Raw genomic sequence first — 57,671 nt, forward strand, 5'->3', positions numbered from 1 at the left:
CGAGGTGCTCGGCTGCCGCTACGCGGAGCCCGCGCGCGCGTCGAAGTTCGAGTTGCTGGCCGACGGGCAATTCAACCAGGGGCTGTGCGTCGGCCCGGTCGTGCCCGACGGGCTGAACGTGCCGCTCGAGACGCTGGCGCTGTCGTTCGAAGGCGCGCTGAACCGCACGATCGACGGCCGCCATCCGGACGGCGATCCGCTCAAGCCGCTGGTGTGGCTCGTCAATTTCCTCGCGGCGCGCGGCGAGGTGGTGCGCGCCGGGCAGATCGTGACGACCGGTTCGTATGCGGGTGCGATCGACGTGCCGCTCGGCGATGCGCTGACGGTTCGCTTCGGCGAGCTCGGCAGCCTGTCGGTGACGTTGACGGCGTGATCGATCCGGCGCGTGGCGGCAGGCGCACGGCGCCGTGCACCTGCCGCCCGCCGTGATACCGTTGCACAACGTCGCGCGTTCCGGCCCGAAGGCCGCCTCCCCGCGAACCGCCTTTACGCCCGAACCCGCCATGTCGCTGACACCGCTGCCCGCCCTGCTCGACGAAACCCTGCGCATCGTCGCTCGTCGCTACCGGCTGCCGCCGCTCGACAGCGCAGCGTCGTTGACCGACGCCACGCCTCCGGCCACCGCCCTCGCGATCGTGATCGAGGAAGCGCGCCGGATGCGGGCGGACGGCGAGGCGCCCGGCACGGCATTGCGGCAGCGCTTCATCGATGCACTCGCGCGGATGATCCGCGACGCGATGGACCCTCGATCCGGCGATCCGTCGTTTCAGGCATCGGTACTGCGGCACGATGCGCCGAACGTGCGCGAATATGCGTCGCTGTCCGCGCACGCCGAGCAGGACCGGCGCGCGCTGTACTCGGCCGTCAATGCGATCGCGCATCCGGCCAAACTCGAGCGCAGCGCCCAGACGTGGCAACGCGACGCGCTCGCGCGACTGCATGCGGCCGCCACCACCGCGTCGTGGGCCGACCTTCATGCGACGCTGCGGCAACTGCTCGCGCTGCCCGCGATGGCGACCGACACCGCTTTCGAGCAGGACATCGTCAAGCTGAAGGACAGCCCCGCGCTCGAACGCCTGTTGCATCTCGACAGGCTGGCTTCCGACGACGACGTCCGCCGCTACCGCGCGCTGTGGGTCCGCCAGGGGCCGCTCGAAGGCAGCACGATCGCGGTCGCGCAGGGCGTTGCTTCCCAGCAGCGCGGCGCGGCCGTCGAAGCGCTCGCGGCACAGGCGCTCGACGCATTGGCCGGCAGGCTCGAAGCGGTGGACGGGCAGCGGTCCTACCGGGTGGTCACGTCGATGCGCGTGCCGTCATCGATCCCCGGCCGCCACGACCGTGCCAAGACCGAGTGGGACGCGATCCTGCTCGAACGCGCACGAAGCGACGACGCGGCATCCGCATGGAACGTCCGCTTCCTCGTCGAAGCAAAAGCGTCCGCCGATGCCGCGACGACCGATCTGCCGCGGCTGCTGCGCGGCCTGAACCTGCTGGCGCAGGCCGATCCGGACACGGTCTACGCGTTCGAGACGCACCAGGGCACGGTGCGCGTGCATGGCGCGTCGCTGCGCGCGCTGACCACCGACGCCGCCGCGCTGCAACGGGAAGTGCTCTATTGCTGCGACGCCGCCGCGGACGCGACACCGCGCCTGCTGGGCGCCGGGAGCCGGATGCAGTTGCTGTCGGCGCAGGCGAGCCTCGAATACGCGAGCGCGCTCGCGCAGCAGCGTCCCGATGCCGATCCGGACGGCCTTGGCGTCATCTGGCACGCGCTGCTGACCGTGCCGCAATGGCACGCCGTGCTGCATCAGTATCCGTCGTTGCGGCAGGTGCGCGAACTGATGGTGGCGATCGACGACCTGCGGGCCGCGATCGGCGACGCCGACGACGGGGAGGTCGCCAGCAGCGTGTACGCATGACCGGCGAGCGGCCCGGTCCGCTCAGTGGGTGAGCACGCCGAACGGCAACGTCCACCCCGCCAGCCGGCCGCCGTCGGCCCATCGCGCGTCGGTCGCGCCGCAAGGCAGCAGCACCGGCGCGGCCGCGTACTCGAGCGTTTCCTTCGGCGTATGGCCGAACTCCGCCTTGAACAGCCGGTGGAAATACTTCTCGTCGGGGAAGCCGTGCGCCCAGGCGATCTCGGCAATGCGCCGGTGCCGGCGCTGCGGATCGCCCAGCACGTGGTAGGCATGACGCAGCCGCCTGCGCGTGATCTGCCGCATCACGCCGCCCTCCTCCTTGAACAACTGATAGAGCCGCGCCCGCGACACGCCGATGTCGCGGCAGATCCGCTCGGGCGTGAGGTCCGGCTCCAGCAGGTGCACGTCGATGTAGCGGCGCACCCGGTCGACCAGCGCGTGGTCGATCGGGCCGCGCGCATCGCTCAACGCCTGCGCGGTGGGCGCCACGGCCGCGGCCAGCAGCAGCAACATCGACTGGACGACGCTCGGCACTTCGTGCGTGCGCAGGTTCGGCAGGTTCCGGAACAGCGACAGCATCTGGTCCGCGACCAGGCGGCCCACGCCGCTCGTCAGCGTCTGGCCGTGCGCCTGCGCCGCATGGCCCGGCAACAGGTATCGGGGCACGACGAGGCTGATCACGTCGCCGGCGTCGACCCGGCAGTCGTTGATCTGCGCGACATCGTAGACGAACAGGTCGCCGGCGCGCTTGACCAGCTCGGGGCCGCCCGTATGACTCGCGAGCCGCCCACCGAGCAGCAGCGTGAAGCGGATCGAATCCTGCCCGTCGAGGCGGATGCGCCGCGGCGTCCTGCGAACCGTATAGGTCGGGGCGCGCGAGCGCCATTGCCGGCCCGACAGGATCAGCGGGCCGATTGCCGCGCCGCTCGCCTCCGCGTCGAACGGGCCAAGCCCGCCGTCGTCATCGAGCCGGTAATCGCACAGCATGTCCTTGACCCAAACGTGGAACCGGTCCGGCTCGGGATAGTCGATCGTGCGAAACTTGAAAACAGGGACGAATGCCGCTTGATCCATGACAGTTTTTTATCGAACCGGTGGAAAAGGAGGAATCGGTTCGTCGATTATCGGACCAAATTGCGCCGGCGCAAGGCCGACGCGGCCATTCGTCCATTCAAGCGGTCGGCCGGCGCCCGCTGACGGGCGCCGTCGTCACCGCGGCCATCAGCGTTGCGGATGGCATTCCCAGTTGTTGTACGTCGGCCGATCGAGCGGCGTGAGCCCCGGAATCATGAACACCGTGCAGCCGAAACGCCGCCCCTTGCCGGTCGTCGCGTCGTAACTCACCTTCTGGCCGCCCAGCCCGTCCTTTTTCGCGTACTGCACGTTGGCGATGGTGATCTCGTCCGACGACGCGAGCCCGAGCGTCTTCGCGGTCGACGTCTGGACGTCGACCATGTTCATCTGCGTCGTGCCGCATGCGGACAGCACGAGGGCGGCGACCGTGACGCCCAAGGCGGTCCGGACGGTGCAATGCAAGGTTCTTTTCATGTTTTCTCCTTCAAATTCATGGCGCGAATCCGTTACGAGCCCGGTGTGTAAAAACTTGCCTGTACCTGGCTGCCGACGCTCGGGACATACGACAGCCACGCCAGCGCCATCGCCCCCGTCGCGTTGACGGCCAGCGCCGGCCACGATGCGCTCTGTGCCGCCACCGTCGACGCGCTCCACGCGCCCTTCCGGTAGCTGGCCGCGATGACGGCCGATGCGCCCGGCAAGCCGGTGTCCTGCCAGGCGGCCGTCACGTTGCCGGCCGCATCGATCACGAGCGGCGGGTACTGGCCTGCCGCGCCGTTCAGGTGTTCCGTCAGCCGCTGCAGCGGCCCCCAGTTCCCGCTCGCATCGGACACGCTCACCTGCAGCGCCGCGCCGCCTTCCGCCCACATCGCGGCGGCCACGCCGTTGTCGTTGACGGTCAGCATCGGCGTCGCGATGAACCCCGTCGGCTCGACGATCGCCGGCGAAACGGGCTGCGCGGGCTGCCACCCGGTTCCGGACACATAGCGTTGCGACATCGTGGCGGTGTAGATCTTCCCGTTCGTCACGTCGATCTGCCCCCAGAGCAGCGTGATGTTGCCCTTCGCGTCCATGCCGGCCACCGGCGAGATGATCGTCGTGAACAGGCTCGTGTTCGACACGGCCTGGTTCACGTTGGTCCAGCCGTTGGTCGCGTCGTACGTGGCCGTCCACAGCGCCGAGTGCGTATGGTTGGTCTGCCGCCACGCGAGCACGGCGCGGCCGGACGCCAGCACCGAGATCATCGGCCGCACGTTGTCGGTGTCGCCGGTCACCGCACCCGGCCCGGTCTGCACCGGCATCTGGATCACCGCCGCCGGCGACCACTGGCCGGCCGCGGTGTAGCGCGACCACGCGATACGCGTATCGAGCAGGCTGATCGACTGCGTCCACGCGACGAGCGCGTTGCCCTGGCTGTCGATCCCGGCCGAATAGGTCGAACCCGCCACGTCCGGCACCAGTTCGAATGCCGCGCCCCATCCGCCGGCCGGGCTGTACGGGCGCGCCCACAGCGCGTACGTGTTGGGGCCCGGTTTCCATTCGGTCCAGAATGCGACGGCCTGCCCGCTCGCGTTGCCGACCAGCTGCGGCGGGCTCGAACTCGTCGTGTTCATCGAATGCGAGCCGTCGCCCGTGTCGAGCCGCGTCGCGCTGCCCCAGCCCGAGCCCGCGACATAGCGCGCGCCCCACATCTCGTTGCCGTTCGCGCCGGCGGGCCCATTGGTCATCCAGGTCGCAAGCGCGTTGCCGCTCGCGTCGATCGTCACGCTGGGTTCGCCCTCCGGCCCCTTGCCGTCGACCGCCGCGGCCTGCGACCAGCCGGCCTGCGGTTGCGCGGTCCCGCCGCCCGTCGGGCCGCCGCTTGCACCGCCGCCACTCGAACCGCCGCCGGGCGAGGTCGAACCGGAAGGCGAACCGGGCGTGTTCGGTGTCGACAGCGACGCGCCGCCGTTCGGCGCGACGTCGTCGCCGCCGCATGCAGTCAGCGCGAGCGCGGCTGCCATGACCATCCATGTAATGGGTTTCATCGGAATCCTCTTGTTTTCATTTGCCGGCGCCCGCGCGTCTGCGATGCGGAGAAACACGCATCGCACCGCCCGAAAGATTGATAAGCAATACTATTGAAAAGGCATGGAAACCGGCATGCGTTCGCGCCCCTGTCATGATCGAAGCCGTCGTTAGGATCGATGCGAGCGCCGCTTTCGGCAGACGGCCCCCCCGTCGGGCAGCGAGGACGACGACAGGTCGTCTACCGTCGGATGTCCGTCACTGCCGGCTGCATCTTAATTCAGGCAGTCCCGATTCAAGGTGGCGTTGCGTCCACACTGGGTGGACTTCCGTTCCACCCGGCGGCGATCGACGCGATCGGCCCGCGCGTGCCGGCAACCGTTGCCGGCCGTGAGGTACGATACGCGCCGGGGCGACGCGCCCCGCCTGAGAGACCCGGCCATCGCGGCCCCCTACCCAGCACAAGAAAAATGCCAAGCAACCCATTGCTGCACCGAAACCTGTTCGCCGCGCTGGCGGCCAGCCTGCTCTGGATTCCGGCCGCCCACGCCAGCGGGGACGACGGCTGCTATGCGCCGACCACGCTCCGGCAATCCGGCTACTCGTGCGCCAACCTGCCGATGCTGAGCCCCGCCAACGACACGCGCGTCAACGCGATGCTGATGATGGTCGACAGCGCCAGGGTCGCGCAGGTGTTTCCGGACCCGAAGACCATCCCGGCGAAAGACCGGATCAACCAGATCATCGTGCCGTTCCCGATGGACTTCTCCGGATGGATCTATATCGGCCAGAAGGAACCGGAGAAAACCGGTGGCACGCCGGACGCCGATGCCTCGTCGAACCGGTATGCCGACGGCGAAGGCAGCATCTGCCGCAGCATGAACGCAGGCGCCGATGCGTTCAACGACGCACTGACCGGCGCCGGCGGCCTCCCCGCCGACGAAGCCGTGCGGCTGCGCACGGCACGCGCCGACATCGCGCAGAAGACCTGTGCCGCCGGCGGCGCGAGCGCCGCCTGGACGAAGCCGCCGGTCAAGTCGCCGCTCGGCCAGCAGTTCGCCGCGTACCTCGACGGCACGAACGCGTTCTACCGCGCCGACTTCCTCACCGCGACCCGGTCTTTCGCGCAGGCGTCGCACAGTGCGAACCCGTGGCTGAAGGAAACCGGCCTCTACATGGCCGGGCGCGCGCAGCTGAACGCCGCGCAGGCCAACGTGTTCGACAACGACAGCCCGACGCCGACGCGGGCGCGCGTGACGAAGGTGTCGCTCGACGCCGCGAATACGGTGTTTCGCACCTACCTGAAGGTGTATCCGCAGGGGCGCTACGCGGTGTCCGCGACGGGGCTGTTGCGACGGGTCGCGTGGCTCGGCGGGAACGTGACGCAGCAGGCCGATCTTTACGGCCACGCGCTCGCGCGCTGGTCGCCGGCGACGTCGAACGTGCCGCTGATGCAGCTGGCGAACGAACTCGACAGCAAGCTGCTGTTCGGACCGGATTTCGACGCACGCCAGATCCAGTCGCCGACCGTGCTCGCGACCGTCGACCTGATGCGCATGCGCGTGTCGGACAGCAGCGATTCGAGCAGCAGCAAGCCGATCACGCTGGACGAGTTGCAGGCGCAGAAGCCGCGCTTCGCGAACGCGCCCGTGCTGTACGACTATCTGCTCGCGACCTGGTACGTGCAGATCGGGCACAAGCCGGAAGCCGCGCTCGAACTGCTGCCGCAGACGCCCGCCGCGCCGCTCGACTACTTCGGCCTGAGCCAGCAGGCGCTGCGCGCGTTCGCGCTGGAAGACAGCGGCCAGAGCGACAAGGCACGCCAGCTGTGGCGCGACCTGATCCCGCTCGCGAAATTCCGCTTCCAGCGCGAAGCGCTCGAACTCGCGCTCGCGATCAACCTGGAGCAGGCCGGGCTCGTCAACGACGTGTTCGCCGACGATTCGCTCGTGCAGAACGTTGCGATTCGCGCGGTCCTGCTGAGGCGCGCGGCCAATGCGGACCTGCTGCGCGCACAGGCGCAAAACCCGGCGGCCGGCGCCGCGCTGCGCGACGCCGCGCTGTACACGCTGCTGTACAAGGAGCTCACGCGTTCGCACTACGCGGAGTTCATCGCCGATACCGCGCTGGTGTCGGGCACGCCGGCCGACCCGCTGAAGCCGTTCGTCGCGGCCGGCCCGCGGAAAGACGACGGCTACACGTGCCCGTCCGCGCGCGACATCGCGACGGTACTCCAGCAGAATCCCGCCGACGCGAAAGGGTTGAACTGTCTCGCCGATTTCGTGCGACTCAATCCGCTCGAGGCCAACCTCGAGGGCGATGCGTCGCCGTGGGCGCGTTACGCGCCGCCGTCGAGCACCCCGCGCACGGCGCCGCCGACCCTCGGCAACGCGCCGTCGCAGTTCGCCGGCAAGCCGTACGAGCGGATGTCGAGCTATGTGACGGTGATGGCCGATGCGCAGGCGAACCCGAACGACCGCGCCTACGCGTTCTACCGCGCGATCAAGTGCTATGCGCCGTCGGGCAGCAACGAATGCGGCGGCAAGGAAGTGCCGAAGAATACGCGCAAGCGCTGGTTCGATACGCTGAAGACCGCCTATCCGGGCAGCCCGTGGGCGCAGAAGCTCCGCTACTACTGGTGAGAGCCGCATGACGCGCATCGCGTGCGTCGCGCTGCTGCTGGCCGCGCGCGTCGCGCTGGGCGGCACCGTCGACGCCGCCCGGTACGACGCGTTCTGGCTGTGGGCGGGCGTGAAGCCGCAGGCGGTCGTGCGCGACGCGCGCACCGTCTACGTGCTGCAAGGGCAGATCGAGGCGGCGCCGCGCGACGAATCGCAAGTCCGCGTGATCGCGCAGGGCGTCGCGCTGCCGCCGGCGCCCCGCGCACGCGTGTGGCTCGTCTATCGTGCGCACACGCTGCGCTGGACGCCGCGCGTCACGCAGATCATGCTCGCGCAGCTCGAGCGCTGGCGCGCGTCGGGCCGCACGATCACCGGCATCCAGATCGACTTCGACGCGCGCACGCGCCATCTGCAGGATTACCTCGAATTCCTGCGGACGCTGCGCGCGAGCCTGCCCGCCGATTGCCGGCTGAGCATCACGGGGCTGCTCGACTGGAGCAGCCGCATCGATACCGACCAGGTCAACCAGCTCCGGGGCATCGTCGACGAAGTGGTCGTGCAGACCTACCAGGGGCGCAGCACGATTCGCGACTATGCGGACTACCTGCCGCGCGTCGCGCGGCTGCAGCTGCCGTTTCGCATCGGCGTGATCCAGGGCGGCGAGTGGGACGCGCCGCCGTACCTCGCGTCGAATCCGTGGTTTCGCGGCTACGTCGTGTTCCTGCGCAACGGCTAGCGGCAGGAACCGGGCCGGCCCGCGTGCCGCCGCTCCTCACGCGTGATCGCGAACGCGGCGCCGGTCACGTAGATCGCCGACGTCCTACGCGGCACGCGCGATCGTGCCGGCGAGCCCCGCAAGCGCGATCACGAGCAGCGCGAACGCCGATGCCGCGGTGATCCAGCGCTGCTTCCGGTGAAGCAGCGGATGATTGATCGCGGCCATGTAGCCGGTCAGGATCGTGAAATCGACCGCGATCCACAGCGCGGCCAGGATCGCCAGGCTCACGCGCGAATCCGGCGTGATCGCGACGAACTGCGGAAAGAACGCGACGAAGAACAGCAGGTCCTTCGGATTCGCGATGCCGACGAGAAAGCCGCGCACGACGCCTGGCAAGCCGCGCGACCGCGGTTCCCGTTGGGCGCGCGCGTCATCGTCGCCGCCGCGCATGCGGCCGGTGCGCCATTCGCCGAGCAAGCTGCGGATCGCCAGCACCGCAATGAACACGCAACCGATCATGTGCAGCCCGTCGAGCAGGCGATCGCTGACGAGCACGACGCCGAACACCATCAGCATCGCGCCCGCGATCATCACGAGGCTCGCGGCATTCGCGCCCACCGCGGTCAGCATGCCCTGGCGGAAACCGCGTCGCGCCACGGTGCCCGTCACGAGCATGACGACCGGGCCGGGCGTCGCGATGAGCAGCACGATCGCGGCAAGATAGGCGAACAGCAGCGGGTAATGGAGTGACATGACAAAAAGTTGTTCTACCGTTTGACGTGCGAGCCGGTCACGGTGGCATCATGGAAGCCGGGCATGCCGAATTTCGCCTTTCCTGGAGTATCACGCGTCCGGGACACTGACGAAAAGCGGAAAATCCTGCCGCATGACATGAGTTTTATTCATATTCGAAACCCATGAAGGCCAAACCGCTTCCCCCTGTCTACGCACTGCGCGCATTCGAAAGCGCCGCGCGCACCGGCTCGTTTACGCTGGCCGCCGAGGAACTGAGCCTGACGCAGAGCGCGGTCAGCAAGCACGTGAAGACGCTCGAGGCCTACTTCGGCCGGAAGCTGTTCGTCCGGCGCGGGCCGAAGATGACCGTGACGGCGGAAGCGCACATCCTCGCGTCGGGCTTGCGGCGCGGCTTCCGGCAGGTCGAGGAAGCGTGCATGCTGTTCCAGACGCAGCGCGACGTGCTGCGGCTCAAGGCGCCGTCGACGCTCACGATGCGCTGGCTGCTCGACGCACTCGCCGCGTTTCGCGCCACGCGGCCGGCCTTCGAAGTGCAGATCGCGAGCGTGTGGATGGATGTCGATACCGTCGATTTCTTCAGCGAATCCTACGATTGCGCGATCCTGCTCGGCGCCGGCAGGTTCGGCGAAAGCACGCATTGCGTGAAGCTGTTCGACGAGTGGCTGATTCCGGTGTGCTCGCGCGCGACCGCGACGGTCGCACGAGCGAACCCGTCCGCGTGCGAGCTGATCCACCCGTCGCCCGACCGGCGCGACTGGCGCCGCTGGCTCCAGGGCAGCGGCCACGCTCTGGACGTCGACATCACGCGCGGGCAGGTGTTCGACATGCTCGAACAGGGGATGGCGGCGGCGATCGCCGGCCACGGGATTTCGATCGGCGACCTCGCGCTGTGCGCGAAGGCGATCGACGAGAAGCAGCTCGTGCTGCCGTTCAAGACGGCCGTCGGCACCGGCGACGCGTACTACCTCGTCTGGCCGGAAGACTCCGGCAAGGCCGCGCAGGTGCGCGAACTGCATGCGTTTCTGGCCGCCCGGATGCCGCGCCTCGCGCATCCGGGCGTCCGCTTCAACGGGGTGGGCTGAAACGCGCGGCCGGCCATCGCGCCGCCCCGTTCAACGGGGGCGACGGATCGCCAGCCGCGCATCGCGACGCCGCCCGCCGCAGGCAGGCGTGCGCCGGACGTCGTTATGCCTGCACGAACGCCAGCAGGTCGGTGTTCAGGACGTCCGCATTGACCGTCAGCATTCCGTGCGAATAACCCGGGTAGGTTTTCAGCGTGCCGTTCTTCAGCAGCTTGACCGACTTCAGCGCGGCATCCGCGATCGGCACGATCTGGTCGTCTTCACCGTGCAGCACGAGCGTCGGGACGGAAATCGACTTCAGGTCGTCGGTCTGGTCCGTTTCCGAGAACGCCTTGATGCCGTCGTAGTGCGCCTTCGCGCTGCCTTCCATGCCCTGGCGCCACCAGTTGCGGATCACGCCCTGATGCACGGTTGCGCCTTCCCGGTTGAACCCGTAGAACGGGCCGCTCGGCACGTCGAGGAAGAACTGCGCGCGATTGTCGGCGAGCGCTTTCCGGAAACCGTCGAACACCTCGATCGGCAGGCCTTCGGGGTTCGATGCGGTTTTCAGCATCAGCGGCGGCACCGCGCTCACCAGCACGGCCTTCGCGACCCGGCCGGCCGGCTCGCCGTGCTTCGCGACATAGCGCGCGACTTCGCCGCCGCCGGTCGAATGACCGATATGCACCGCATTGCGCAGGTCGAGCGCCTCGACGACCGCGAAGGCATCCGCGGCGTAATGATCCATGTCGTGGCCGTCCGAGACCTGCGCCGAGCGGCCATGGCCGCGCCGGTCGTGCGCGATCACGCGATAGCCCTTCTGCACGAAGAAGAGCAACTGCGCATCCCAGTCATCGCTGGACAACGGCCAGCCATGGTGGAACACGATGGGCTGCGCATCCTTCGGGCCCCAGTCCTTGTAAAAGATCTCGACGTGATCCTTCGTGGTGACGTATGGCATCGCGATGACTCCTGTGAGGTGAATGAACGTGGCGCACTGGCCGACGACCATTATCGGGGATTATTGTGAAACCCGATTCGACGGTGACATGCCCGGGCCAATCATCCGCCCGCAGGAAGCGAACGCGCGGTTTTGCCCCGCGCACCGCGCGCGTCAGCCGTCCGTCGAGACCGTCACGGCCTCCCACGCGCGGATTTCGTCGTCCAGCGCCGACAGCTTGTTGCGCACCAGCCGCAGCGCATCGCTGCCGAGCAACAAATGCGCGGGCGGGTGGTCGGCGGCGATGACGGCGAGCATCGCCCGCGCGGCCTTCGCGGGATCGCCCAACTGCTTGCCGCTCTTTTCCTCGCGCGCCTGGCGGATCGGGTCGAACAGCGCGTCGTAGTCGGCGATCGAGCGCGGCGTGCGCGCCATCGAGCGGCCGGCCCAGTCGGTGCGGAACGATCCCGGCGCCACGGCCGTCACCGCGATGCCGAACGGCTCGAGTTCCTTGCCGAGCGATTCGGAAATGCCTTCCAGCGCAAATTTGCTGCCGCAGTAGTAGGCGATGCCCGGCATCGTGATGTGGCCGCCCATCGACGTGATGTTCAGGATGCGGCCGCGCCGGCGTTCGCGCATGAACGGCACGACCGCCTTCATCATCGCGACGGCGCCGAACACGTTGACGTCGAACTGCCGGCGCATCTCCGCGAGCGGCGCTTCTTCCATGATCCCTTCGTGCCCATAGCCCGCGTTGTTCACCAGCACGTCGACGGGCCCGACGTTCGCCTCGATGTCCGCGACGACGCCGTCGATGCGATCGAAGTCGGTCACGTCGAGCACGTGGGCGACCGCCGCGTGCGCGGACAGCGCGTCGAATTCCCGTGCCGCCTGCGCGCTGCGCACGGTGCCGACCACCGTGTGACCGGCCGCCAGCGCCTCCTGCGCCAGCGCGCGACCGAATCCGCTGCTGACGCCCGTGATGAGCATGATGTTGCCGGATGCCATGTGTGCTTCTCCCGAATGTCGATTGAAGCATGCATACTAGTCTGACGATCGATGTCGATTAAGCCAGATTCCGCTGATTTTCTTGCACAAAACTATGAGCGACGCCCCAACCTCCGCCCGATATCCGTCGCTGTCGCCGCGCGACCGGAAACGCCTGGTGACGCTGCTGCGCACGCTGGCGCCCGACGAAGGCTACAACCTGACGGCGCTGCCGAGCGTGCGCATCCTGCGCTCGAACCGCGCGCTGTCGCGCACGCCGGTGCTGTACGACCCCGGCATCGTGATCGTGTGCCAGGGCTCCAAGTGCGGCTACTTCGGCGGCGAGCGCTATCTGTACGACGAACACCATTACCTGGCCGTGTCGGTGCCCGTCCCGTTCAGCATGGAAACCGACGCCACGCCCGAGCGCCCGCTGCTCGCGCTGTACCTGCACCTCGATTTCACGCTGGCCGCCGAACTCGCCGCGCAGATCGACCGCGAAGGCAGCGCGGAACCCGTGCACGCACCGAGAAGCATGATGTCGACGCCGATGGACGAAGCGATGCACGCGTCGGTGCTGCGTTTCGTCGAGGCAATGCACCGGCCGCTCGACGCCGCGATACTCGGCCCGGCGCTGCTGCGCGAACTGTATTTCCGCGTGCTCACCGGCGCCCAGGGCAGCGCGATGCGCAGCGCGCTGGCGATGCGCGGACAGTTCGGCCGGATCGGGCGGTCGTTACGCGTGATCCATGCCGACTACGCGCAGCCGCTCGACGTGTCGCGACTGGCCGACGCGGCCGGCATGAGCGTGCCGAGTTTTCACAGTCACTTCAAGGCGATCACGCAGGTGTCGCCGATGCAATACCTGAAGTCGACGCGCCTGCATCAGGCGCGCCTGTTGATGGTGCGTCAGGACCTGACGGCGGAGGCCGCCGGTTATGCGGTCGGTTATACGAGCCCGTCGCAGTTCAGCCGGGAATTCAAGCGTCTGTTCGGCCTGACGCCGGCGCAGGAGACGCGGCGCATGCGCGACAGCTTCGCGATTCCGGATGCATTCGACGATGCGGTGTTCGTGTCGTCGCATTGATCGACACCGGAACCCGGCGCGACGCAGGCGCTCATCGATCGGCGTCGAGCACCAGGCCGGCCAGCGACTTCAGGATGAACGCGGTCACGCCCCAGATGTCCTGCGGCTGATCGGCCCAGTACCAGCCGCCCGCGCGTTCGCCGTCGACGTATTGCCGCGGCAGCGCCGGATTCAGCAGCGCGGAAAACGGAAACTCGAAGATTGCCTCGACTTCGGCCGGCGCGGCTTCCCAGGCGGCGGCTTCCGGCACGATGCCGACCACCGGAAAAATCGCGTGACGACGCTTTCGGGTTCGATGGATCGGCATGCATCCGACCACCTGCACCGCGCCGGGATCGAGGGCGATTTCCTCGAACGCCTCGCGCAGCGCCGTCGCGCCGATACCGGCATCGGACGCCGCCGGACGCCCGCCCGGAAAGCTCACGTGCGACGCGTATTCGCTGAGTCCCGACGACCGCTTGGTGAGCAGGATCGTCGGCTCGCGCCGCGCGACGATCGGGACCAGCACGGCGGACAATTTCCACTGGCCGTCGTCGCCCGCCAGATATTGCGCTGCCGTGGGCCAGTCCGTGTCGGCGGGAATCCCGAAGCCCTTTACGCCACGCACGATCTTTTCCAGAACGGCCTGCGGTGAAGCGGCCCGCGCTTTCTCCGCATTCCGGGCGCTTCCGTCGGATGCCATGTCTTCCTCCCGCATGGTTGAACCTGCAAGCGCTGGGCGACGCTAAACCCGACAGGTGCTGCAAAGGCAAGGCGTCGTTGTCGTAAAAACGATGAACCCGGGTCCGGATGCGATCAAAAAAGGCACGCGCCTCGCGCGCGACTGCCTGCTTCCACGCAAGAAATTCTCGCCATCGTGGCAGGGGGTGGAATACCCGTGCCGGTTCGTCGTCGATGCATCGGAGACACCCGATGATGCATGAAAAACGGATCGCGGGTGCGCCGCGCCGCGCCTCGCCGCTTGCGGGCACAATGGCATACCGCACGGCCATTCCGTGCGTCGATCACGCCGGTACCCACGGCCGGTTCATCCGGTTTCGAAGCCGGATAAGCGCCCCCTCACGCGAGATTCACATGACGCCGTATGCCTTTCGCCTGTTGAATGTCTTCGCCGAATCGACGTTCGGCGGCAACCCGCTTTGCGTGTTCGACGACGCACGCGGCATGGACGACGCGACCATGCAGGCGCTGGCCGTGCAGTTCAACCTGTCGGAGACGACCTTCGTGCTGCCGTCGGCGCGTGCGCATGCGCATGTCCGCGTCTTCACGCCGGGCTACGAGATGGCTTTCGCGGGCCACCCGACGCTCGGCACCGCGCACGTCGTGCGCGACCTGCGCAAGACCGGCGATACGCTCGCACTCGAATTCAAGGCGGGCATCGTCGACGTCCACGCGCGCGACGACGTCTGGACCTTCACCGCGCCGCATGCGGGCATGCCGAACACGGCGCCGTGCGAGCTGTCCGATGCGCAGACGGCAGCGCTGCTGGGGCTCGCCGAGGACGACCTGCTCGCGCCGCCGAAGTGGATCGACACCGGCACCGATCAACTGCTGGTCGCGCTCAGGGATCCCGCCGCCGTGCGGCGCGCGCAGCCCGACAGCGCCTGCCTGGACATCTGGCCTCGCAGCAGGCTCGGGCGCAGGACCGCATACGTGTTCGCGTTCGACGCCGAGCGCCCGGGGACGGTCGTGTCGCGCTACTTCTTCGTGAAACAGGGCGGCGGCGTGTCGGAAGATCCGGGCACCGGGTCGGCCTGTGCGAATCTCGGCGGCTGGTTGCTTGCCGCCGGACACGATCTGCCCGCCGCGTTTCTGGTCGAACAGGGCGACGCCGTCGGCCGGCCTTGCCGGCTGCGGCTGTCGATCGGCGCAACGGGCGACATAGGCGTCGGCGGACGCGTGATCGAAATCGGCCGCGGCGTCGTCAACCTATGACGCACGCGCGCCGGGCGTCGCCTTCGTTCATCGTGCCCCTACCCGCCACACCGTCACTTCGTGCAGCGTCTCGCCCGGCTTGAGTACCGTCGTCGGGAACGCCGGATGGTTCGGCGAGTCGGGAAAATGCTCGGCTTCCAGCGCGAACGCATCGGTTTGCCGGTAAAGCGTTCCGCCCTTGCCCGCGACGCTGCCGTTCAACCCGTTGGACGTGTAGAACTGCAGCCCCGGCTGGGTCGTGTACAACTCGAGGAAACGCCCCGACGCCGGGTCGTAAGCGCGCGCGGCAAACGCCGGTGCCGGCTGGCCGCCCTGGTCGAGCACCCAGTTCTGGTCGTAGCCGTGCGCGATCATGAGCTGCGGATCCGCGTCGCGCAGACGCGCGCCGATCGGCGTCAACTGGCGCAGGTCCATCGGCGTGCCCGCGACGCTCGCCAGTTGCCCGGTCGGAATCGACGTGGCGTCGGTCGGCGTGAAGCGCGATGCGGCGATCTCGATCAGTTGCCGCTCGACGCTGCCGCCGGCCTGTCCCGCCAGGTTGAAGTAGCTGTGGTTGGTCAGGTTGACGACCGTGTCCTTGTCGGTCGTTGCGCGATAGTCGATGCGAATGACGTTGTCGGGCGTCAATGTGTAGGTCACGTCCGTCGTCAACGTACCGGGGAAACCGTTCTCGCCGTCGGGGCTCACGTAGCGCAGCGTGACGCTCGAACCGTCCGCGTCGCTCCGCGTACCGGCGACCGTCCACACCTTCGCGTCGAAACTGTCGGGGCCGCCGTGCAGCGTGTTCGGCCCGTCGTTGACCGGCAGCTTCCACGTGCCGCCGCCGAGCGCGAAACGCCCGCCGGCAATCCGGTTCGCATAACGGCCGATCAGTGCGCCGAAATGGATGTTGCCGTTGTGGGCCTCGTAATCGCGCAGCGAATCGAAGCCGAGCACGATGTCGGCGACGTGACCCGACCGGTCCGGCACGTCGAGCGCGGTCACGATGCCGCCGTACGTGATGATCTTCAACGTCACGCCGCGCGGGTTCGCGAGCGTGTACTGGGCCACCGGCTGCCTGGCGGCGGTCTTTCCGTAATCGGCGCGGTGGATCGATACGTCGGGCGCCGCCGAGGCGATACCGGCATGGAACCCGATCGTTGCGACCGCACAGATCGCGATCAGCGGGTGTGGTCGTTTCATGGAAGCCTCCGAAGCGTTGCGACGGGCGGCTGCGCGCAAGCTGCGTGCCCGCACGCCGCCGGGCGACAGGCGGAACCGGTCTCGTCTCGGGGATCCGAACACGGCGCCGCGCCATCGCACGCGCATGATCGCACGGAAGCGCATCGATACGGCGGCACGTCCGGCTCGCACGCACCGGATACGGCGCGGCGCACGGCAGGCTGAAACGTCGGTGTCGAGCCGGCGCCGATGTCCGCACCGCTCAGGAGTAGCCGGTCAGCGCGCCACCGCTTCCGTATTCCGGACGCTGCCCAGAAACCGCGTCAGCTCCACCGTCTGCGGCCGCTCGAAGATCTCTTCGGCCGTCCCGGTTTCCCACACCCGGCCCTGGTGCATGAACACGATCCGGTCGCTCACCGCGCGCGCGAAGTTCATCTCGTGCGTGACCATGATCAGCGTCATGTCCTCGCGCGCGAGTTGCTCGACGACACCCAGCACCTCGCCGACGAGCTCGGGATCGAGCGCGGACGTGATCTCGTCGCACAGCAGCACGCTCGGTTTCATCGCGAGCGCCCGCGCGATCGCCACGCGCTGCTGCTGGCCACCCGACAGCTGTTCCGGAAACGCGTCGAACTTGTCGCCAAGGCCGACGCGCTCGAGCATCAATTCCGCGATCGCGCGCGCCTGCTGGCGATGCGCCTTCTTCACGACCGATTGCGCGAGCATCACGTTCTGTCCGGCGCTCAGGTGCGGAAACAGGTTGTACTGCTGGAACACCATCCCGACCTTGAGCCGCAGCGCGCGCAGGTCGGCGTGCCGCGCATCGACACGCTCGCCGTCGACCGAGATCGTGCCCGCGTCGATGCTCTCGAGCCCGTTGAGCGTGCGCAGCAGCGTGCTCTTGCCGGAGCCGCTGCGGCCGATGATCGAGACGACCTGCCCGCGCTCGACGGAGAAATCGATGCCCTTGAGCACATGATGGGTACCGAAGTTCTTTTCGAGACCACGGGTTTCAACGAGCGACATGCCATCTCCTTTGCAACGTGCGCGCATAACGGGTAAGCGGGTAACAGAGCGCGAAATAGATCAGCGCGACGAGCCCGTACACGACGAACGGCCGGAACGTCGCGTTCGAGATCGCGATGCCGACCTTGGTCAGCTCGGTGAAGCCGATGATCGACACCAGCGCCGTATCCTTCACGGCCTGCACGCCGAAGCCGACCGTCGGCGCGATCGCGATGCGTGCGGCCTGCGGAAGGATCACGTGACGCAACTGCTCGACATAACTCATGGCCAGGCTCGCCGAGGCCTCCCACTGCCCTTTCGGCACCGCCTCGACGCAGCCGCGCCAGATTTCGGCGAGATACGCACTGGTGAAGAACGTGAGCCCGGCCGTGGCCGCGACCCACGGCGGCACGTCGAGCCCGACGAGCGGCAGGCCGAAGAACACGATGAACAGCTGCATCAGCAACGGGGTGCCCTGGAATACCTCGATGTACAGCTTCGCACCGCCACGCAACACCGGCGAACCCGACACGCGCATCACGAGCACCCCGAGGCCGACCAGGCCGCCGGACAGGAACGACACGATCGACAGCACGATCGTCCAGCGCGCGGCCAGCAGCAGGTTGGCGAGAATCTGCCCGAACGTGAAATCGATCATCGCGCACCTCGCACACGACGGGAGAACAGGCGGCGCCCCATCGAACCGAGCGCGCCGCGCAGCAGCAGCGCCATCGCCAGGTACGCGAGCGTGATGACGAAATACGTCTCGAATGCGCGGAAGTTGCGCGATTGAATGTAGCCCGCCGCATAGGTCAGGTCGGCCACCGAGACCTGCGACACGACCGCCGAACCGAGCATCGTGATCACGATCTGGCTCGAGAGCGCGGGAAACACCTTGGCGAGCGCCTGCGGCAGCACGACGTGGCGCAGCATCTGCGCGCGCGACATCGCAAGCGCGGACGCCGCCTCGAGATGCCCGTTCGGGACGGCGGCGACGCCCGCGCGCACGATCTCGACCGAGTACGCGCCAAGATTGAGCGTCATCGCGAGAATCGCGGCCGTGTATTCGTCGATGTGCACGCCGAGCGCGGGCAATCCGAAGAAGATGAAGAACAGCTGGACGACGAACGGCGTATTGCGGATCGCCTCGACGTACGCGCCGATCAGCGGGCGCAGCCGCACGACCACCGGCGCGTCGACGCTGTACGCGGCCGCACCGAGCACGCCGATCGCCACGCCGAGCACGGTCGCGACCGCGGTCAGCGCGAGCGTGATCGCCGCGCCGCTCGCGAACACGCCGGCGTATTCGGCGAGATCGCCGAATTGAAGCTGGTAGCTCATGACGATTGAGTAAGTTCAGGTTCGGACAACGACACCCGCCGCGCCGGCGGCGCCGGCCGCGGCGGTGTATCAGGCAACACGGCGATCCGTCACAGCCCCGCCGGCAACGGCTGGCCGAGCCATTTCCGCGACATCGCGCCCAGCGTGCCGTCCTGCTTCGCATGCGTGATCGCATCGTCGATCTTCGCGAGCAGGCGCGGCTCGTTCTTGTTGACGCCGACGAAGCACGGCGAATTCTTGATCACGAACTTGACCTCGGGCCGGCGCGGCGGATTCTTCGCGAGAATGGCCGCCGCGACGATGTTGCCGGCGGCGATCAGCTGCACTTGCCCCGACAGGAACGCCTGGATCGTCGCGTTGTTGTCCTCGAAGCGCTTGATCGTCGCGTTCGGCGCAAGCTGCGTCAGCGCGATCTCCTCGAGCGCGCCGCGCGTGGCGCCGACCGTCTTGCCGGTCAGGTCGGCGGGCCCGCTCACCTTCACGTCAGCCGGCCCGAACACGCCCTGGAAGTACGGCGCGTACGCGGTCGAGAAGTCGATGACCTTCTCGCGCTCGGGCGTCTTGCCGAGCGACGAGATCACCATGTCGACCTTGTTGGTCGTCAGGTACGGAATCCGGTTCGCGCTGTTCACGGGCACCAGCTTCAGCTTCACGCCGAGCGATTTGGCGAGCAGCTCGGCCATGTCGATGTCGTAGCCCTGCGGCTGCATGTCCGTGCCGACCGAGCCGAACGGCGGATAGTCTTCGGGCACCGCCACGCGCAGTGCGCCGTTTTTCGCGATGGTGTCGAGCGCGTCGGCATGTGCCGGTGCAGCGGCGAACAGCGCCATCACGGGTGCGGCGATCAGCGCAGCCAGCCAGGTGCGTCGGGGGAACGGTCGAGTCGTCGGGCTCACGGTGAATCTTCCTTGTCTGGTATGTCGTCGGGCAGCGCGCAACCGTTGCGCGGCCGATGCAACTCCAGCAAAAACCGGGCCATTGCCGTGAAACGCTTGCCGTGCCGGCACGAGCGGGAAATGCCGGCAACCCGCATTCCTCATTTCGGTGCATGAGTCGGCATCGGCGACAGCCGTTGCCCCCGCAGTGCGCGCGGGCGCACCAAATTACCTAACCGGTTCATCCGGGAAACACGACCGCCGTGCATGCGCGGTGCCGGCCGGCGCGTTTTGCGGCGCGATCGTCGTGGCCCATATGCACGGATTCGAACAGGTTCAGTCCAAATTTGCATTCCGTTTGTGACGGGAATTACGGCCGAATACGTTCGCGACATACCGTGCGTTTCGCCGCGATCGGCAAATCGCAAGCAGGACGGGCGCGCCTGATTCCGCGCCCGGGTTCTCCGGTACGAGTCGTTCCCGATCGTCCCGCGATCGGGACGAATGCAATCACTTCAGAGCACGAGGACGCAATCATGGCATCGCTTCCGGAACCGTCGACAACGGGCGAAACCAACAAACGCAGCTGGCTCGAATCGCACGAAGCCGGCTATCACAAGACCCTCGGCAATCGACAGGTACAGATGATCGCGATCGGCGGGGCCATCGGCACCGGTCTGTTCCTCGGCGCCGGCGGCCGCCTGCAGGCCGCCGGACCGTCGCTCGCGATCGTCTACCTGGTATGCGGCGCGTTTTCGTTCCTGATCCTGCGCGCGCTCGGCGAACTCGTGATGCATCGCCCCAGCAGCGGCAGCTTCGTGTCGTACGCGCGCGAATTCCTCGGCGAAAAGGCGTCGTTCGTCGCAGGCTGGATGTACTTCCTCAACTGGGCGATGACCGGCATCGTCGACATCACCGCCGTCGCGCTGTACATGCATTACTGGGCGCCGTTCGCGGCCGTGCCGCAGTGGATCTTCGCGCTCGTCGCGCTCTGCATCGTCGCGACGATGAACCTGATCGGCGTGAAGTGGTTCGCCGAGATGGAGTTCTGGTTCGCGCTGATCAAGGTCGCCGCGATCGTATTGTTTCTCGCGATCGGCTCCGTGCTCCTCGGCACGGGCGTGCCGGTGGCCGGCCACGACACCGGCATGCATCTGATCACCGACAACGGCGGGTTCTTTCCGCACGGGCTGATGCCGGCGCTGGTGCTGGTGCAGGGCGTGGTGTTCGCGTTCGCGGGCGTCGAACTGGTCGGCACGGCGGCCGGCGAATGCAAGGATGCGCGCAAGGTGCTGCCGCGCGCGATCAACAACGTGATCTGGCGCATCGCGATCTTCTACGTCGCATCGGTCGTTCTGCTGGTCTGCCTGCTGCCGTGGAGTGCGTACAAGGCGGGCCAGAGCCCGTTCGTCACGTTCTTCGGCGCGCTCGGCGTGCCGGGCATCGGCTCGGTGATGAACCTGGTGGTGCTGACGGCGGCGCTGTCGAGCCTCAACTCGGGCCTCTATTCGACCGGGCGCGTGTTGCGTTCGCTGTCGATGGGCGGCTCGGCCCCCGCATTCCTCGGACGAATGAGCGCGCAATCCGTGCCGTACGCGGGCATTCTGGTGACCGTCGCAATCTATGTGGTTGGCGTCCTGCTCAACTATCTCGTGCCGTCGAACGTGTTCGAGATCGTCCTGAACATCGCGTCGCTCGGCATCATCAGCACGTGGGGCTTCATCGTCGTGTGCCAGATGAAGTTCCGCGCCGCGGTCAGGCGCGGCGAGGTGGACGACGTGTCGTTCAGGATGCCCGGCGCGCCCGTGACGTCGTGGCTCACGCTGCTGTTCCTGCTCGGCGTGCTGGTGTTGATGGCATTCGACTATCCGAACGGCACCTGGACGATCGCCTCGATCCCGCTGGTCGCGCTGCTGCTCGTGGCCGGCTGGAAATGGCTGAGCAGCCGCGCACGCCGCGGGTTGCTCAAACCGACCATCCCGTCGGTCACGCTGACCCAGCAAGTACTCGAAAAAGGCAACGACTGAGCCGACGCGCAATTGGCGGACGGCCTGAGGCCGACGCAGGCCGCCTCGCAGAACAAGAGACAATTCAATGGCACCGTTTGACGAAATGCTTGCGGGCGATCAGGTTCGCCCGCCCTACTCGCGAGTCAAGGCATGGCTCGACACGCAGAATCCCGCGAGCCTCGCCCAGAAAGCCCACGACGCGGAAGGCGTGTTCCGCAAGACGGGCATCACGTTCGCCGTCTACGGCGACGCGGAGGCCGCCGAGCGGCTGATTCCGTTCGACATCGTCCCGCGCATCATCTCGGGCGCCGAATGGAGCCGCCTCTCGCTCGGCATCGAGCAGCGCGTGATGGCGCTGAACGCCTTCCTCGACGACATCTACCACCGCCAGGAAATCGTGCGCGCGGGCATCGTGCCCAAGCACCTGATCGCGCACAACGAGGCGTTCATCCCGGAGATGATCGACTTCCGGCCGCCCGGCAACGTGTACACGCACATCATCGGCGTCGACATCGTGCGCACCGCCGAGAACCAGTTCTACGTGCTGGAGGACAACGCGCGCACGCCCTCCGGCGTGTCCTACATGCTGGAAAACCGCGAGACCATGATGCAGCTCTTCCCGGAGCTGTTCCAGCAGGTGAAGGTGCGCCCGGTCGAGACCTATCCGCAGATGCTGCGCCAGTCGCTCGCCGCGGTGTGCCCGCCGGGCGGCAACGCCGACAACCCGACCGTCGCCGTGCTCACGCCCGGCATCCACAATTCCGCGTACTACGAACACTCGTTCCTCGCCGACCAGATGGGCGTGCACCTCGTCGAGGGCAGCGACCTGCAGGTGATCGACGGCCGCGTCGCGATGCGCACGACCGAGGGCTTCCAGCCGATCGACGTGCTGTACCGCCGCGTCGACGACGCCTTCCTCGATCCGCTCACGTTTCGCCCCGATTCGGTGCTCGGCGTGGCGGGGATCATGGACGTGTACCGCGCCGGCAACATCACGATCGCGAACGCGCCGGGCACCGGCATCGCCGACGACAAGGCGATCTACTCGTACATGCCGGAGATCGTCGAGTTCTACACGGGGCGCAAGGCGCTGCTGGAGAACGTGCCGACCTGGCGCTGCGGCGAGGCCGACAGCCTGAAGTACGTGCTCGAGCATCTCGACGAACTGGTCGTGAAGGAAGTGCACGGCTCGGGCGGCTACGGGATGCTGGTCGGCCCGTGCGCGTCGAAGGCCGAGCTCGAGGCGTTTTCCGCGAAGCTGCGCGCGCGTCCGGCGAACTACATCGCGCAGCCGACGCTCGCGCTGTCCACGACGCCGATCCTCACCGACGCCGGCCTCGCGCCGCGCCACGTCGACCTGCGGCCGTTCGTGCTGGTGTCAGACCGGATCCGCATCACGCCGGGCGGGCTCACGCGCGTGGCGCTGAAGGAGGGATCGCTGGTCGTCAACTCGAGCCAGGGCGGCGGCACCAAGGACACCTGGGTGCTGGCCGACTGAGCCGGATGCGACCGCGCGCGCCGCAGCCGGCGCGCGAACCGAACGAAGACGGAGTGGACACGAGATGCTTCTGGGACGTACTGCAAGCGGGCTCTACTGGATGTACCGCTATATCGAGCGCGCGGAGAACATCGCGCGCATCGTCGATGCCGGGCTGCGGATGGCGCTCACGCGCACGTCCGACGCGCCGGCCGAATGGTCGTCGGTGCTCGTCAGCTCGGGCGCGGACGACGGCTACCGGGAGAAATACGACGCGTATGCGGCCGATACGGTGACCGACTACCTGCTGCGCGACCGCGACAACCCGTCGAGCGTGCTGTCGTGCATCGAGGCCGCGCGCTCGAACGCGCGGATGGTGCGCACGGCGCTCACGCGCGAGGCGTGGGAAAGCGTGAACGGCGCGTGGCTCGCGCTGCGCCGCGCGCTGGCGCAGCCGGTGCCGGAGAGCGAGCTGCCGGCCGTGCTCGACGAAGTGAAGCGCGAAACCGCGCTGATCCTCGGCAGCTTCTACAGCACGATGTTGCGCAACGAGATCTTCGATTTCGCGCAGATCGGCGCATTCATCGAGCGCGCGGACAACACCGCGCGGATCATCGACGTGAAGTACCACCTGCTGCTGCCGTCGGTGTCGCACGTCGGCACGATCCTCGATACCAACCACTGGGAATCGATCCTGCGATCGGTCGAAGCGCACAACTCGTACCGCTGGGTGTACGGCGTGAAGTACAAGCCGATGAACATCGCCGACTACCTGCTCCTGAACGGCCGCATGCCGCGCTCGCTGCGCCATTGCTACGGGCGCGTCATGTCGAGCCTCAACTTGCTCGTGAAGGAGCACGGCACCGCTCACGCGTGTCACGACACCGCCGCGCAGACGCTCACGATGCTGTCCGACAGCACGATCGAACGCATCTTCAAGAACGGCCTGCACGAGTTCCTGACCGGATTCATTCGGCGCAATCAGCAACTGGGGCTCGACATCGCCCAGGCCTACAATTTCGATTGAGTACCGCAATGCATATCGGAATCGCCCACACCCTGCGTTATACCTTCGACACGCCATTGCCGCAGGCACTGCAGCGCCTTCGACTGCGACCGTTGTCGAATCCCGGCCAAACGGTCGGACGTTGGGAATTGCTCGCAAACGACAGGCAGCCGGAATTGTCGTACATCGACGGATTCGGAAACCATGTCGACCTGGTGCGTCGCCCGAACGACGACCCGGAGATCGTCATCGTTTCACGCGGCGAAGTGACGACGCACAACAAGGACGGCGTGCTGGGCTCCGCGGACGATCGGTCCAATCCGTGGCTGTTCCTGCGCGAATCGCCGCTCACGCGCCCCGGGGACTCGCTGATCGAACTTGCGTCGGCCCTGAAGAGCACGCAGAACCGTCTGCTGCAACTACACGAGTTGATGGACATCGTGCACGATCGCCTCGCATCGGGGTTCGAGAACGGCGACGACGCCACCGATGCGGAAGCGGCATGGATCCGTTCCGGCGGGACATGTCGCGACCATGCGCATGTCTTCATCGCCGTGGCGCATCGGCTCGGCCTTCCCGCGCGCTTCGCTTCCGGTTATCTGATCAGCGACGATGACGAAACCGGAGCCGCTGATCATGCGTGGGCTGAAGTTTACGTCGACCCGCTCGGATGGATCGGCTTCGATCCGGCGAACAACCTCTGCCCGGACGAACACTACGTGAAGCTGGCGACCGGCATCGACGCCTGCAGCGCCGCGCCCGTCACCCGCATCCGGTCGAATTCGGGCGCGGAAACGCTGGCTGTGGACATCGCGGTCACCCTGCCGGCCCGATGAGTCGAGCGACGAAAATCCCGGCACTCGCACCGACGATGCAAACGACCCGCGCCCTGCCATCCGACTTCGAGCTGCCGGATTCGATCGACGCGATCGACCGCTATCGCGCCCCGGCGCTCGACAAGGGACTCGACATTCTCGAACTCCTGTCCGAGCAGAAGGAAGGCCTCACCCGCACCGAAATCACGAAGGAACTCGGCCGCAACGCGAGCGAGATCTACCGGATGCTCGAGCGCCTCGTCGCACGCCGCTACGTGATGCGTTCGACCGGCGGCGATCGCTACACGCTCGGCCTCAAGCTGTTCGCGCTCGCGCACCGGCATCCGCCGATGAACCGGCTGATCGCCGATGCGTTGGCGCCGATGCAACGCTTCGCCGATGCGGTCGAACAGTCGTGCCATCTGACCGTCTACGACCGCGGCAACCTGCTCGTGATCGCGCAGGTCGACGGCCCCGGCACGTGGGGTGTATCCGTGCGGCTAGGCTCCCGTATCGCGCTCGCCGATACCGCGTCGGGACGCGTGATGCTGTCGTTCCAGGGCCCCGAGCAACGCGCGCACATGCTGGCCGAGCATCGCAAGGTCAAGGGCGAGGCGCCGCTGAACGAGCAGGAACTCGCGTATGCATGCCAGTCCATCCGGCAGTCCGGCTACCTGCGCCAGGACAGCCGTCAGGCCTATGGCGTGACCGATCTGAGCGCGCCGATCCTCGGGTCGTCCGACCATGCGATCGCGGTGCTGACCTGTCCGTACATGCGCCGGATCGACGCGCACATGGCGCCGACGGTCGACAAGGTCGTTGCGGCCTTGCTCCGCACGGCCGATCATCTGTCGATACCCCAACACACCTCCTGTTGACGGGAGACCCGGCACGAGAGCCCGGCATGGCGGAAGACAGCAGACTACAACCATCGCTCGCGGGGATCGGCCAGATAAGACTCCCACAGGCGCAGATAGCCCCCTACCCATATTTGGCTCAGCGGCAATCTAATATCGACCGCAATGCCTTGCTGGCAAAGGGACGTCGAGCAGTTTCCCGTCAAAATGCCCCCAAATTGCCCGCACGAACTCGGTTACGCTCGGGACGCTCGCTACAAGCCTCCAAGAGGCTGGCATGTGGTCCGACGAGAGTGTTAATTATGTTAAATTGATTGTGTGCGCAACTATATGGACAGTGGCGATACCCATCACTGCAGCCGATGAGACTCAAAGAATTACACGAATGAGTTTCGCATGCAGGTCGCAGCGGAAATACGAGCCCGGACACGTTCACTGGCGGAAGCTGCACGCGCGCATGGGTTGAACGCGGATCTCGTGTCGAAGTAGCGTCGGGATCCCGATCTTTATAAATAGTCGCTGGAGTGTTGTCGCGTTACCCTCCCTCGTCCGTCTCTCGAACAGCCTGACACTACCCTCACGCGAATTGTCGGGTTAGAGAAATCAGCAGGTCGCCGATCTGGCTGCCCCGCTCGCTCGAGGCTCGTTGGCCTTCTTCGTATTGGAAGAGGAACCGCTCCATCAGTTGGGGATCGATCTCCGCCACACGTTTCTCCATCGCTTTGCCTCTCGGCGGCTCGGCGCCGGTCTCGCGCGCATGCTTGTCGATGCCGCGCATCAATTTGAAAAAACGAGTCTCATCCTCATCGCTCCAGTTGCATTCGGCCTTCAGGCACGCTTGAACGAATCTACAAAGGGCCGCGACGAATTCTGCCAGCATGTCCGGATTCCGGGCCAACGAAGACGCCGCTGCTACCAGCACGGCGGCTGCCCTTGCCCGGTTCCCTTCGGTGGGCCCGGCGGCCGCCTCCTGGGCCGTTTGCGCCACGGCCGCCCACCTCGCGTCCGCCTGATGCGAGCCGTCCATCTCCGCGACATGCAGCGCGGCCACCTCGTCCCGAATCGCAAGCAATGCCGCGTCCCCGCCCAGCGTATCCGAGAGAAGCGGACTCACCAGAATGGCGTTCAGTAGCCGGCGCGGCAGCGCCGAGAGGTTGGCGCCCACCGGTACGCTCTCCAGCCAGTCGGCGACGAACACCGCGACGTTGAAATTGGTGCCGCGGTAGCTCGACAGCACTCGCGCCAGTTCCACCACATCGGTCGGCATGCCCAGCGCGGTCGCCCACTCGTCCGGGTCGGACGAGCCAACGACAAAGGCGAACGCACTGCTGACGTTTTCCGGCCACATGGGGACGCTCCGTGGCGGTTGCATGCGCGTCAGATAATCACGCAAACGTGCAATTCGATCTGCTTTCACTTGCGGATCGCCGCCGAACGCGGATAGCGTGACATCGGGCTTCGACAGTTGCGTGACGGTTCCCAGGTGCGCATCCAGGTAGCTGGCGAGTTGCGTGGCCGAACGAGGCCCCACCATGCGGCCCGCCTCGTGGGCGCCTTTCATGAGCACCAGGGTGGGAATGCCGCGCACGCCGAAGCGCTTGCGCAGTGCTGGGTGCTCGTCGACGTTGACCTTAACGATGTCGACCTTCCCTTCGAAGCTCCGCGCCACTTTCTCGAGCGTCGGCGCCAGCGCCTTGCACGGTCCGCACCATTCGGCCCAGAAGTCGATCAGTACTGGGCGGCCGTTCAACGTCACATCGGACTCGAAGCTCGCTTCGGTCACTTCTTTTAAATCACTCATTTCAGGTTCCTGTTTGCTAGTTCGATCTCAATCGGCCGTGCCTCACTGACTTGCGGGCCGTCGTCGCGACTCCTCCGCGGCGCCAGGCCGGCGAATTGGTCGGCAAGCTCGCGCGTCAAAATCGAAGACATAGAGAGGAGGGTTTCGATAAGATCAGGTAGCCCTGCAGTATCGCTCCAGACGCTTCGCGACTTCGTCGATCACCTTGACGGGGGCGACTTCCAGCTGCAAATCATGCGTTGTCAGCACCCTGGCGAACAGATGGAATGCGTCGCCGTCGAAATGGAAATGCCCATGGCGGCCCGAGGAAAAACGCGTGGTTCGCGATCTTTTCCAGGTCCTCTCCGGCAAGTGGTAGCGGCTCATTCAGGTTTGCCAGGATCAACGACACACCCCCTTTCAGGCGGATCCGAGCGATGTCCAACAGCCCCACGCGTGCGTCAATGCCGGTGAGGTTCGCACCTTGTTCAACGAGTGCCGCCGCATGCGCTCCACCGCCACACCCCGCATCGAGCACGCGAAGATTGGCTACATCGCCGGCCATCGAAAGAATCGCTGGTCGTTCATTGAAGGCATTCCAAGCATTCACTTCGTTGCCGGCGTCATACGCTGCAGCAAACGCGTCGTAATCATTTTCAGGCATTAAAAATGCCGCATCCATTGGATGGGGCAATTTAAATCCGTGGCCCGCTGTTTCGCATTCGTCACTGCCGATATTTATTTATTAAATAGCAAGCAAAGGCGATAACACTGTAAGTGAGCGTAAATATCGTGACGAACGTTTCGAACTGCCAATTTGTCGTATGGAAAAATAAGTGGATGGCCACTGCAGTGAAAATGGATGCATGAAATCCCAACAAAATACTGCATACCCGGCGTTCCGCAGGACGGATGTTTGTGGATTTCACTGGAAACCTCATTCTAAGAATATTTGGTACGCCATGTGCACGCGCACTTCCTATTCTGTAATTTTCGCCGAAATAATATGGAATTATTTTTCAAAAAAATCGTGATTTTTGCAAATTCTTGCCGATCGATATCGAGACGCTTTGGAGTTAAAAAAGCAAGCGATACGCCTGAAGGTTTCCAAGCCGAACTGTCCCGGGTTGGGCCGTGGGCATGTATTTTCGAGCGGGGGTTTACGAAAAGGTTGCTGGACAGGTTGGAAGGTATTCTAGAACGAGAAAGCAAAAATATTCCAATTGGCTCCGGTTATTCTGTGACATCAACCAGAATCAACAAGCAAACAAGAAGCTGAGTCGGCCATCGACATGATGTCGTTTAGCGCGTATATGCGCAACGCGTCATCCAGCGAGGCAAGCTGGGACTTCGGATAAGAAGGCGCATGTGTCGTGAGAAAAAAGGTTATCCAGTACGTCACCTTAGGTTTGGCCATTTCAATAGTGGTGGCCGTCGCCTTCAGATATACACGGAACGACAAGCCAAATATTCAATACGTTACCGCCCAGGTTTCGTATCAGGACATCGAATCGACCGTCGAGGCCGTAGGTACGATCCGCGCAGCGGATCTCGTTAGCGTCGGCGCGCAGGTCAACGGCCAGATCAAGTCGATGCACGTGACGCTCGGCGACCATGTCAGGAAAGGTCAGCTGATCGCGGAAATCGACTCGCAGCCACAGATCTACGCATTGGACACGGCTCGGGCCCAATTGCAAAGCGCGGTGGCCGCAGTGCATTCGAGCGAGGCGTCGCTTGTCCAGGCCAGGCTCGCGCTGCGACGGCAGAAGGAACTGGCTGAACATGACGCCGGGTCGCATGCCGATTTGGAAACGACACAGGCAGCCTTCGACGTGGCTCGCGCAAATGTCGAAACGAGTCATGCCCAGATGAAGGTAGCGCAGGTCAATGTGGACACTGCGCGCGTCACGCTTGGCTACACGCGCATTGTTGCCCCGAGCGACGGAGAAGTCGTCGCCGTGCTCGCGGTAGAGGGCCAAACCGTCAACGCCAATCAGACGACGCCGAATCTGGTGAAGATCGCGCGCCTCGACACGATCCAGGTCAAGGCGCAAATCTCGGAGGCCGACGTGGTGCGGCTCAGGCCTGGCCTGCCCGCCTATTTCACGATTCTCGGCGACCCGTCGCGTCGATATGAAACCACGCTGAAAGCCATCGAGCCCGCGCCGGACTCGATCATGACCGACACGACCACCAGTCCCACGACAACTTCGTCGGCGACGAATACGGCCATCTATTACATCGGCCGGCTCGATATGCCGAATCCCGATCATCGACTTCGCATTTCGATGACGGCACAGGTGTCGGTCGTGCTTGCGCGTGCGCGACACGTGGCGGTCCTGCCGGTCGCTGCACTGACTGCACCGCCACGCGACGGGCGCGCGACGGTGCGGGTGCTGGCGGCCGACGGCAACGTCACGAGCCGGATAGTACGGACTGGCATTGCCAACGACACCGTTGTGCAGATCGTCAGCGGCCTTGGGGCGGGAGATCGTGTCGTCGTCGGACAGTCTTCCGGCGCAGGGCCGCGTGATCCATACGGCATGGCGGGGTAACGGAATGTCCACGCCACACGCACAGACGTCGAATCCGGCGCTGATCGAACTCGAGGGTGTGAGCCACACCTATGGAGCCGGCGAGGCGGCGGTTACCGTCCTGCACCAGATCGATCTGCGCATCGAACGAGGGGAGATGGTGGCCGTCGTCGGCGCATCGGGTTCGGGAAAATCGACCTTGATGAATATCCTCGGTTGTCTCGACACGCCGACCTCGGGTGTTTACAGGATCGCTGGAGTCGGGACGCAGTCGCTCGATGCAGACGCACTCGCGCAGTTGCGTCGGGAGCATTTCGGCTTCGTATTCCAGCGCTATCAGTTGCTGAACGATTTGACCGCACTCGCCAACGTCGAAGCACCCGCCGTCTATGCGGGCCTCGACGCAGAACAAAGAAGCGGACGAGCAACGAAGCTGCTCGAGCGTTTGGGTCTTGGTGACCGCCTCAGCCATCGGCCGATGCAACTCTCTGGCGGTCAACAGCAGCGGGTCAGCATCGCGCGCGCCTTGATCAACGGCGGCGAAATCATTCTCGCCGACGAACCGACAGGCGCACTCGACAGCCAGAGCGGCGAAGAACTGATGGCGCTGTTCCACGAGCTCAACGGGCAGGGCCATACGATCATCATCGTCACGCACGATATGGACGTCGCCCGGCATGCGCGCCGGATCATCGAGATTCGCGACGGGCGCATCGTCGGCGATAGGCGGCCGGAATCGACGGGACCGGAAAAGCCCCCCAATGTGCAATCTGCGTCACCGGTCGAGCCTCCGGTTTCGCTTCGGCGCAAGCATGCGCAGCCGCTTGCATTGGGCCGGCTCATCGAAGCATTCCGGCTTGCCATGCACTCGGCGGCGAACCATCGTCTGCGCTCATTCCTGACGATGCTGGGCATTATTGCCGGTATTGCGTCAGTTGCCTGCATGGTCGCTCGTGGCGAGGGAAGCCGCAGAGCAATCATCGATCATTTACGGCAGTTTGGTACGGATACGATCAGCATCTATCCGGGACGGATGGCCGGCGATTTGCGTGCGAACTCGATTCATACGCTGAGTCTCGGCGACGTGCACGCGCTACAGGCGCAAAGCTACATTGATAGCGTGACGCCGGAAGTGACGAGCACCGGAACGATTCGCGTGGGCAATAAAAACGTATCCGCGACAGTTCATGGCACAGGGCCCGATTATTTTCGCGTCCACGGCATCCATATGATCGAAGGCCGGCCTTTCGACGAGTCGCTGGTCGAATCGAACGCTCCGGTCGTCGTCGTCGATGAGAAAACCCGACAAACGCTGTTCGGCTCCGATTCGCCGATAGGGAAGGTGGTACTCGTCGGAAATCTGCCGTGCCATGTGATCGGCGTGGCGGGTTCGAACGCCATGTCGTTTGCACCCGGTACGCTGGGGCTCTATATGCCGTACACCTCGGTCATGTCGCGTATGACCGGATCGTACGATCTCCAGAGCGTCACCGTCCGGCTCGCCGACGGCGTACCTTCGAGCGCCGCGCTCGCCGGCATCAACAAGGTTCTGAAGATGCGCCACGGTGCCATCGATTTCACGACCTTCAATTCGGATGCCTTGTTTCAGGTCGCGACGGCGTCGAACGAAACTTTTCGACTCTTTATTGCGTCGATTGCGGGCATTTCCTTGCTTGTCGGTGGCATCGGCGTGATGAACATCATGCTCGTGTCGGTGACGGAGCGCACCCATGAAATCGGCATCCGCATGGCGATCGGCGCGCGTCGATCCGATATTCGCGACCAGTTCCTTATCGAGTCCGTCTGGTTATGCGTCGCCGGTGGAGCGGTCGGTGTGGCGCTCGCGTTAGGTGTCATCCGGTTTTTTTCCGAGCCTCATAGTCGTTTCTACATGGTGCTGTCGCTCGACTCGATCGTGACTGCGTTCGCCAGTGCCGCGCTCGTGGGTGTCGTGTTCGGCTACTTCCCGGCGCGTCAGGCCGCGCGCCTCAACCCGGCAGAAGCACTGGCCCGCGAATGAACAAGTTCCCTCATTCATTGCATGCTGTTCTGATACGTACGGCTCTACGGCAGGTTCGAGCGTCCTGGTCGATGTCGCGATTCGGCACGATCGCCTTGTTGATCGTGTCGCTGGGCGTCGCCGCATGCGGGACGTTGACGCGCACGACATGGACGCGGCCCGAGGTCTCGATTCCCCGGCATTGGCAGACAGAGTCTGCTGCCGTGAGTCAGACACCCGCTTCCGTGTCGGTCGGAGCATCGTACAGCTGGAGTGACGTTCCCGATGCGTCCAGATTGTCGCCGGCAGACACGGAAGCAAACCCCGGTGGTGATGCGAGTATCGACCCGTGGTGGAACGCGTTCGGCGATCCCGAACTGAGCCAGCTTATCGAGCGGGCGTTGGCTGGCAATCACGATCTCAAGACCGCCGTCGTCAATCTGCGCGCGGCGCAATTTGCCGTCGATCTCGCCCGCGCAAACCAATTGCCCCTGATCAGCTCTAGTGCGGCGTTGTCGAATTCTCATTCGCTGGGTGGTGCGCGCGTGGTGTCGCACTCGAAATCGCTTCTCGCATCGGCCAGCTATGTCGTCGACCTATGGGGTTCGCTGTCGAGTTCGACCGATGCATCGCGCTGGGAGGCGCGGGCAACCGAGCAGGATGAACGGACGGTCAAGATGACCGTCGCATCCCTGGTCGCCCAAGACTATTGGTTGCTCGCGCTGCTGGCGGAACAGATCGAACAGAGCGATGCATCGATTCTTTACAGCGAGCAAACGCAGGCATCGACGAATGTCCGGTATGCGTCGGGGGCGATTACGGCAGTGGACCTGCTTGCCGCCCGTCAATCGCTCGCGTCGCAACGCGCGTCGCGCAATGCGCTACTGGCGCAGCGAACACAAACCGAAAACGCGCTCGCGATCTTGCTCGGTCAGCCACCAGGCGAAATCTTCGTCGTACCTTCTGCGCGTCTGACGACCCCGTTGCCCGCCGTCGCCGCGGGTGTGCCGGCTTCCGTGCTCGTTCGGCGTCCAGACGTCATGGCAGCGGAGTTGCGCACGCGAAGCACACTCGCAAGGGTGGATGCCGTACGGACCAGTTTCTACCCTAACCTCACGTTGACGGGGTCGGCCGGTACCGCGAGCGACGCATTGCGCAATCTGCTGCAAAACCCGCTCGGCACGATCGCAGCCGATGTCGCGGCGCCGTTTCTGAACGTCTGGACGATGAAAGCGCAGGTGGGTTCGGCGCAAACCGCCTATGATGCCGCAGCGGTCGCATTCGCCAGGACGTTTTATCAGGCACTCGGCGACGTAGAGAACGCACTTGCCGCGCGCGCCGACTATCAGGCCGAGATCACGCAATGGGCCGATGCGCTCGAAGCAGCACGACAACGCGAGCAACGCATCGGCTGGCAATATCGGGCGGGTTCAATTCCCCTGCAGAACTTGCTCGACGCGCAGCAGGCGAGCCGCAACGCCGATGCCGAACTCGCAAGCTCCCGCTATGCGGCCCTTATCAACCAGGTGGCACTTTATGTTGCGCTCGGTGGAAGGTAGTCAAGCCTTGCAGCATCGCACGCTTGCACCGCGTCGAGCCATATCGCTATCTGGTCTGGCTGTTTACCAGATTGCCGCTCGCTGCAACCGCCGACGACTACGCGGATCTCATGCCTTGGAGAAGGCCTTCCACGGCGCAACGTCATGTCTCGCGCGCGTCAAGTAAGATAGCTCCGCCCTCATCGCAGCCTTCGCACATTCGAATTCCACCCGTCGCCGATACCGGATGCGCGCGCCCGTGTGCCATGCCCAAGTGTCCGATGACCGTCGCACGACGGTGTCCCCGCGCGTCTCGATGCCGCTACGTCGCCGACATGACAAACACATGTCATCAGTGAATTCGTTATTTACCTCTTGATCGCCCCCCTGCCCTGCTGGATAGAATACCCAGCCGCTCATAACAAAATACGGAACAGTTAGTACATTCACTAACAATTCGATTACATCAAAAGAAAAGGAGTCCATACATGAGAGACAAGGACGCGGCGACACCCTTATCCGAGGAAATCGCCGGGCTCGGTATCATCGAAAACATAGCGCGGCGCCATTTCCTGATGGGACTCAGTGCAACGCTTCTGGCAGGATGCGGCGGAGACAGTGAAAACGCGTTTGCCGAGGGCGTGCGCGCAGCGCCGACCAGTAGCGGTCAGTCGTCGGGCGCCGTGCCCGCATCGAACGGTAGCGAGGGCGGTACGCCGTCGACCGGCGCCGCTCGAATCCGCACCTTTTCCCATCCCGGCCTACTGCATACCGAAGCGGATTTCGCACGCATGCGCGCCAAGGTCGGCGCACATGCTTCCCCGTGGATCGATAGCTGGAACCTGCTTCTCTCCAACTTCCATACCCGCCTGACGAGCGTCCCGAACCCGCAGCCCGAGATCAGGCGCGGCGGGAGCAACGAGAACTACTGGATCCTCTACGGCGACATCGCCTTCGCCTATGGCCATGCACTGTGCTGGCGGGTATCGGGCGACAAGCGTCACGGCGACAAGGCGGTGGAGTACCTGGACAGGTGGTCGTCGACGCTCACGGCGCTCGGCGGCAACAGCAACGTGGCGTTGGCTGCCGGCATCTACGGCTACGAATTCGCGAACGTGGGCGAGATGATGCGCGGTTACGACGGCTGGAGTGCCAGCGGCCTCGCCGCGTTTCAGAAGATGATGCTCGATGTCTTCCATCCGATCAACCACGGGTTCCTGCACCGCCCCGTCGACCGCCAACGCACGCATTACTGGGCCAACTGGGAACTGTGCAACCTCGCGTCGATGCTGGCCATCGGCGTACTGTGCGACAACGCGGATATCGTCGACGATGCCGTCTCGTACTTCAAGAACGGCGCCGGCAACGGCAGTATCGGCATGGCCGTGTATTTCGTACACCCCGGTTACCTCGGCCAATGGCAGGAAGCCGGCCGCGACCAGGGCCATACCCAGCTCGGCATCGCGCTGACCGGCGCGATCTGCGAGATGGCGTGGAATCAGGGCATCGATCTGTACGGTTACGACAACAACCGCTTCCTGGCGGGCGCCGAATACGTGGCGAAGTCGAACCTCAAGCAGGCGGACGGCTCGTTCTTCCCCGTGCCGTTCGCCACCTACCAGAACGTGGACGTCACGCAAACGGCGTTCGCGACCGGTTCGCAAGGCGGCGGCCGCCCTTGCTGGGCCCTGGTGGCAAACCATTACATCAATCGAAAGGGTCTCGCGGCACCTTACACGCAACGCTTTGCCGAATTCGTTGCGCCGGAAGGCGGCGGCGGCAACTACGGCAGCGCCAGCGGCGGCTACGACCAGCTCGGCTACGGCACGCTCACGTGCACGCGCGATCCGGGCACGCCGGCCCCGACGCCGAGCGGCCTCACGGGCTACGCAAGCGCGGACAAGGTCGTGCTGTCCTGGTGGGGATGCAGCAATGCGAGCGGCTACAACGTCAAGCGCGCGACGATCGCCGGGGGGCCGTACACCACCCTCCGCACCGGCGTCACCGATTGGCTGACGCACACCGATACGCCGCCCGGGCCCGGCACGTACTTCTATGTCGTCACGGCGCAAACGCCGGCGGGCGAATCGGCCGCGTCGAACGAGGTGAAGGTGGCAACCTCGACGCTGTTGCTCGCGCACCTGACGTTCGATGAGGGCAGCGGCCTCACGGCCGCCGACCGGTCGGGCAACGGCCACCACGGCACGCTGAACGGGGCGACATGGGCCCCGGGACGCCGCACCCATGCGGTGTCGCTCAACGGAGCCGGCGCGTACGTCGAACTGGCGGGCGAGATTCTGTCCGACGTAGCGGATTTCACGATCGCGGTGTGGGTGTACTGGAACGACCGCGGGCAAAGCTGGGCGCCGATTCTCGACCTGAGCGGCCGCTTCGGCAGCTACGTCACGCTGATGCCGCGTACCGACTGGCGCACCGACAATCAGTCGATGCGCTTCGCGATCGCGGTGAACGGGTTCGGCGACCAGATGGTCGACGCACCGACGATGCCGGACAAGCAATGGGTGCACGTGGCGGTCACGCTCGCCGGCCCGACGGCGACGCTTTACATGAACGGCAAGCCGGTCGCCGGCAACACGGGCATGTTTCTCGCGCCGTTCCGGCTCGGCGGTCTCACGCATAACTGGCTCGGCAAATCGCAGTACCCCGTCTCGACCTTCAACGGCCTGCTCGAGGACCTGCGCATTTACCGCGGCGCGCTCGGCGCCGCGCAGATCGTGGCGCTGATGAACGGTTGAGGCCGGCCAGCGCACGCCGTCCGGCCACACGGCGGCACGATCGGTGCATCGAGAACCGGTCGTGCCGTTCGTGGCTGCCGTCCGGCGGTGACGTTCGGTCTCCAGGCACCGCCGAACACGCGCACTTCCCTACGCCGTGGACGGATGCGATGCACCGAACAACCGGATCACGACACCGCGCAGCCATCGATTGCCGGCCTCGTGGTGATAGCGCGCATGCCAATGCTGCCGAACCGCGAAGCCTTCGACCGGGATCGGGCAAGCATGAACCGCCAGATCGCTCGCCTGAGCCAGGGTCTGGCCGATATGGCGCGGTAACGTCGTGATCAGGTCGGTCGTCTGGACGATCGCACCCAAACCCAGGAAACCCGGCAACTCCAGCACGACGTCTCGCTCGATGCGCGCCTGCCGCAGCGCCTGTTCGAGCAGTTGCGCCCCCGTTCCGCCCGTAATGGCGACATGACCTTCGGCACGGTACTGCTTCGCGCCGAGGCGGCCGCGAATCCTCGGATGATGCCGGTTGGCCAGACAGACCCAGTCCTGGTCGTACAGTTTCTGCTGATAAATACCGCCGCCCAGCCACGGCACGTAGCCGATCGCGAGATCGGCTTCGCCGGATTCGAGCGCGCGTTCCGTATTGCCGTCGATCCGTGCGGCTTCCAGCCGGACGCCGGGCGCCTGCGCGCGGACATGGGCCAGCAGCCGCGGGAGCAGCGTGACGTGACTCGCGTCGGTCATGCAGATGCGAAACCGTCGCTGGGCCGTCGCGGGATCGAACGCGATCTCCCACGCGGTGAAGCGCCGCAGGGATTCGAGAATTTCCCGGCAGGGCCCGATCAGCGCGTCGGCTTGCGGGGTCGGCGCCATGCCGCCGGGTGTGCGAATGAACAGCGGATCGTGCAGATGTTCCCGCAAGTGCCCGAGCCAGATGCTGACCGTCGGCTGGCTCTGGCCCAGTTGCTCGGCGACGCGCGTGACGCTGCGCACGTCGTACAGGAGATCGAAAAGCTGAAGCAGCTTCAGGTCGGGCAGGTCGGCGGGCATCGTGGCGTTATTGTCCATGGCAATGACGACATTGTATCCATTGCATTGTCGGCATGAGCAGCGACTCCTATCGTGACGCCATACGTCAAGGAGAAGCCATTGAAAATAGCGATTCTGGGGGCCGGCGCACTGGGCTGCGCGATCGGCGCCACCCTCACCCAAGGTGGCCACGAGACCTGGCTGATCGACCGCTCGCCCGCGCACGTCGATGCGATGCGCGATAACGGCCTGCGCGTCGACGATACCGGCGGCACCCGCCACGTACCGGTCCACGCGACGACGCGGGCTGCCGATGTCGGCGTGGCCGACCTGGTGGTCGTGCTGGTCAAGTCGTTCCACACCGATGCGGCCATCCGCGGCGCCCAGTCGCTGGTGGGGCCCGATACCACCGTGCTGTCGCTGCAGAACGGCCTCGGACACGAGGACATCCTGATCGACGTCGTCGGCCGCGAGCGCGTCCTCGCGGGCAAGACCTACGTCGGCGGCGTGCTGCGCGGCGCGGGTCACATCGAATCCGGCGTGATCGGCAAATACACCTATATCGGCGAACTCGACGGCCGCATCACGCCGCGCGTCGAGGCAATCGCCGCCGCGTTCAATGCCGCGGGCCTCGCCACGACGATCAGCGACAACATCGTCGGCACGATGTGGGACAAGCTGCTGGTGAATGTCGCGACGGGCGCGCTGACCGGCCTGACCGGCCTCACCTACGGGCAGCTTTACGACGAGCCGCTGTTGAAGGCGACGTCGCTCGCGGCCGTGGCCGAGGCGATCGCGGCCGCCCAGGCGGCGGGCGTGAAGCTGTCGATGACCGATCCCGAGCAGGCATGGACGTTGGCCGCCGAGGGGCTGCCCGCGAGCTTCAAGACGTCGATGCTGCAAAGCCTCGAGAAGGGCTCGATCACCGAAATCGACTTCATCAACGGTTCGGTCGTGCGCTGGGGGCAGCGCTACGGCGTGCCGACCCCGGTCAATGCCACGCTCGTCGCCTGCATCAAGGGGCTGGAACGCGCGATGGCCGACCGTCAACGGAAGGAGACCGCCGCATGAGCGTCCCGAAAGCCTATCTCGAACACGTCGCGATCTGGGTGAAGGACATCCGCTGGCACATCCGTTTCTTCGAGGACGTGCTCGGCATGACCCTGCGCGAAGTGGACGGCACGCTCGACGCGCCGCGGCAGTACTGGACGCTCGGCGGCCTGCAGTTCATCCACGCGCCGGAACACGACGGCCCGGAAGGCCGCCTCGCCCATCTCGGCGTGATGTGCGAGGACCTGGAGGCCGCGCTGGCCGCGGCACAACGATTCGGCGTGACGGAAATGCCGCAGGGACGGAACTGGCTTCGCCTGCCCGACGGGCTGGCGGTCGAACTGATCCAGGCCAGGCCGGCTTCCTGCGTCGCGCAGGCACTGGCGATCAACCCGCGCGCGGAGGCATGACCATGACGATCGTCGAAAAATACTGGGACGACGCCCGCGAGGGCGACACGTGCACGAGCCCGACTTACACCGTGACCAAGGCGCGCATCCTCGCGTACGCCGACCTCACCGGCGACCATACGCCCGTCCACGTGGACGAGGAATACGCGAACGCCAGCCACTTCGGCTGCCTCGTCGCGCACGGGCTGTTCGGCCTGTCCATCGCCGACGGCCTGAAGACGCAGAGCGACTATCGCTTTCTGCCGGGCATGTCGCTCGGCTGGACCTGGGATTTCCTGCTGCCGATCAAGGTCGGCGACGTGCTTCACGTCAAGTTTCGCGTCGGCTCGATGCGGGCGAGCAAGAGCCGCCCGGGTTGGGGCATCGTCGTGCTGCCGTCGGAGCTGATCAATCAGGACGGTCAGGTCGTTCAACACGGCGAGCATCGCCTGATGGTGCCGCGCCGCCCGGAGGCACTGTAATGCAGGCTCGCCCACTCGAAGGCATTCGCGTCGTCGACTACAGCCACTTCCTTGCCGGGCCGTATGTCGGACGCTGTCTGGCGGCGCTCGGCGCCGAAGTCATCAAGGTCGAGCGCCCCGGGTCAGGCGACGCCGGACGGCAGCACGCGACCGTGCTCGACGACCAGCAAAGCGGCTACTTCCTGCAGCTCAACATGGGCAAGCGCGGCGTGAGCGTCAACATGAAGGATGCGCGCGGCAAGGCATTCATGCAGCGGCTATGCGACTCCGCCGACGTGTTCATCGAGAACTATCGGCCGGGCGCGCTGGACAAGCTCGGGCTCGGTTATGACGAACTGTCGGCGCGCAATCCGGGACTCGTCTACTGTTCGATTTCAGCGTACGGGCATACCGGCCCCGATGCGCATCGCGCGGGCTTCGGGCTGATCGCCGAGGCCAAGAGCGGGATCATGCAGATGGTCGGCACGCCGGGCGAACGGCCGCCGCTGCTGCGCATCTCGCTCGGCGACATGTACACCGGCATCCATGCGGTCGCGGCCATCAACGCCGCGCTGCTGGGGCGCGTGAAGAGCGGCCGCGGGCAGCACATCGACATGGCGCTGTACGACACGCTGGTATCGATGCACGAATATGCGGTGCAGTGCTACACGCTGCAGGGCGTGCTGCCCGAGCAGACCGGGCACGACATGCCGACCTCGACGCTCTACGGCGTGTTCCGCGCGTCGGACGGCGATCTCGTGATCGCCGCGCAAGTCGACGACGCGTGGAAACGCTTCGCCGAGCTGATCGCGACGCACGGCGGGCCGGCGGATTTCGGCGCCGATACGCGCTTCCACGACAGCGTCGGGCGCAACGCGCACCGCGCGGAGATTCTGTCGGTCGTCGAGCCGTGGGTGGCCGCGCGCTCCGTCGCGTCGGTACTGGACCTGCTGGACGGCATCGACGTGCCGTGCGCGAAGGTGCAGCGCATCGACGAAGTGCTGAACGATCCGCAGATCCAGGCCAGAGGCATGGTCGTCGAGCAACAGCATCCGCGCTACGGGACGCTGCGCCTGCCGAACCTGCCGTTCCGGTTTTCCGATTGCGACACGACGATTCGCGACGTCGCGCCCGATCTCGGGCAGCACAACGCGGAAGTCGCGCGCGCCCTCGGGTTCGATTCGGCCGAGATCGACGCGATGCAGGCCGACGACGTCCTCTATTCAAAAGCGAGCCAATGATGACCGACCAATACGCGGTGATCGGCAATCCGATCGGACACACGAAATCCCCGCTGATTCACGGTCTGTTCGCGAAGGAAACGCGGCAGGACATCAGCTATACGGCGATCGAGGGGCCCGTCGCGCCGGCAGGCGCGTTCGCGGCCGCGGTTCGGGCGTTTTTCGAGGGTGGCGGCAAAGGCATCAACGTCACCGCGCCGTTCAAGCTCGACGCGTTCGCGATGTCGGACGAACGCAGCGAGCGGGCGCGGCTGGCGGGCGCGGCCAACGCGCTCAAGTTCGACGGCGGCCGCATCCTGGCGGACAACTTCGACGGCATCGGGCTGGTGCGCGACATCGAAGCGAACCTCAACCTGCCGATGGCCGGCAAGCGTGTGCTGGTGCTCGGCGCAGGCGGCGCGGCGCGCGGCGCGCTGTTGCCGTTCCTCGAAGCGGGACCGGCCGAACTGGTCATCGCGAATCGCGACGTCGACAAGGCGCGCGCACTGGCCGAGCAGGTCGCCGGACGCGGTCCGCTCGTCGCCAGCGGCTACGCGGACCTCGCCCGGATGGGGCGTTTCGACCTGGTCGTCAATGCGACGTCGGCCAGCCTGACCGGCGACCTGCCGCCGGTCCCGCCGAGCGTGTTCAGCCCGGCCGGCACGGCCTACGAACTGGCATACGGCAAGCGTCTGACGCCGTTTCTGCGGCTCGCGAAAAACGCAGGGGTCCACGGGATCGCGGATGGCGTCGGCATGCTGGTCGAGCAGGCGGCCGAAGCATTCGCGTGGTGGCGCGGCGTACGCCCGCAGACCAGCGCGGTGATCGATCGCCTGGCCGTGCCCTTCGATTGAACCCGCGACGGAGATTCGCATGAAGAAGATCCTGATGCTGCACGGCATCAATCACAACATGTTCGGCAAGCGCGATCCCGCGCAGTACGGGACGATCACGCTCGCGCAGATCGATGCGCGGCTGCAAGCGCTGGCGACGGAACTGGGCGTACAGGTGGAGTCGTTCCAGACCAACGGCGAAGGCGCGATGTGCGAGCGCATCCATCGCGCTTTCGAGGAACGCCAGGACGCGGTGCTGATCAACGCGGGCGCATGGACGCATTACAGCTACGGCATTCGCGATGCCCTGGCGATCCTCACGTGCCCGATCGTCGAACTGCATATGTCCAACATTCATGCACGCGAGCCGTTCCGGCATCACTCCGTCCTGGCCGAGATCGTCAGCGGGCAGATTTGCGGGTTCGGGGTCCAAAGCTATCTGCTCGCACTGAGGGCCGCGGTTTCGGCGCTCGGCGACGAATAAGCCGATTCCCGCATCGGCTGCCGATGCGGGACCGACGCGCATGCGCAGCCGTCGCCAGCGCGCGGCGTTGCGCACCGCGCGTGCTCGCCGCGCGCCGTATCGACGGGCCGCGGTCTGGTCGCACGACGGAGTCGACACATCGGGCAGTGACGACGCCGCGCATCACCCGCCTTGCCCGGCACGCATATCAATATCCGGAGACGACGATGACCACGACCTTGCGAGACGAGCCCAGGGGCAGGCACCAATCGAGAAAAGCCGCCATCAGCGGCTGGATCGGATCGGTGCTCGAATACTACGATTTCTTCATCTACGCCACGGCATCGGCGCTGATCTTCCCGCAGATATTCTTTCCGCACGGCAGCCCCACCACCGCCATCATCGCGTCGCTGGCCACTTACGGCGTCGGCTACGTGTCCCGCCCGATCGGCGCGTTCGTGCTGGGCCACCTCGGCGATACGCGCGGACGGAAAACCGTCCTGCTGTTCTGCATGTTCCTGATGGGCATCTCGACCGTCGGCGTCGGCCTCCTGCCGACCTATCAGCAAGCCGGGCTGATCGCGCCCGCGTTGCTCGTGACGCTTCGCCTGCTGCAGGGTTTCGCCGTGGCCGGCGAGATCACCGGCGCGAGCTCGATGATCCTGGAGCACGCGCCGTTCGGCCGGCGCGGCTACTTCGTCAGCTTCACGCTGCAGGGCGTGCAGGCCGGGCAAGTGCTGGCCGCCGCCGTGTTCCTGCCGCTCGCCTACTACATGCCGTCCGCGCAATTCGACAGCTGGGGCTGGCGCATTCCGTTCCTGCTGAGTGCGCTGGTCATCGTCGCGGGCCTGATCATTCGCCGCGAGGTCGACGAGTCGCCGGCCTTCGACGAAGCGGTGCGCAACCGGTCGCAAGCCGGCTCGCCGGTGGCCGACGCTTTCAGGCACCACTTTCCCGACATGCTGCGCGTGGCCTGCATGTCGATGATGAACGTGATTCCGGTGGTCGCGACGATCTTCGGCGCGGCCTATGCGGTCCAGCCGGCGTATGGAATCGGATTCCAGAAGGATGTCTATCTCTGGATCACGGTGATGGGCAATATCGTTGCGATGATCGTGATCCCGTTCGTCGGCAACCTGTCCGACCGCGTCGGCCGCCGGCCGCCGATCATCGTCGGCTCGCTGGCCGCCGGGCTGCTTGCGTTCGCCTACCTGTATGCGATCAGCATCCGGAACGTGCCGCTCGCCTTCGTGATGTCGATGCTGATGTGGGGCGTGGTGTACCAGGGCTACAACGCGGTATTTCCGGCTTTTTACCCGGAACTCTTCCCGACCCGCACGCGCGTCTCGGCGATGGCCATCGCGCAGAACCTCGGTACCGCGGCCACGGCGATGCTGCCCGCGCTGTTCACCGCGGTCGCGCCGCCGGGTGCCCATCACGTCTGGCTGATCGTCGGTGCGATCGCGTTCGGCATCACCGTGATCGCTTCGCTCGCAGCCTTTAGCGCACGCGAGACCAGTCGCGTCCATTTGAACGATTTGGGGCGAGCGAACGCGCAACCGGTCGGCAAGGCAGAATACGACCTGCTGCGCGCCGAGGCACTGTCGCACGATCGCGTCGTGCGCGAACCCGTGCCCGGATCCGTCGGCGGCTAACCGGCGTTCGGCGGGGCGTCGGGTTCGGCGCCCCTTCCGTCCAGCCATTTCAGCTCGCCGCGGCCGCCCTCGCCGCACGAGCAACCTTGCATAACCGCTGCCCTTATTCGAAGCTCGATGCCCGATACCGTGTCGAAAACCGCCATGCCGGATACCACGCGACCCGCTCGCCTGAACTTCGCGCTCATGTTGCCGCTTCTGCTGGCGGCCCAGCCGGTGGCGACCGACAGTTACCTGCCGGCGCTGCCCGAAATCGCCGCCACGCTGGGCTCCGCCAGTGTCAGCCTCACGGTTTTCGCGCTGATATTCGGTGTCGGGCAATTGCCGATGGGCAGCCTTGCCGACCGGTTCGGCCGCCGCCCCGTGCTGCTGACTGGCCTTGCGCTCTATGCGCTGACCGCGCTGGCCGCTGCGCTGGCCTCGACCGCGGCGATGCTGGTGGCCGCTCGCGCGATGCAGGGGCTGGCCATGGCCGCGATACTGGTATGCGCGCGTGCGACGGTGCGCGACCGGTATTCGGCGGGCGACGGTCCGTACGTGATGGCGCGCGGTTTCATGGGGATGGGGATGATGGCGTTCCTCGCCCCGCTCCTCGGTGCGTATGTCGCCCAGCAAGCCGGATGGCGATGGGTGCTCGCCGGGATGAGCGTGTATGCGTTCGGGTTGCTCGTCATGTGCTGGTACGGCTTCGAGGAAAGCTTCGTGCGCAGCCCGCCGAGCCGGAACTCGACCCAGGAGGTGCGCGAGATACTCGGCAATGCCCCGTTCAGGGTATGGACGCTGCTGGCCGCGTCGACGTACACCGGCATGTTCTGCTTTCTGCTGCTGTCGCCGACGATCTACATCGGGCAGCTCGGCATCTCGCCCCAGCGTTATGGCTGGATACCGGCAACCGGGACGCTCGTCTATGTGCTGAGTACGTTTGGCTGCCGCGTGTTGCTGCGCCGTCAAAGCATGTTGCGAACGGTACGACAAGGCGCGACGTTGAGCCTGTCCGGCGCGGTGATCCAGGCATTGGGGTGCGCGCTGCTTCCCGGCAGCATCTGGCCGCTGCTCGTCGGGCATGGCGTGTATTGCCTCGGCCACGGCATCCATCAGCCGTGCGGGCAGGCCGGGGCGGTCAGCGGCCTGCCCCACCTTGCGGGCCGCGCCGTCTCCTGGTCCGGCTTCATCATGATGTTCTTCGCGTTCAGCGCGGGACAGACGGCAGCGAGCTTCACCGATCCGCGCTATCACCTGGGCGCGTGGCCGATGGTGGTGCCGATGCTCGTGGTGGGCGTGACGCTGGTGACGATCGCGTTTGCATGGCTGCCCCGAATCAACCACGCAAGCGCGTGACCGCGTGACATGTCGCGGCACGCTCGCCGCTACTCGACGTTGTCCGAAACGTCCGTCATCCGGATCATGTGCGGCTTGACACCCTCGTCTTCCGCCGTGACGGCCTCCTTCGGATGGATCAGTGCCTCGAGCCGCGCTTTCGTCGCAATGAACTCGGGCGTATTGACCTGCGAGAGGTCGCGCGGCCGCGGCACCGGCACCTCGATCAGTTCCTGCACTCCGCCGGGGTTCGCTTTCAGCACCAGGATCCGGTCGGCCAGAAAAATCGCCTCGTCGAGGTCGTGCGTGATGAACAGGATCGTCACGTCGATGTTGCGCCAGATGTCGAGCAGGTGCGCCTGCATCCGCGCCCGCGTCTGCGCGTCGAGCGCACCGAACGGTTCGTCCATCAGCAGGATCCGCGGACGGTTCGCGAGCGCGCGGGCAATCGCCACACGCTGCTTCATGCCGCCCGACAACTGATGCGGATACACGTCGGCGAAACGCGTCAGCCCGACGAGATCGAGCCACTGCAGCGCCTCGCGCTCGGCCTCGCCGCTGCTGCTGCCGTTCATGCGCAGGCCGAACATCACGTTCTTCTTCACCGTGAGCCACGGAAACAGCGTATAGCCCTGGAACACCATCCCGCGATCGGCGCCCGGCCCCTGCACCGGCTTGCCGTCCAGCAGCACCTCGCCGCTCGACTGCGCCTCGAGCCCGGCCAGGATGCGGATCAACGTCGACTTGCCGCAGCCGGACGGGCCGATCACGCACACGAACTCGCGCCGGTGCGTGCGGAAACTGATGTCGTCGAGCGCGATGCATTCGCCTTGCGGCGTCGCGAAACGCTTGCCGACGTGCCGCACGTCGAGTATCACGTCGCGGGCCTTCAGCCGCGCGAAGCGCTCGCGCACCGCGTCGGATTGAACCAGGTAATCGGGAACGGCCTGGGGGTTCTGCATGATGCCCTCTGCGAGAAACGGTCGATGGGGTTGCGTCAACGGATGTCACGCCTTGAGCGTGCGGTCCCACGGAAAGAACCGGCGGCCAAGCAGCCCGAGCACGATGTCGGTGCCGAGACCGATGATCCCGATCATCAGGATCGCCGCATACACGTTGTCGAAATGCTGGTAGCGCGCCTGCTGGCTGATGTACCACGTGATGCCGGAACTGGTGCCGACGAGTTCGGCGACGATCAGGTAGGTCCATGCCCAGCCGAGCAGGATCCGCTGATCCCGATACAGGTCCGGCAGCACGCCCGGAATCACGACGTGCGTGAGCAGCTTCAGCTTCTTCGTGCCGAGCGTCATCGCGGCCTCGAACAGCCCGTATTCGAGCTTGCGCGTGGTATTCGCGATGATCAGCACCTGCTGGAACAGCGTGCCGATCACGATGATCGCGATCTTCGGCGCATCGTAGATGCCGAGTATCGCGACCATCAACGCGCCGAACGCCGGCGCCGGCAGGTAGCGGAAGAACTCCAGGAACGGCTCCTGCAGCCGCGCGAGCGCGCTGAAGGTGCCGCAGACGATGCCGAGCGGCACGCCGATCGCGGACGAGATCACGAAGCCCCAGAAGATGATGCGGATGCTGTGCCACAGGCTCTCGTGCAGCCATACGCCGTCGCGGGAGGCCGGCGGCGTCGTGAACGCCGTGTAGAACGCGCGCAGCACCTGATGCGGCGCCGGCAGGTAGACCGGATTCGCGCGCACGCCTTCGGGCACCGCGGCGTGGGCGGCCCGCGCATGCGCGAGCTCGTCGTCGAACACGTCGCGATCGACCTGCATGCCGGTCTGGAAATAGTCGACGCTGCCCGGATTCGTCACGCGCATTTGCGGATGCCAGACGAACGGCACGTAGCTGATCAGGCACCAGACGGCGAACGGCAGCAGGAACGACGCCAGCCCGAGGGTCCATTTGCCGCGCGTCGTCAGCTCGCGGCGCACCGCGAGCCAGCCGGTCGTGTTGCGGGTCGTTGTCATGGGAATCTCCATTTCGGTTTCGGGTACCGGTCGCGCGGCTGCCGCGGCAGCGCGCGACCGTGCAATCAGTGCAATGCGCCGCCGGACTGCGCGCGGTAGGCCCGCCAGCCGCCGAAGCGCGTGATGTCCTGCGCGTCGCCCAGCGCGACGCTCTCGCACAGGAAGCCCTGCACCCGCGAATCGTCGGCGAGCGTAAGCGTGCCGATACCGAGCGGCGCCGCGATGCCGGCGACGAAGCTGCCGTATGCCTCGACCGGCATCTCCCAGATCTCGACCGCGATCGGCGCGCCGCCGTCCGGCACGCGCACGAGGCCCGGCTTCGCCACGCCGCCGCTCGCCTCGGCGGAGAGCGCATAGAGGCGATAGGCGGGCGCCGTCGTGGTGGCGGCGACGAAGCGCGCGCCGCGTTCCGTGAGCTGCCCGTTCAACGGTTCGCCGCGAAGATGCGCGCCGACGACGGCCAGCCGCACGACGCCGGCCGATGCTGCACGCGGCGTGACCGCGGCTGCCGATGGCCGGAGGTCGCCGGCGCTCTCGGCGCCGTCGCCCCACGCTTGCGCGAGATCGAGCAGCCGCGCATCGTCGTGCGCGCGACCGACGAACGTGATGCCGAACGGCAGCCCCGCGTGCGGCCCGGTTTCGCACGTGCCCGCCGGCACCGCGATTGCCGACAGGTCGAGCAGGTTCACGAAGTTCGTGTAGTAGCCGAAGCGCGAATTGATCGCGATCGGATCGGCTTCGAGCGCGTCGACGGTGGCCGTCGTCGCCGAGGTCGGCATCACGATCGCGTCGAGGCCATCCCACGCGCGGGCCGCGTCGATCCGCAGCGCGGCGAGCCGGTCGAACGCGGTGAACGCATCGGCGGCGCTGAAGCGCGACGCGCCGCCGACGATTTCGCGGATCACCGGATGCAGCGCATCGGGTTCGCGCGCGGCGAACGCGCCGATCGCGGCGAGCCGCTCGGCCACCCACGGGCCTTCGTACAGCAGCCGCGCGGCGGCCAGGAACGGGCCGAAGTCGATCTCGACGAGTTGCGCGCCGGTCGCGCGAAGCCGCTCGAGCGCCGCCGCCCAGGCCGCGCGATACGATGCGTCGCCGAAGAATTCGAGCTGATCGGCCCGCGGCGTGCCGAAACGCACTTGCCCGAGCGGCCGCGCCGCGTGCGCTCGCAGGCCGTCCGCGCCCAACAGCGGTTGCCACGCGCGCCCGTACGGGTCGCCTTCGGTCACGCCGTGCGCGGCGGCGAACACCGTGCGCGCATCGTCCGCCGAACGCGCGAACACCGATACGCAATCGAGCGACCGGCAGGCCGGCACCACGCCAAGCGTGCTCAGCACGCCGCGCGTCGGCTTGAGCCCGACCAGCCCGTGGAACGCGGCCGGCACGCGCCCCGAGCCGGCCGTGTCGGTGCCGAGCGAGAACGCTGCGACGCCGAGCGCGACCGCCACGGCCGACCCCGAGCTGGAGCCGCCCGACGCGTAGCGCGGATCGAGCGCATTGCGGCACGCGCCGTAAGGCGAGCGCTGCCCCGAGAGCCCGGTCGCGAACTGGTCGAGATTGGTCTTGCCGACGGGAATCGCGCCGGCCGCGATCAGCCGTTCGACGACGGGCGCGCTGCGTGCCGGCGTGTAGGCGTACGCGGGGCAGCCTGCCGTCGTCGGTATGCCGGCGAGGTCGATGTTGTCCTTGATCGCGAACGGCACGCCGTAAAGCGGCAGCGACGCCATGTCGCGACCGGCCAGCGCGTCGGCATACGACGACATCTCGTCGCGCGTCAGCGGCCGGATCCACGCATGGTGCGGATCGCCCGCGTCGAAATGCGCGGCAATCGCATCGACGAGCGCATGCGGCGTCAGGTCGCCCGCCGCGTAGCGCGCGCGCAGCGCGGCAATCGATTGCAGCCCCGGCAGGATCGAGTGCTCCGTCGTGCTCATGCCACCTCCTCGGCGGCACCCGCCTTCATCACCATCAGCCGCTGCCCGGCCACCACCGCCGCGCCGGGCGCGCAATCGATCGTCTCGATCGTGCCGTCTTCCGTTGCCGTCACCGCCACCTCCATCTTCATCGATTCGACGATCGCGACGACCTGCCCTTCGGTCACGCGCTCACCGGCTTCCACCAGCACCTTCCATACGCTGCCCGACACGTCCGCGGCGATCGCCCGCTGCGTATCGTCGAGCGTGGCCGCCGCCGGCGCCGCATGCGCGTCGTCCTGCTCCGTCTCGCCGACGTATTCCGCATGGCCGGCTGCCCGCCACCGCTCGCGTTCGGCGTCGAATGCGGCCTGCTGCGTCGCCTTGAACGCCGCGATCGAGTCGGCCTCGTCGTGCAGGAAGCCGTTGTAGGCGCGCAGATCGAACACGGAATCCTCGATCTTCAGCGTCGCGCGGCCCGCGATGAAATCCGCGCGCAACTCGCTCAATTCGGCCTCGCTGACTTCATAGAAACGGATCTCGTCGAAGAACCGCAGCAGCCACGGCTTGCCGGCTTCGAATTCGCGCGTGCTGCGGTGACGGTTCCACATCTGCACGGTACGGCCGACGAACTGATAGCCGCCGGGCCCTTCCATCCCGTACACGCACAGATACGCGCCGCCGATGCCGACCGCGTTCTCCGGCGTCCAGGTCCGCGCGGGGTTGTACTTGGTCGTCACGAGCCGGTGGCGCGGATCGATCGGCGTCGCGACGGGGGCGCCGAGGTAGACGTCGCCGAGCCCCATCACCAGGTAGCGCGCGTCGAACACGATGCGCTTCACGTCGTCGATGCTCGCAAGGCCGTTGATGCGCCGGATGAACTCGATATTGCTCGGACACCACGGCGCGTCGGGCCGCACCGACTGCATGTAGCGCTCGATCGCGACGCGCGTCGACGGGTCGTCCCACGACAGCGGCAGATGCACGATGCGGTTCGGCACGCGCATGTCGGCCACGTCGGGCAATTCGCGCTCGGCGGCCTGCAGATGCTCGAGCAGTGTTTCGAGCGACAGCACGCTTGCGTCGAACTGCACCTGAAGCGAACGGATGCCCGGCGTCAGGTCGAGCATGCCGGGCAACCGGTGCGCGTCGAGCCAGCACATGAGGGCGTGTACGCGAAAGCGCAGGTTCAGGTCGAGCACGAGCGGCCCGTATTCGACCAGCACGTTGCGATCGCCCGAGCGCCGATAGACAACGCCGACGCCGCCGGCCGACGGGTCGCGATGCAGCACGCATTCGCCGGGCGCCGCGCAGGCAGCAGCGGCGACGTCGCGCGTCGACTGCACGATCTCGTCAGCCGGTTTCCCGGCCGACGCGCCCGCACGCACGAACTGCACGGTATCGCCCGGCCGCAACTGCCCGAGCTTCCACAACTCGTCGCGCACGACCGTCACCGGACACACGAAACCGCCGAGGCTCGGCCCGTCCGGGCCGAGAATCACCGGCATGTCGCCGGTGAAGTCGACGGCACCGATCGCATACGCGTTGTCGTGGATGTTCGACGGATGCAGCCCAGCCTCGCCGCCGTCCGCACGCGCCCACCGCGGCTTCGGCCCGATCAGCCGCACGCCGGTGCGGCTGGAGTTGTAGTGGACCGTCCATTGCGTGCCGTGGAGCATCGCGATGTCGTCCGGCGTGAAGAAATCCGGTGCGCCGTGCGGGCCATCGAGCACGCCGAGCGTCCACGCATGCGTCAGCACGGGAACGTCGGCCGTCGACAGCGCCGCGCCCGCGTCGCCGCGCCCGGCGTCCGCGTGCAGATGCAGCACGTCGCCCTTGCGCAGCGCGCGGCCCGCATGGCCGCCGAACTGGCCGAGCGTGAAGGTCGCCTTGCTGCCGAGATAGTCGGGCACCTGCAGCCCGCCCTTGACGACGAGACACGCACGCACGCCCGCGCCCGTCACGCCGCCCAGTTTCAGCACCGCGCCCGACCGCGCGCGAACGACCTGCCAGAACGGCACGGGTTCGCCGTCGAGCGTGGCCGCGAGCGGCGCGCCGCCGAGCGCGAACAGCGTCGCGGTATTGAAGCGCAGCGTCCCGCCGACCATCGTGAACTCGAGCCCGGCCGCGTCGCGCGGGTTGCCGATCAGCGCGTTGGCGAGATCGAACGCGCGATCGTCCATCGGACCCGACGGCGGCACCCCGACACTCCAGTAGCCGACGCGCCCCGGGGACTGCTGCACGGTGGTCTGCACGCCGCCGTCGAGCACGTCGATCGTGTGCGGCGCGAACGCGAAGCGCGACAGAAAGGCGGTCGTCGGCGCGCCGCGCGCAAACGTGTCGGAGCCGGCCACGGCACGCAGGTAGTCGAGATTGGTCTCGATCCCGTACAGCTCGGTCTGTTCGAGCGCGGCCCGCAGCGCGGCCAGCGCGTCGCGCCGCGTGTCGCCGCGCACGATCAGCTTCGCGAGCAGCGGATCGTAAAACGCGCTGATCTCCGTGCCTGCCTCGATCCAGCCGTCGACCCGCACGTTTTCGGGAAACGCGACGTGCGTGAGCAGCCCGGCACTCGGCTGGAACTGCTTGTGCGGATCCTCCGCATAGAGCCGCACCTGAATGCTCGCGCCGCGCGGCGCAACGGCAAGCGTGTCGAGCGGCGGCAGGTCGCCTTCGGCCTGCAGGATCATCCATTCGACGAGATCGACGCCCGTCACCGCTTCGGTCACGCCATGCTCGACCTGCAGCCGCGTGTTCACCTCGAGGAAATAGAACCGCCGCGCGCTCGCGTCGAACACGAACTCGACCGTGCCGGCCGACGCGTAGCTCACCGCGCGCGCCAGCCGCACCGCGCTCGCGTGCAACGCGTCGCGCTCGGCGTCGGTCAGGTCGGACGCGGGCGTTTCCTCGATCACTTTCTGGTTGCGACGCTGCACCGAGCAATCGCGTTCGCCGAGCGAGATCGCGCCGCCACGGCCGTCGCCGAAGATCTGCACCTCGATGTGCCGCGCGTGTTCGACGAACTTCTCGAGATACACGCCCGCATGCGCGAAGTTCGCGGTGCCAAGCCGCACGACGGATTCGAACGCCGCGCCGAGCTGCGCGGCATCGCGGCACAGCGACATGCCGATGCCGCCACCGCCCGCAGTGCTTTTCAGCATCACCGGGTAGCCGATCGCGTCGGCTTCGGCGAGCGCCGTCGCCACGTCGTCGAGCAGCCCGGTGCCCGGCAGCAGCGCGACGCCCTGCGCGGCGGCGAGTTCGCGCGCGGTGTGCTTGAGACCGAACGCGCGCATGTGATCGCCGCGCGGCCCGATGAAGCGCAGGCCGGCCGCTTCGCATGCGTCGGCGAAACCGGCATGCTCGGACAGGAAGCCGTAGCCGGGGTGCACCGCCTGCGCGCCGGTCTCGCGCGCGGCCGCGAGGATCGCCGCGACGTTCAGATAGCTGTCGGCCGCCGGTGCCGGCCCGACTCGCACGGCCTCGTCGGCGAGCGCCACGTGGCGCGCGTCGCGATCGGCGTCCGAATAGATCGCGACCGACGCGATGCCGAGGCGCTTCAGCGTGCGGATCACGCGGCAGGCGATTTCGCCGCGGTTCGCGACGAGCACTTTGGAGAATCTCATGCGGCCTCCCAGATCGTCAGCCGCACGGGCGTCGGGTTGTAGCCGTTGCACGGATTGTTGAGCTGCGGGCAGTTCGAGATCAGCACCGTAACGTCCATCTCCGCGCGCATCTCGACGTATTTGCCGGGCGCGGAGATGCCGTCCTCGAACGTGAGCCCGCCGCGCGGCGTGACGGGTACGTTCATGAAGAAATTGACATTGCCGACCAGGTCGCGCTTGGTGAGCCGCGCGCCGGTTCCGCATGTGCAGTGCGCGATCGCGTTGAGGAAACTGTCGCGGCAGTTGTGCATGTAGCGTTTGTCGAGCGCATAGCGCACCGTGTTGCTCTCGGCCGCGCAGGCGCCGCCGAGCGTGTCGTGGCGGCCGCACGTATCGGCGACGATCGTCGCCATCGGATTGCCGCGGCTCGAGACGAGCACGCTGCCCGCGCTCAGGTACAGGTTGCGCTGCGCACGGATCGTGTCCTGCGCACTGTAGCGCTCCTCGGGATCGTCGGAGCGGTAGAACAGCGTATCGACGGCCTGGTTGCCCTCGAGGTCGAGAATGCGCAGGACCTGCCCGCGCTTCAGGTCGTACAGCCACGGGTCGCCCGCGTTCAGCGTGACGTCGTGGATTGCGTCGCGCGGGTCGAGACGGCTTTCGATGATCGGCATGGCCTCGCTCCTTATGCGAACAGACGGTCGGTGTTGGCGAAGCCGCGCGTGTTCTCGGCGCACGCGCGCCGGCACGGGTCGTCGTCGGGCGCCGCGCCATCGGCCGGATACGCGCGGTACGCGATCAGCTTCACGGCCTTCGGCGCATAGTCGGGGCGCGGATCGAACGGATGCGGCGCGGTCGAGAACGCCGCGAGCGTGTTCATCTCGAAGCGCAGGTCCAGCGCGCTGCCGGCCGGCGAATGTCCCGCGACGAAATCGAGCGCGCCGTCCTCGCGCGTGTCCAGCTTGCTGAAGAAGTTGACGTTCGCGGCCAGGTCGCGCGCCGACAGCCCGTATTTCGCGAGCTCGAGCACGAAACTGTCGCGGCCGTTGCGGATCATCGCGTTGCGATCGGCCTGGTACGACGTCGTGCCGTACTTGTGCGCAAACAACCGCGCATCGCCGACGCCGCCGAGCGGATCGTGCCAGCCGAGCGTATCGGCGGTGATCGACGCGATCACGCGCCCCATGTCCGTGTACAGCGCATGGCCGCGCGTGAGATGCGCGGTGTGCTGCGCCTTCAGCGTGTCGGCCATGTTGTAACGTTCGAGCAGGTCTTCCTGGCGATGAAAGACGGCAGACAGGTTCGCGCCGCCGTCGACGTCGACGATGCGCAGCGCGAGACCGCGGCGCAGGATGCCGGACCAATGGGTTCCGGCAGGAATCAGCGTTTCCCACGCGACGTGCGGCGGTGGCGCGAGGACAGAGACGGGGGTGGCTTGGGGGCTCGGCGACATGGCGGCTCCGGGGTCGGTTGGACAAAAGACGTGAGAGGGCGACCGAACGACATCGCGACCTCCCGGGCTTTTATCCCTCCGTGGAGCCTCGCCGTTTCCTCGCATCGAGGCAAAGGCAAGACCGGATTGCTCTCGGACCAGGCATCGCGCGGCGTACGCCGCACGACCGGAACCCTAGCGATCCTGAAGATGATGCAAATTGCTTCGCACCTCTCGAACGTCGATCAAGCGAATTGCGTGCCAACGTCCTCGCCCCGACCGCACGACGCCGTACGGCGGCGCGCCGACGCCCGGCATGCGCGAAGCCGCCGCGTCCGCTTGCCCCCGCACCGGGCGCGCGGCGCACCACGCACACGCGAACGCGCACCGGCGCAGTGCGTGCAATGCGATCGCGCATGGTGCGATACACGGTGGCATGGGCATTGCTGAATCGGCACACCGTCACTCGATATCCCGCCCCTCATGAACAAGCTCGACCTGCTCCGGCGCGTATTGACCGCGCTGTTCGCCGCCCGCTTCATCGAACTTCAGCGCGCCACGCGCCGCCGCTGAAACGCGCCGCCGCGTGCCGTTGGCACGCTTCTCGCTCGGCATGACGCCGAGAGGTGCGGCGGCGTCGCATCTTAGGGGTGCTAGGGTTCCGGTTCACCGAACGTCTGGTCCGAGAGCAGCCCGGCGCGGGTTCGTCCGATCGCGAGAGCGGACGCGCATGCGCTACACGGCGGGACAAAAGCCCGGGAGATTGGCGATGGCAACGGCCATCGTGCCTCTCCGTGGCCGCTTTTTCCGTTCCGCATCCGCAGGAACCGGTCACGCAGTCGGACCGTGCGTTCACGCGCGGTCCGTATCGACGATCCCGATCCCGGTCTCCTGGAGAACAACGATGACCCGTCCCGCCCCGGCGTTCCGCCGCCTGTCGTCCTTCCGTTTTGTCCGCCACGCAGTGGGGGCCGCCGTCGCGGCTGCCGCGCTGTGGGCGGCCCCCGCCGCGCAAGCCGCCGCCCCGCTGAAGATCGGCTACAGCGACTGGCCCGGCTGGGTCGCGTTCCAGGTCGCGCTCGACAAGGGCTGGTTCAAGGAAGCCGGCGTCGACGTCGATTTCGAATGGTTCGATTACTCGGCGTCGCTCGACGCGTTTTCGGCGGGCAAGCTCGACGCGGTCGCGGCGACCAACGGCGATGCGCTCGTCACCGGCGCGTCCGGCGCGAAGAACGTGATGATCCTGCTGACCGACTATTCGGCCGGCAACGACATGATCGTCGCGAAGCCGCCGTTGCGCACCGTCGAGGCGCTGAAGGGCAAGAAGGTCGGCGTGGAACTCGGCCTCGTCGACCACCTGCTGCTTGAAACCGCGCTGCAGAAGCACGGGCTCAAGAACAGCGACGTCACGCTCGTGAATGCGAAAACCAACGAACTGCCGCAGGTGCTCGGCTCGTCGGCCGATATCGCCGCGGTGGCCGCGTGGCAACCGAATGCGGGCGAAGCGTTGAAGCGCGCACCGGGCGCGCGGGCGATCTTCACGTCGGCCGATGCGCCGGGGCTGATCTACGACGCGATCACGGTCGCGCCGACGAGCCTCGCCGCGCGCCGGGCCGACTGGGCGAAGGTGGTCAAGGTCTGGTATCGCTGCGTCGCGTACATCAACGATCCGAAGACGCAGGGCGACGCGGTCAAGATCATGTCGGCACGCGTCGGACTCGCGCCGGAACAATACCTTCCGCTGCTGAAAGGCACGCACCTGCTCGACGAGACCGCCGCGAAACGTGCGTTCCGCAAGGGCGACGGGCTCGACTCCATCTACGGCTCGACGCGCAACGCGAACGCGTTCAACGTGCGCAACGCCGTGTACAAGCAGTCGCAGGACGTCGACGCGTACATCGATCCGCGGTTCACCGCGCCGCATTGACGGCGGCCGGCCCGCGTGCCGCCCCGGTTACCGATCCGGCCGTTCCCGACGAACGGCCGCGCGGTGGCCGCCGCGGGCCGACTGTCGAATCGGCGCACGCTGCCACCAGCCGGTCGCGAGCAACAGCGCAGGATCTCTAACGCAGAAATCCGGATGCACCATCCCACAGCAGTTTCAGGGCCGTGACCATCAGCAGGCCATAACAGGCTCGGTACATCTGACGCTGGTTCAGCCTGTCATGCAGGCGCCAGCCCAGCCAGACGCCCGCGGGAATGGCGGGAAGGCAGATGGCCATCAACGCCCAGACAGCGCCCGTCGGCCTCGCCAGCGCCAGCCAGGGCAACGCCTTGAGGAGGTTGCCTACCGTGAAAAACATGCTGGTCGTCCCGGCATACATCTGCTTGCCGAGACCGAGCGGCAGCAGGTACATCGCCAACGGCGGCCCTCCGGAGTGCGCGACCATCGTGGTAATGCCCGAGGTCATGCCGGCTGCGACCGCTTTGCGCGACGAGCGCGCACGCACCACGACTTCACCCCCTCGCATGAACCACATTCCGACGAACGTCAGTGTCACGACGGCCATCACGATGGCGATTGCCCGGTGGTCCAGCCCGCGAAACAGCACATAACCGATCCCGATGCCGACGACCAGTCCGGGCACCAGCCACACGAGGTCGGGCTTGGACCAGGTCGACGGCTTCCAGTACCGCAGACCGAACAGATCCATTGCAACGAACAGCGGCGCAAGCAAGCCGCCCGCCGTGACGGGATCCATGACGAGCGACAGCAGCGGGATGCCGACGATGGCGAAACCGCCACCGAAGGCGCCCTTCATGAAGCAGATCAGGAAAACACCGGCGAAAGTGATGAGGATGACAGTGACGTTCAGTTCCATGTTGCCTCCCTTCCCTTCACCTCGGTAACGGGAAGCGTATTCAGTGAGATCGCCCCCGCAAACGACGGCGCATGCAGTCCGGCGCGCCGAGTCGGTGTGACGTTCGCGCTGACCGCCAGTGCGGCGATCTGCCGGAAATCACGGGTCTGGCTTGAATCGACAACGCATCGTAGTTCGCCATGTCAGTACAATCAAATTATTGTCATGGATACATCCGGCGATGTCTTGGACGTGCAGCAGCCTGCCAGGCCGGCTCCCTTCAGGTCTTTTCCGGGCCGGCAAGCGTCATCCGGATCGCTGGTTTCGGCGTATGTAAATCTGTCGAATTGCGCCGTAATTTCCGATCCTGGAGGCGCGTGACCTGCACAAATGTCGATGCGTAAAGGCGAGCGACTGCGACAAGACGCGAGAAGCGTTGGTATCACGCGCGATGTTTGGAAGATAATCGGTACATTCAAACGATTGTATTGAATCGACATGCCTCGACTTCGCTACAAGGAAGTGGTTGACCGGTTCGCGGCGGACATCCACGAAGGTCGACTGCGTCCTGGAACCCGACTGCCGACCCACCGCGATCTCGCCGCGCGAGAGGGGCTGTCGCTCGCGACCGCCACGCGCGTCTACGCCGAGCTCGATGCAATGGGATTGGTCAGCGGTGAAACCGGCCGCGGCACGTTTGTGAAGGAAGTGCTTCCGCGCGGTCATGGCGTCGATCTCCAGGCCTGGAACGACGGCGCGATCGACCTGAACTTCAACAACCCTTCCATGCCGGGTCAGGGCGAGCTTCTGAGAACGGCGCTGCGAGAGCTGGCGGGGTCGGGCAACCTGGACGCATTGCTTCGCTACCATCCCCATGGCGGACGGCCGCACGAGCGGGAGACCATGGCCCGCCATCTGACGAGCCGCGGCTTGTCGGCGTCACCCGAGAACACGGTGCTCGTGAGCGGCGCACAGCACGGGCTCACGGCGACCGCCATGGCATTGCTCGACCCCGGCGACGTCATCGCGGTGGACGCGCTGACGTACCCCGGTTTCAAGCTGACCGCCGAGGCTTTCCGGCTCGAACTCGTGACGATTCCAGGTGCGGCAGACGGCCCCGATCTGGATGCCCTGGCGAAATTGTGCCGGCGAAGACGGGTGCGCGCGATGTACACGATGCCGACCCTGCATAACCCGCTGGGATGGGTGGTGAGCGCCCGTCAAAGGCGTCATCTGGTGTCCATTGCCCGGCAACACGGACTGATCCTGATC

General features: G+C 66.3%; 48 protein-coding genes, 1 pseudogene and 2 riboswitches (2 of these 51 running past the window's edge). Of the genes and pseudogenes, 27 read left to right on the forward strand and 22 right to left on the reverse strand.

Annotated features, from left to right (window positions below; translation table 11 throughout):
• Positions 1 to 373, forward strand: the end of a protein-coding gene (locus WJ12_RS17420; RefSeq protein WP_034189561.1) for a 2-keto-4-pentenoate hydratase. It extends 389 nt beyond the left edge of the window; 373 of the gene's 762 nt are visible here — the last part of the coding sequence; its start codon lies off the left edge, out of view; it ends in the stop codon at positions 371 to 373.
• 130 nt (positions 374 to 503) lie between these two features.
• Positions 504 to 1,919: a hypothetical protein gene (locus WJ12_RS17425; RefSeq protein WP_059561315.1), complete on the forward strand. Its 1,416-nt coding sequence runs from the start codon at positions 504 to 506 to the stop codon at positions 1,917 to 1,919.
• Between the two features lie 21 nt (positions 1,920 to 1,940).
• Here the strand turns inward: WJ12_RS17425 and WJ12_RS17430 are convergent, their stop codons facing one another.
• The 3 genes from WJ12_RS17430 to WJ12_RS17440 all read right to left on the reverse strand — a co-directional run bounded on the left by WJ12_RS17430 (position 1,941) and on the right by WJ12_RS17440 (position 5,020).
• Positions 1,941 to 2,993 (reverse strand): AraC family transcriptional regulator, encoded by a 1,053-nt coding sequence (locus tag WJ12_RS17430; protein ID WP_034189559.1) that lies wholly within the window; start codon positions 2,991 to 2,993, stop codon positions 1,941 to 1,943.
• 147 nt (positions 2,994 to 3,140) lie between these two features.
• Positions 3,141 to 3,467, reverse strand: a complete 327-nt coding sequence (locus WJ12_RS17435; RefSeq protein WP_059561318.1) for a hypothetical protein — start codon at positions 3,465 to 3,467, stop codon at positions 3,141 to 3,143.
• Positions 3,468 to 3,499: 32 nt separating this feature from the next.
• Positions 3,500 to 5,020: a hypothetical protein gene (locus WJ12_RS17440; RefSeq protein WP_059561395.1), complete on the reverse strand. Its 1,521-nt coding sequence runs from the start codon at positions 5,018 to 5,020 to the stop codon at positions 3,500 to 3,502.
• Between the two features lie 450 nt (positions 5,021 to 5,470).
• Between WJ12_RS17440 and WJ12_RS17445 the strand changes: the two genes are divergently transcribed.
• Both WJ12_RS17445 and WJ12_RS17450 read left to right on the forward strand, forming a co-directional pair.
• Entirely contained in the window at positions 5,471 to 7,642 is a 2,172-nt protein-coding gene (locus tag WJ12_RS17445; protein ID WP_059561321.1) for a PA5441 family protein, read from the forward strand.
• Between the two features lie 7 nt (positions 7,643 to 7,649).
• Entirely contained in the window at positions 7,650 to 8,357 is a 708-nt protein-coding gene (locus tag WJ12_RS17450; protein ID WP_034189556.1) for a DUF3142 domain-containing protein, read from the forward strand.
• 84 nt (positions 8,358 to 8,441) lie between these two features.
• On the opposite strand, the gene WJ12_RS17455 is transcribed toward WJ12_RS17450, so the two are convergent.
• Positions 8,442 to 9,092, reverse strand: coding sequence for a LysE family translocator (locus WJ12_RS17455; protein ID WP_059561324.1), 651 nt, complete (start codon positions 9,090 to 9,092; stop codon positions 8,442 to 8,444).
• A gap of 164 nt (positions 9,093 to 9,256) precedes the next feature.
• Here WJ12_RS17455 and WJ12_RS17460 point away from each other — a divergent pair, with 164 nt between their 5' ends.
• The gene (locus tag WJ12_RS17460) at positions 9,257 to 10,177 is read left to right on the forward strand and encodes a LysR substrate-binding domain-containing protein (protein ID WP_059561327.1); all 921 of its coding nucleotides are present in this window, start codon (positions 9,257 to 9,259) and stop codon (positions 10,175 to 10,177) included.
• Positions 10,178 to 10,280: 103 nt separating this feature from the next.
• On the opposite strand, the gene WJ12_RS17465 is transcribed toward WJ12_RS17460, so the two are convergent.
• Complete coding sequence (locus tag WJ12_RS17465; protein WP_059561398.1) at positions 10,281 to 11,117, reverse strand: alpha/beta fold hydrolase; 837 nt, start codon at positions 11,115 to 11,117, stop codon at positions 10,281 to 10,283.
• A 153-nt stretch (positions 11,118 to 11,270) separates the two neighbouring features.
• A complete protein-coding gene (locus WJ12_RS17470; protein ID WP_069245752.1) occupies positions 11,271 to 12,104 on the reverse strand; it encodes an oxidoreductase in 834 nt (277 codons plus the stop codon).
• A gap of 94 nt (positions 12,105 to 12,198) precedes the next feature.
• On the opposite strand from WJ12_RS17470, the gene WJ12_RS17475 reads away from it, so the two are divergent.
• Positions 12,199 to 13,170 (forward strand): AraC family transcriptional regulator, encoded by a 972-nt coding sequence (locus tag WJ12_RS17475; protein WP_034189552.1) that lies wholly within the window; start codon positions 12,199 to 12,201, stop codon positions 13,168 to 13,170.
• 31 nt (positions 13,171 to 13,201) lie between these two features.
• On the opposite strand, the gene WJ12_RS17480 is transcribed toward WJ12_RS17475, so the two are convergent.
• Positions 13,202 to 13,852 carry an NUDIX hydrolase gene (locus WJ12_RS17480; RefSeq protein ID WP_051701019.1) on the reverse strand — a complete coding sequence of 217 codons (651 nt, stop codon included), beginning with the start codon at positions 13,850 to 13,852 and terminating at the stop codon, positions 13,202 to 13,204.
• A 392-nt stretch (positions 13,853 to 14,244) separates the two neighbouring features.
• Between WJ12_RS17480 and WJ12_RS17485 the strand changes: the two genes are divergently transcribed.
• On the forward strand, positions 14,245 to 15,105 hold the full coding sequence (locus WJ12_RS17485; protein WP_034189551.1) for a PhzF family phenazine biosynthesis protein: 861 nt from the start codon (positions 14,245 to 14,247) through the stop codon (positions 15,103 to 15,105).
• A gap of 27 nt (positions 15,106 to 15,132) precedes the next feature.
• Here the strand turns inward: WJ12_RS17485 and WJ12_RS17490 are convergent, their stop codons facing one another.
• The 5 genes from WJ12_RS17490 to WJ12_RS17510 form a co-directional block, all read right to left on the reverse strand.
• Complete coding sequence (locus WJ12_RS17490) at positions 15,133 to 16,287, reverse strand: aldose epimerase family protein (RefSeq protein WP_059561330.1); 1,155 nt, start codon at positions 16,285 to 16,287, stop codon at positions 15,133 to 15,135.
• A gap of 255 nt (positions 16,288 to 16,542) precedes the next feature.
• Positions 16,543 to 17,292 (reverse strand): amino acid ABC transporter ATP-binding protein, encoded by a 750-nt coding sequence (locus WJ12_RS17495; protein ID WP_034189549.1) that lies wholly within the window; start codon positions 17,290 to 17,292, stop codon positions 16,543 to 16,545.
• Complete coding sequence (locus tag WJ12_RS17500) at positions 17,279 to 17,929, reverse strand: amino acid ABC transporter permease (protein ID WP_034189548.1); 651 nt, start codon at positions 17,927 to 17,929, stop codon at positions 17,279 to 17,281. Before WJ12_RS17500 ends, WJ12_RS17495 begins: the two co-directional genes overlap by 14 nt.
• The gene (locus tag WJ12_RS17505; RefSeq protein WP_049036812.1) at positions 17,926 to 18,612 is read right to left on the reverse strand and encodes an amino acid ABC transporter permease; all 687 of its coding nucleotides are present in this window, start codon (positions 18,610 to 18,612) and stop codon (positions 17,926 to 17,928) included. The genes WJ12_RS17500 and WJ12_RS17505 overlap by 4 nt, the downstream gene beginning before the upstream one ends.
• An 89-nt stretch (positions 18,613 to 18,701) precedes the next feature.
• Positions 18,702 to 19,508: a transporter substrate-binding domain-containing protein gene (locus WJ12_RS17510; RefSeq protein ID WP_034189546.1), complete on the reverse strand. Its 807-nt coding sequence runs from the start codon at positions 19,506 to 19,508 to the stop codon at positions 18,702 to 18,704.
• 515 nt (positions 19,509 to 20,023) lie between these two features.
• On the opposite strand from WJ12_RS17510, the gene ansP reads away from it, so the two are divergent.
• The 5 genes from ansP to WJ12_RS17535 all read left to right on the forward strand — a co-directional run bounded on the left by ansP (position 20,024) and on the right by WJ12_RS17535 (position 25,672).
• Positions 20,024 to 21,514 carry an L-asparagine permease gene (gene ansP / locus WJ12_RS17515; RefSeq protein WP_049036810.1) on the forward strand — a complete coding sequence of 497 codons (1,491 nt, stop codon included), beginning with the start codon at positions 20,024 to 20,026 and terminating at the stop codon, positions 21,512 to 21,514.
• Positions 21,515 to 21,581: 67 nt separating this feature from the next.
• Positions 21,582 to 22,994 (forward strand): circularly permuted type 2 ATP-grasp protein, encoded by a 1,413-nt coding sequence (locus WJ12_RS17520; protein WP_069245753.1) that lies wholly within the window; start codon positions 21,582 to 21,584, stop codon positions 22,992 to 22,994.
• A 64-nt stretch (positions 22,995 to 23,058) separates the two neighbouring features.
• Positions 23,059 to 24,000, forward strand: a complete 942-nt coding sequence (locus WJ12_RS17525) for an alpha-E domain-containing protein (RefSeq protein WP_069245754.1) — start codon at positions 23,059 to 23,061, stop codon at positions 23,998 to 24,000.
• Between the two features lie 8 nt (positions 24,001 to 24,008).
• Complete coding sequence (locus tag WJ12_RS17530; RefSeq protein WP_059562070.1) at positions 24,009 to 24,815, forward strand: transglutaminase family protein; 807 nt, start codon at positions 24,009 to 24,011, stop codon at positions 24,813 to 24,815.
• Positions 24,816 to 24,850: 35 nt separating this feature from the next.
• Positions 24,851 to 25,672, forward strand: coding sequence for an IclR family transcriptional regulator (locus tag WJ12_RS17535; protein ID WP_059562074.1), 822 nt, complete (start codon positions 24,851 to 24,853; stop codon positions 25,670 to 25,672).
• 1,459 nt (positions 25,673 to 27,131) lie between these two features.
• Here WJ12_RS17535 and trxA read toward each other — a convergent pair.
• A pseudogene (gene trxA / locus WJ12_RS37105) lies at positions 27,132 to 27,452 on the reverse strand (thioredoxin); the annotation flags it as partial.
• 232 nt (positions 27,453 to 27,684) lie between these two features.
• A complete protein-coding gene (locus WJ12_RS35945) occupies positions 27,685 to 28,125 on the reverse strand; it encodes a methyltransferase domain-containing protein (protein WP_197423894.1) in 441 nt (146 codons plus the stop codon).
• A gap of 679 nt (positions 28,126 to 28,804) precedes the next feature.
• On the opposite strand from WJ12_RS35945, the gene WJ12_RS17550 reads away from it, so the two are divergent.
• The 5 genes from WJ12_RS17550 to WJ12_RS17565 all read left to right on the forward strand — a co-directional run bounded on the left by WJ12_RS17550 (position 28,805) and on the right by WJ12_RS17565 (position 36,258).
• Positions 28,805 to 29,986 (forward strand): efflux RND transporter periplasmic adaptor subunit, encoded by a 1,182-nt coding sequence (locus tag WJ12_RS17550; protein WP_059562080.1) that lies wholly within the window; start codon positions 28,805 to 28,807, stop codon positions 29,984 to 29,986.
• Positions 29,987 to 29,990: 4 nt separating this feature from the next.
• Positions 29,991 to 31,985, forward strand: a complete 1,995-nt coding sequence (locus WJ12_RS17555; protein ID WP_059562083.1) for a MacB family efflux pump subunit — start codon at positions 29,991 to 29,993, stop codon at positions 31,983 to 31,985.
• A 71-nt stretch (positions 31,986 to 32,056) separates the two neighbouring features.
• On the forward strand, positions 32,057 to 33,523 hold the full coding sequence (locus WJ12_RS17560) for an efflux transporter outer membrane subunit (RefSeq protein ID WP_059562086.1): 1,467 nt from the start codon (positions 32,057 to 32,059) through the stop codon (positions 33,521 to 33,523).
• Positions 33,524 to 33,546: 23 nt separating this feature from the next.
• Positions 33,547 to 33,861, forward strand: coding sequence for a transposase domain-containing protein (locus tag WJ12_RS36765; protein WP_226104039.1), 315 nt, complete (start codon positions 33,547 to 33,549; stop codon positions 33,859 to 33,861).
• Positions 33,862 to 33,990: 129 nt separating this feature from the next.
• The gene (locus tag WJ12_RS17565; RefSeq protein ID WP_059562089.1) at positions 33,991 to 36,258 is read left to right on the forward strand and encodes a LamG-like jellyroll fold domain-containing protein; all 2,268 of its coding nucleotides are present in this window, start codon (positions 33,991 to 33,993) and stop codon (positions 36,256 to 36,258) included.
• A 129-nt stretch (positions 36,259 to 36,387) separates the two neighbouring features.
• Here the strand turns inward: WJ12_RS17565 and WJ12_RS17570 are convergent, their stop codons facing one another.
• On the reverse strand, positions 36,388 to 37,320 hold the full coding sequence (locus WJ12_RS17570; protein ID WP_034190464.1) for a LysR family transcriptional regulator: 933 nt from the start codon (positions 37,318 to 37,320) through the stop codon (positions 36,388 to 36,390).
• A gap of 81 nt (positions 37,321 to 37,401) precedes the next feature.
• Here WJ12_RS17570 and WJ12_RS17575 point away from each other — a divergent pair, with 81 nt between their 5' ends.
• The 8 genes from WJ12_RS17575 to WJ12_RS17610 all read left to right on the forward strand — a co-directional run bounded on the left by WJ12_RS17575 (position 37,402) and on the right by WJ12_RS17610 (position 44,690).
• Positions 37,402 to 38,352 (forward strand): ketopantoate reductase family protein, encoded by a 951-nt coding sequence (locus WJ12_RS17575; protein WP_059562093.1) that lies wholly within the window; start codon positions 37,402 to 37,404, stop codon positions 38,350 to 38,352.
• Positions 38,349 to 38,741, forward strand: a complete 393-nt coding sequence (locus WJ12_RS17580; protein WP_034190462.1) for a VOC family protein — start codon at positions 38,349 to 38,351, stop codon at positions 38,739 to 38,741. Before WJ12_RS17575 ends, WJ12_RS17580 begins: the two co-directional genes overlap by 4 nt.
• A 2-nt stretch (positions 38,742 to 38,743) precedes the next feature.
• Positions 38,744 to 39,202 carry a MaoC family dehydratase gene (locus WJ12_RS17585; protein WP_034190461.1) on the forward strand — a complete coding sequence of 153 codons (459 nt, stop codon included), beginning with the start codon at positions 38,744 to 38,746 and terminating at the stop codon, positions 39,200 to 39,202.
• A complete protein-coding gene (locus WJ12_RS17590; RefSeq protein ID WP_069245755.1) occupies positions 39,202 to 40,422 on the forward strand; it encodes a CaiB/BaiF CoA transferase family protein in 1,221 nt (406 codons plus the stop codon). The genes WJ12_RS17585 and WJ12_RS17590 overlap by 1 nt, the downstream gene beginning before the upstream one ends.
• Positions 40,422 to 41,255, forward strand: coding sequence for a shikimate dehydrogenase (gene aroE / locus WJ12_RS17595; RefSeq protein ID WP_059562215.1), 834 nt, complete (start codon positions 40,422 to 40,424; stop codon positions 41,253 to 41,255). Before WJ12_RS17590 ends, aroE begins: the two co-directional genes overlap by 1 nt.
• Before the next feature lie 19 nt (positions 41,256 to 41,274).
• The gene (aroQ, locus tag WJ12_RS17600) at positions 41,275 to 41,718 is read left to right on the forward strand and encodes a type II 3-dehydroquinate dehydratase (RefSeq protein ID WP_034190458.1); all 444 of its coding nucleotides are present in this window, start codon (positions 41,275 to 41,277) and stop codon (positions 41,716 to 41,718) included.
• Positions 41,719 to 41,924: 206 nt separating this feature from the next.
• On the forward strand, positions 41,925 to 43,352 hold the full coding sequence (locus WJ12_RS17605) for an MFS transporter (protein WP_059562095.1): 1,428 nt from the start codon (positions 41,925 to 41,927) through the stop codon (positions 43,350 to 43,352).
• Between the two features lie 144 nt (positions 43,353 to 43,496).
• Entirely contained in the window at positions 43,497 to 44,690 is a 1,194-nt protein-coding gene (locus WJ12_RS17610) for an MFS transporter (protein ID WP_059562218.1), read from the forward strand.
• A gap of 29 nt (positions 44,691 to 44,719) precedes the next feature.
• Here WJ12_RS17610 and WJ12_RS17615 read toward each other — a convergent pair whose 3' ends face one another.
• The 6 genes from WJ12_RS17615 to WJ12_RS17640 form a co-directional block, all read right to left on the reverse strand.
• On the reverse strand, positions 44,720 to 45,631 hold the full coding sequence (locus tag WJ12_RS17615) for an ABC transporter ATP-binding protein (protein ID WP_049028185.1): 912 nt from the start codon (positions 45,629 to 45,631) through the stop codon (positions 44,720 to 44,722).
• Between the two features lie 45 nt (positions 45,632 to 45,676).
• A complete protein-coding gene (locus tag WJ12_RS17620; RefSeq protein ID WP_059562099.1) occupies positions 45,677 to 46,651 on the reverse strand; it encodes an ABC transporter permease in 975 nt (324 codons plus the stop codon).
• Positions 46,652 to 46,716: 65 nt separating this feature from the next.
• Positions 46,717 to 48,585, reverse strand: a complete 1,869-nt coding sequence (atzF, locus tag WJ12_RS17625) for an allophanate hydrolase (protein WP_059562102.1) — start codon at positions 48,583 to 48,585, stop codon at positions 46,717 to 46,719.
• Complete coding sequence (gene uca, locus WJ12_RS17630; RefSeq protein WP_059562105.1) at positions 48,582 to 52,187, reverse strand: urea carboxylase; 3,606 nt, start codon at positions 52,185 to 52,187, stop codon at positions 48,582 to 48,584. The genes atzF and uca overlap by 4 nt, the downstream gene beginning before the upstream one ends.
• Positions 52,184 to 52,840, reverse strand: coding sequence for an urea amidolyase associated protein UAAP2 (locus WJ12_RS17635; RefSeq protein WP_034190452.1), 657 nt, complete (start codon positions 52,838 to 52,840; stop codon positions 52,184 to 52,186). Before WJ12_RS17635 ends, uca begins: the two co-directional genes overlap by 4 nt.
• A gap of 11 nt (positions 52,841 to 52,851) precedes the next feature.
• Entirely contained in the window at positions 52,852 to 53,619 is a 768-nt protein-coding gene (locus WJ12_RS17640; RefSeq protein ID WP_059562108.1) for an urea amidolyase associated protein UAAP1, read from the reverse strand.
• Between the two features lie 57 nt (positions 53,620 to 53,676).
• Positions 53,677 to 53,808, reverse strand: a riboswitch (guanidine-I (ykkC/yxkD leader).
• Between the two features lie 432 nt (positions 53,809 to 54,240).
• Positions 54,241 to 54,362: riboswitch (guanidine-I (ykkC/yxkD leader) on the forward strand.
• A gap of 140 nt (positions 54,363 to 54,502) precedes the next feature.
• Here WJ12_RS17640 and WJ12_RS17645 point away from each other — a divergent pair.
• Positions 54,503 to 55,525, forward strand: a complete 1,023-nt coding sequence (locus tag WJ12_RS17645) for an ABC transporter substrate-binding protein (protein WP_034190450.1) — start codon at positions 54,503 to 54,505, stop codon at positions 55,523 to 55,525.
• A 136-nt stretch (positions 55,526 to 55,661) separates the two neighbouring features.
• On the opposite strand, the gene WJ12_RS17650 is transcribed toward WJ12_RS17645, so the two are convergent.
• Positions 55,662 to 56,420, reverse strand: coding sequence for a sulfite exporter TauE/SafE family protein (locus WJ12_RS17650; protein ID WP_034190449.1), 759 nt, complete (start codon positions 56,418 to 56,420; stop codon positions 55,662 to 55,664).
• Between the two features lie 477 nt (positions 56,421 to 56,897).
• On the opposite strand from WJ12_RS17650, the gene WJ12_RS17655 reads away from it, so the two are divergent.
• On the forward strand, positions 56,898 to 57,671 hold the 5' portion of the coding sequence (locus tag WJ12_RS17655) for an aminotransferase-like domain-containing protein (RefSeq protein ID WP_059562109.1). 561 nt of this gene lie beyond the right edge of the window; 774 of the gene's 1,335 nt are visible here — the first part of the coding sequence; it begins with the start codon at positions 56,898 to 56,900; the stop codon falls past the right edge of the window.

This window comes from Burkholderia seminalis, assembly GCF_001718535.1.
Taxonomy (GTDB): domain Bacteria; phylum Pseudomonadota; class Gammaproteobacteria; order Burkholderiales; family Burkholderiaceae; genus Burkholderia; species Burkholderia seminalis.

Bases quoted from the DNA above. Each gene is read 5' to 3' on its own strand.
- WJ12_RS17425 (WP_059561315.1), top strand. From the start codon at position 504: ATGTCGCTGACACCGCTGCCCGCCCTGCTCGACGAAACCCTGCGCATC.
- WJ12_RS17430 (WP_034189559.1), bottom strand. From the start codon at position 2,993: ATGGATCAAGCGGCATTCGTCCCTGTTTTCAAGTTTCGCACGATCGAC.
- WJ12_RS17435 (WP_059561318.1), bottom strand. From the start codon at position 3,467: ATGAAAAGAACCTTGCATTGCACCGTCCGGACCGCCTTGGGCGTCACG.
- WJ12_RS17440 (WP_059561395.1), bottom strand. From the start codon at position 5,020: ATGAAACCCATTACATGGATGGTCATGGCAGCCGCGCTCGCGCTGACT.
- WJ12_RS17445 (WP_059561321.1), top strand. From the start codon at position 5,471: ATGCCAAGCAACCCATTGCTGCACCGAAACCTGTTCGCCGCGCTGGCG.
- WJ12_RS17450 (WP_034189556.1), top strand. From the start codon at position 7,650: ATGACGCGCATCGCGTGCGTCGCGCTGCTGCTGGCCGCGCGCGTCGCG.
- WJ12_RS17455 (WP_059561324.1), bottom strand. From the start codon at position 9,092: ATGTCACTCCATTACCCGCTGCTGTTCGCCTATCTTGCCGCGATCGTG.
- WJ12_RS17460 (WP_059561327.1), top strand. From the start codon at position 9,257: ATGAAGGCCAAACCGCTTCCCCCTGTCTACGCACTGCGCGCATTCGAA.
- WJ12_RS17465 (WP_059561398.1), bottom strand. From the start codon at position 11,117: ATGCCATACGTCACCACGAAGGATCACGTCGAGATCTTTTACAAGGAC.
- WJ12_RS17470 (WP_069245752.1), bottom strand. From the start codon at position 12,104: ATGGCATCCGGCAACATCATGCTCATCACGGGCGTCAGCAGCGGATTC.
- WJ12_RS17475 (WP_034189552.1), top strand. From the start codon at position 12,199: ATGAGCGACGCCCCAACCTCCGCCCGATATCCGTCGCTGTCGCCGCGC.
- WJ12_RS17480 (WP_051701019.1), bottom strand. From the start codon at position 13,852: ATGGCATCCGACGGAAGCGCCCGGAATGCGGAGAAAGCGCGGGCCGCT.
- WJ12_RS17485 (WP_034189551.1), top strand. From the start codon at position 14,245: ATGACGCCGTATGCCTTTCGCCTGTTGAATGTCTTCGCCGAATCGACG.
- WJ12_RS17490 (WP_059561330.1), bottom strand. From the start codon at position 16,287: ATGAAACGACCACACCCGCTGATCGCGATCTGTGCGGTCGCAACGATC.
- WJ12_RS17495 (WP_034189549.1), bottom strand. From the start codon at position 17,292: ATGTCGCTCGTTGAAACCCGTGGTCTCGAAAAGAACTTCGGTACCCAT.
- WJ12_RS17500 (WP_034189548.1), bottom strand. From the start codon at position 17,929: ATGATCGATTTCACGTTCGGGCAGATTCTCGCCAACCTGCTGCTGGCC.
- WJ12_RS17505 (WP_049036812.1), bottom strand. From the start codon at position 18,612: ATGAGCTACCAGCTTCAATTCGGCGATCTCGCCGAATACGCCGGCGTG.
- ansP (WP_049036810.1), top strand. From the start codon at position 20,024: ATGGCATCGCTTCCGGAACCGTCGACAACGGGCGAAACCAACAAACGC.
- WJ12_RS17520 (WP_069245753.1), top strand. From the start codon at position 21,582: ATGGCACCGTTTGACGAAATGCTTGCGGGCGATCAGGTTCGCCCGCCC.
- WJ12_RS17525 (WP_069245754.1), top strand. From the start codon at position 23,059: ATGCTTCTGGGACGTACTGCAAGCGGGCTCTACTGGATGTACCGCTAT.
- WJ12_RS17530 (WP_059562070.1), top strand. From the start codon at position 24,009: ATGCATATCGGAATCGCCCACACCCTGCGTTATACCTTCGACACGCCA.
- WJ12_RS17535 (WP_059562074.1), top strand. From the start codon at position 24,851: ATGCAAACGACCCGCGCCCTGCCATCCGACTTCGAGCTGCCGGATTCG.
- WJ12_RS17555 (WP_059562083.1), top strand. From the start codon at position 29,991: ATGTCCACGCCACACGCACAGACGTCGAATCCGGCGCTGATCGAACTC.
- WJ12_RS17560 (WP_059562086.1), top strand. From the start codon at position 32,057: ATGTCGCGATTCGGCACGATCGCCTTGTTGATCGTGTCGCTGGGCGTC.
- WJ12_RS17565 (WP_059562089.1), top strand. From the start codon at position 33,991: ATGAGAGACAAGGACGCGGCGACACCCTTATCCGAGGAAATCGCCGGG.
- WJ12_RS17570 (WP_034190464.1), bottom strand. From the start codon at position 37,320: ATGGACAATAACGCCACGATGCCCGCCGACCTGCCCGACCTGAAGCTG.
- WJ12_RS17580 (WP_034190462.1), top strand. From the start codon at position 38,349: ATGAGCGTCCCGAAAGCCTATCTCGAACACGTCGCGATCTGGGTGAAG.
- WJ12_RS17585 (WP_034190461.1), top strand. From the start codon at position 38,744: ATGACGATCGTCGAAAAATACTGGGACGACGCCCGCGAGGGCGACACG.
- WJ12_RS17590 (WP_069245755.1), top strand. From the start codon at position 39,202: ATGCAGGCTCGCCCACTCGAAGGCATTCGCGTCGTCGACTACAGCCAC.
- aroE (WP_059562215.1), top strand. From the start codon at position 40,422: ATGACCGACCAATACGCGGTGATCGGCAATCCGATCGGACACACGAAA.
- aroQ (WP_034190458.1), top strand. From the start codon at position 41,275: ATGAAGAAGATCCTGATGCTGCACGGCATCAATCACAACATGTTCGGC.
- WJ12_RS17605 (WP_059562095.1), top strand. From the start codon at position 41,925: ATGACCACGACCTTGCGAGACGAGCCCAGGGGCAGGCACCAATCGAGA.
- WJ12_RS17610 (WP_059562218.1), top strand. From the start codon at position 43,497: ATGCCGGATACCACGCGACCCGCTCGCCTGAACTTCGCGCTCATGTTG.
- WJ12_RS17615 (WP_049028185.1), bottom strand. From the start codon at position 45,631: ATGCAGAACCCCCAGGCCGTTCCCGATTACCTGGTTCAATCCGACGCG.
- WJ12_RS17620 (WP_059562099.1), bottom strand. From the start codon at position 46,651: ATGACAACGACCCGCAACACGACCGGCTGGCTCGCGGTGCGCCGCGAG.
- atzF (WP_059562102.1), bottom strand. From the start codon at position 48,585: ATGAGCACGACGGAGCACTCGATCCTGCCGGGGCTGCAATCGATTGCC.
- uca (WP_059562105.1), bottom strand. From the start codon at position 52,187: ATGAGATTCTCCAAAGTGCTCGTCGCGAACCGCGGCGAAATCGCCTGC.
- WJ12_RS17635 (WP_034190452.1), bottom strand. From the start codon at position 52,840: ATGCCGATCATCGAAAGCCGTCTCGACCCGCGCGACGCAATCCACGAC.
- WJ12_RS17640 (WP_059562108.1), bottom strand. From the start codon at position 53,619: ATGTCGCCGAGCCCCCAAGCCACCCCCGTCTCTGTCCTCGCGCCACCG.
- WJ12_RS17645 (WP_034190450.1), top strand. From the start codon at position 54,503: ATGACCCGTCCCGCCCCGGCGTTCCGCCGCCTGTCGTCCTTCCGTTTT.
- WJ12_RS17650 (WP_034190449.1), bottom strand. From the start codon at position 56,420: ATGGAACTGAACGTCACTGTCATCCTCATCACTTTCGCCGGTGTTTTC.